Here is a 57,671-nt window from a genome sequence, read left to right as displayed (position 1 = left end):
CGCCATTCTCAAAAACCTTACTACTTTGAAATAAATTTTCTACAGGATAGCCTTTAATATTTTTCAAGAAAAATGCGCTCAACTGAATACCAATGTCCTGCTCTGATTTACTTGACGCTTCTAATATCTTCTCAAAACCTTGTTTTTGTGCTTCTTGATGCAAACTTTTTATGGAACGCTTGCGTACTTCTGCACTCATTCCCATATGCCAATCAAATTCAATGTTTTGTTCTATTACGCCTATTGAATCTCGATTTGGAATAAAAATAGGACGTGTTGTTCTTCCAATAGTTTTCTTTTTCATTTAAATAAAGATATAGATAAGAATTAATATTACTAATAAGATAGCACAACCAGTGTTATCACTTTTGCTATGATCTTCTGAATAGGTATTTTTTATAGATTTTTCTTCTATTTTTGCTTTTAACTCTTGAGTTTTTCTTTCTATCTCAGGCTCTACTTCTTCATAATTCTTTCCATATTTTTCACTGATTCTTCGCAATTTTTCTTTGCTCTCAAGTTTTCGTTCTTTTGCTTCGGCAAGTTGTCTTTTCATGCTTTCTTCAGTAGCCCAATATTCCTGAGCTTGGCGAATTTCCTTATTTAATTGTTTTTCCCCTTTCTCAGCAGTTTCTAATGTGCTAGATAATATATTAGAAATAGTTTTAAATGTAGAGTATGTTCTTTTTTCAAATTCTTTAGACTCAATATTCTCCGTTGGAATATTCTCTTTTTTACTAGAAAACTCAGACTTTCTTCTAGTTTCATTTTCTTGAGAGCTTTTTTCTTTATTATTCTCTGAATTAGCTTTAATCCCTGAAGATTGCTCCCAATTTCCCAAATTAAACGTAAAATCTAAACATTTTGCTAAAATACCATCATGATCTAAAGGAATATCATGTTCAATAATCTGTAAAATATAATGCGGTTCAATTACCTCTAAACATTGCACTTCTGCTTGATCTGAAGTTGTTTCGCAATCTTTTAAGTCTTTATTCCACGAACGATCAATGTGCTGTGGAGCACATCCCGATTTTTGATATGTTACTACTTCGTCAAATAATTTTTCTAATGCAGTTTCACCAGTAAAATAGCTAGACTCCATATTACGATAGCAGGCAGTTGCCGCATTATGTGGATAAAATAAACAGTGTTTTTTATATAGAATAGCAGGATCAATTAATAGCAGACATAAATCCAAGCCTTGCTCTTGTTTTTTCTTAAACATCCAACTATTTGGTTTCGTAATCGATAGGCATATAGCATTCGGGTGCTGATCATAACGTGATCGATCAGTAATAAAACTATTCTCTGGTAATAAATTACGAGGAACCAAGCCAAATTTCTTAATGTTTTCAAGATTCTGACGTCGCGTAAAATGACATAGCCATCTAATTCTTCTTTTGTCTATAACTTGACTAATTAAAAGCTGTTCAGAATCTAATACATTATTCCAATCTAAATCAATAGACTGAACAAGAGATGGCTTTATAACTGATTTGAAAGACATACATTTTAATCTAATTTATTTTCAGGACATGTTTTAGTTGTTATGTCAATAACAACTAAAAGAAGTATACTTCTTGGAAATTAGATTAAAAAATAAGCTATCATCTAAATGATAAAAGGATAAATTAAATGATAAAAAAGTGCGGTTAAATTTATAACCGTTTTAGAATGATAAAATACAAAAAACCCTAGCATTGCTGCTAGGGCTTTATATTTAGCTGTAGAGATTAAGCAACAGTTGCTTTTTCTACTACACGAACTAAAGTCCAAGATTTAGTTTTTGAAACAGGACGACATTCCTTGATTTCAACTACATCACCTTGTTTAGCTTCGTTGTTCTCATCGTGAACGTGTAATTTAGTTGTACGACGGATAAATTTACCTAAAAGTGGGTGTTTCACTTTACGCTCGATAGCGATTGTGAAAGATTTATCCATTTTGTCGCTAATTACACGACCTTGAACAGTACGAATTTTATCAGTCATTACTCACCCGCCTTTTGATTTAATACAGTTTTTACTCGTGCAATATTACGGCGCACTTGTTTTAACTGGTGGGTTTGTTGAAGCTGACCGGTGGCTGCTTGCATACGCAATTTGAATTGCTCACCTAAAAGGTTTGCTAACTCAGCATTCAGCTCTTCAACATTTTTGTTACGTAGTTCTTGAGCTTTCATTACATCACCGTCTTAGTTACGAACGTTGTTTTAATCGGAAGTTTCGCCGCCGCTAATGCGAATGCATTACGTGCGATTTCTTCTGAAACTCCGTCCATTTCATAAAGTACTTTACCTGGTTGGATAAGTGCTACCCAGTATTCCACGTTACCTTTACCTTTACCCATACGAACTTCTAATGGTTTTTCAGTAATTGGTTTGTCCGGGAATACACGAATCCAGATTTTACCTTGACGTTTAACTGCACGAGTCATCGCACGGCGAGCCGCTTCGATTTGGCGAGCTGTTAAACGACCGCGACCAACCGCTTTTAAGCCGAATGTACCGAAGCTAACTTCTGTACCACCGGCGATACCACGGTTACGTCCTTTGTGGACTTTACGGAATTTTGTACGTTTTGGTTGCAACATCTAGCAGTTCTCCTTACTTACGACCTTTGCCGCGTGGTGCCTTTTTAGGCGCAGCCGGTTGTTGTTCTGGTTGTTGTGCAATTGCAGCCATTCCACCGAGAATTTCACCTTTGAAGATCCATACTTTAATACCGATTACACCGTATGTTGTATGTGCTTCTGCAGTGTTATAGTCGATGTCCGCACGTAACGTATGTAATGGAACGCGACCTTCACGATACCATTCAGAACGTGCAATCTCTGCACCACCTAAACGACCGCTCACTTCAACTTTGATACCTTTCGCACCAAGTTTCATCGCGCTTTGTACTGCACGTTTCATTGCACGGCGGAACATCACACGACGTTCTAATTGTGAAGCGATGCTATCTGCAACTAATTTTGCATCTAATTCAGGTTTTTTCACTTCAGCGATATTGATTTGTGCCGGAACGCCTGCGATTTTCGCGACTGCGTTGCGTAATTTTTCAACATCTTCGCCTTTTTTACCGATAACGATACCCGGGCGCGCTGTGTGGATTGTAACGCGAATGCTTTTAGCCGGACGTTCAATAGTGATACGTGAAACTGAAGCGTTCGCTAATTCTTTATTCAAGAATTTACGTACTTTGAAATCGCCGTCAAGATTATCAGCGAAATCTTGTGTATTCGCAAACCATGTAGAGCTCCAAGGCTTAACAATACCAAGGCGAATACCATGTGGATGGACTTTTTGACCCATTTTCTGTTATTCCTCTACGATTAACGATCTGACACAACCACTGTGATGTGGCTTGTACGTTTTAAAATGCGATCTGCACGACCTTTAGCACGTGGCATAACACGTTTCATGCTAGGACCTTCATCAACGAAAATCTTAGCGACTTTAAGATCATCGATATCTGCACCGTCATTGTGCTCTGCGTTAGCAATAGCTGACTCTAATACTTTCTTAACTAAAGCTGCTGCTTTTTTGTTTGTAAACGTTAAGATTTCTAAAGCTGCCGCTACTTTTTTACCACGGATTAAATCCGCAACTAAGCGAGCTTTTTGAGCTGAAGTGCGAGCGTAACGATGTTTAGCGATTGTTTCCATCTATTTACCTCTTACTTCTTAGCTTTCTTATCCGCAGCGTGACCGCGGTATGTACGAGTCGGTGCAAATTCACCTAATTTATGTCCGATCATTTCGTCTGAAACATAAACTGGAACGTGCTGACGACCATTATGGACTGCGATGGTCAAACCAATCATTGATGGAATGATCATTGAACGACGGGACCAAGTTTTAATTGGCTTTTTATCCCCGCTTTCCACCGCCTTCTCTACCTTCTTCAACAAGTGTAGGTCAAGGAAAGGACCTTTCTTGAGAGAACGTGGCATGGCTAATCCTCTTAATTAAATCTATTATTTGCCACGACGACGTACGATGTATTTATCAGTACGTTTGTTGTGACGAGTTTTCTTACCTTTAGTTTGAACGCCCCAAGGAGTTACCGGGTGTTTACCAAAGTTACGACCTTCACCACCACCGTGCGGGTGATCAACCGGGTTCATTGCTGTACCACGAACTGTAGGACGGATACCTCTCCAACGGCTTGCACCGGCTTTACCTAGTACACGCAACATGTGTTCAGAGTTACCTACTTCACCGATAGTAGCAACACACTCAGCTAATACTTTACGCATTTCGCCTGAACGTAAACGTAAAGTTACATAGTTACCTTCACGAGCAATGATTTGTACATACGCACCGGCAGAACGCGCGATTTGACCGCCTTTACCTGGTTTTAATTCAACGTTATGTACAGTCGAACCAACTGGGATGTTACGCATTGGTAAAGAGTTACCAACTTTAATTGGCGAGTTTGCACCAGCTTGGATTTGATCGCCTACAGACAGACCTTTAGGTGCTAAGATATAACGGCGTTCACCATCTTTATAAAGCACTAAAGCGATATTTGCAGAACGATTTGGATCATATTCAAGACGCTCAACAACCGCTGGGATATCTAACTTGTTACGTTTGAAATCGATTAAACGGTAATGTTGTTTATGACCACCACCGATATGACGAGTAGTGATACGTCCTAAATTATTACGACCACCAGTTTTAGATTTAGTATCTAATAATGGTGCGTAAGGTTTGCCCTTGTGTAATTCAGGGTTCACGATTTTAACAACGTGACGACGACCAGCGGAGGTCGGCTTACATTTAACGATAGCCATAATTCTTTATTCCTCCGTAATTACTCTGCCGCACCTTCAACGAAGTCAAGTGATTGACCTTCTTGAAGAGTAACATAAGCTTTTTTCCAGTCACTGCGGCGACCCATTTTATTACCGCGGCGTTTGGTTTTACCTTTAACAACAACTGTACGAACTGAATCTACTTTCACTTCAAAAAGTTGTTCAACTGCGTTAGCAATTTCAACTTTATTTGCATCTAATGCAACTTTGAATACGATAGTATTTGAGCTCTCTGCGTTGTTAGTTGCTTTCTCAGAGATATGTGGTGCTTTAAGCACTTTTAGCAAACGTTCTTGTTGAATCACGCTAACATCTCCTCAATTTGTTTCACTGCATCAACAGTAACAACCACTTTATCGAAAGCGATTAAGCTTACCGGGTCGATACCTTGCACATCACGTACATCAACTTTGTATAAGTTACGTGCTGCTAAGAATAGATTTTCATCTAAGCTTGCAGTGATGATAAGAGCGTCATTTAACGCCATATCTTTTAATTTTTGTGCTAATACTTTAGTTTTTGGTGCGTCAATTTCGAATTTCTCAACAACCACTAAACGGTCTTGACGAACTAATTCAGAAAGAATGCTTTTGATTGCACCACGGTACATTTTTTTGTTTACTTTTTGGCTGTGATCTTGTGGTTTCGCAGCAAAAGTAACACCACCCGAACGCCAGATTGGTGATTTGATATCACCGGAACGCGCGCGGCCTGTACCTTTTTGACGCCAAGGTTTTTTACCTGAACCAGACACTTCAGCACGAGTTTTTTGTGCGCGTGAACCTTGACGAGCACCTGCTGCGTATGCAACAACTACTTGGTGGATTAACGCTTCGTTAAACTCACGTCCGAAGGTAGTTTCAGAAACAGTTAGTGCGTTTGCACCTACAACTTGTAATTCCATCTCTATCTCCTAGACTTATGCTTTAACTGCTGGTTTCACGATAACATCACTATTAGTTGCGCCCGGAACGGCACCTTTAACTAATAATAATTTACGCTCAGCATCTACACGAACAACTTCAAGTGATTGAACAGTTACACGCTCAGCACCTAAGTGTCCAGCCATTTTTTTGCCTTTAAACACACGACCTGGAGTTTGGTTTTGACCAATAGAACCAAGTACACGGTGTGATAAAGAGTTACCGTGAGTAGCATCTTGAGTACGGAAGTTCCAACGTTTAACACCACCTTGGAAACCTTTACCTTTAGACGTACCGGTAACATCAACTTTTTTAACATCTGTAAAGATGTCAACATTAATTTCTTGACCTAAAGTGAATTCTTCACCTTCAGTACGAAATTCCCATAAACCGCGACCAGCTTCAACACCTGCTTTCACGAAATGACCTGCTTCAGGCTTAGTTACACGACTTGCTTTTTTTGAGCCAGTTGTAACTTGAACTGCAGTATAGCCATCGTTTTCAAGAGTTTTAACTTGAGTTACGCGGTTGGCTTCGATTTCGATAACGGTAACTGGAATTGACACGCCGTCTTCAGTGAAAACGCGGGTCATACCAACTTTACGACCGACTAAACCAATCATTGTAATAACCTCTTAATTAACCTAGGCTGATCTGCACGTCAACGCCGGCAGCCAAATCTAAACGCATTAATGCATCAACAGTTTTTTCTGTTGGCTCAACGATATCAACTAAACGTTTGTGAGTACGAATTTCATATTGGTCACGCGCGTCTTTGTTAACGTGTGGTGAAATCAATACAGTAAAACGTTCTTTACGAGTTGGTAAAGGAATTGGGCCACGAACTTGTGCACCAGTACGTTTAGCTGTTTCTACGATCTCCGCAGTAGATTGATCGATCAAGCGATGATCAAATGCTTTTAAGCGGATACGGATTCTTTGGTTCTGCATTAGACCAGAGCTCCAATAAAAATTTAGCTATAAAAAAACTGACACCATCACCTTTAACTTCTTAAATAAAGGGAAGTGCAGCAGACCTATGTAGTTCCCAAATCGGAAACATTTTATCTATTACATATCGTAATAGTGCGTTTAATAAATGATTACATTAAACGGCTTTCGTATTGAAAGCTTGTGAATTATACTCATCTCGGCATAAATTGCAAGCTTTTATCGTAAAAATTTGGCTAAAAATAACCGCACTTTTTGCTGTTTACAGCGGACTTTCAATCGCCAACTGACGATAAATCTCAGTAATCGTCAAAATTAAACAAGAACGCACTAAATTTTCTTTACGTTGCTGTTTCATTTTACCCACTAATGTCGAAAGATCCGCTACCGTTTCTTCTGTCGGCAACAATGCTTTATCTTTAAAAGATTGTAGCTCGTGCGTAAAACTCAAAATCAGTTCATCGGCAAAATAATGCTCATCCACATCATTGTTAAGCTGTTCTTTTAATTGCAAAAATGCCGTAATATCTTCAAAGATGTCTTGAGAAATAACGCCTAACCCCAGCAACACTTTTAACCGAATACTCAAGGCTGCCAAAGGACCGGAGGTTTCAAACAAGCTGTCCACCACAGACTTCACCGCAAAATCATTTTTGCGAAACACTTTATTGATCAGGCAATCCACCGCTTCATCAAACAATGCCACCGCTGCCGTCACAAAACCACGGATTGACGCTGCATCGTTGAGTTTTTCGTAAATAAGATCATCTGATAGCACAATAAAATCCTTTGAAAAAATGAAGATAAAGCGCGGTCAAAATCTCTTATATTTTTAACCGCGCTTTTTATTAGTTACGCATTATATGCCGCGGCAATACGCTCAATCACCGCATTATCTTGTAATTCCGTGTATTTTCTCACCGTTTCTACCACACCATTATCCGCCAAGGATTGTGCCAGTTCAAGCGCCTGCGGATCATTGTCGTTACGATATTTTAATGCCGTTGCAATGGCGCGCACTAAATTATCATTTGGCAGCCCATATTCCAAGGTTCCGCGTAATGGCTTAATCAAACGATCGTTATAGCTTAATTTGCGTAATGGTTCACGCCCCACACGATCCACATCATCCACCAAATACGGATTAGCAAAACGTTTTAAGATCTTCTCGATATAAGCGGCATGTGCTTGTGGATCAAAACCATAACGTTTGATCAACACAGCGCCACTTTCTTGCATCACCGACTTCACAAAAGCTTTCACATCCGCATCTTCAATACTCTCTTTGACGAACTGATAACCTTTTGATTTTCCATAATAAGAAGTCACTGCATGACCTGTATTTAAGGTAAATAATTTACGCTCAACAAAAGCCATTAAGTTATCCGTTTGCTCCATCCCTTTAATTGCGGGAATGTCCCCTTTAAACTGGGTTTTATCCACAATCCATTCGCTAAATTCTTCCACTGTCACCAATAAAGGATCGTTTTCATCAGGTTGCACAGGCGGCACAATACGGTCAACGGCACTATCCACAAAGCCAATTAAAGCATCAACTTGCTCTTTGATAGCCGGGTTTAAATGGGTGAAAACCTGCTCTTTTAAGAAAGTCGTGCCGCGCACCATATTTTCACAGGCAATAATATTTAAGGGTTTGGTATTGCCACTTGCCAAACGTGCTTCTAAGGCTTTTGCAACGGTGCCGGCAATAATTTTTAATACGTTTGGACCAACCGCCGTTGTCACCAAATCCACTTCATTAAATAACGCAATAATCGCTGCTTCATCTTTGGAATTGACGCCCGTGACATTGTTTACTTGCTCAACGGTATTCACACTGTCGCCGACAATTTTCACGCCATAAGTGCGGTTCGTTTTGAGCAAGTTTATAACGCTATCGTTCACATCGGCAAAAATGACTTCTACGTTACTGTCCGCTAATAATTTTCCAATAAAGCCACGACCGATATTACCCGCGCCGAAATGTAATGCTTTCATTTAAATCTTCTCCGAAATTATGCGTAGGGCAAATTACATTTGCCCCAACATATTATGCTTTTAACAACTCAAGTACTTTATTCACATCATTGGTTGACGTGAGCAATTCAATCGCTTCTTCGCTGTCTAATGCGTTTGTAATCGCTGATACGACTTGGATATGCTCATTGTTGCGTGCCGCAATACCAATCACCAATTTCGCTACGCCGTCTTCATCATCGGTAAAACGTACACCGGCCGGATATTGGCAAACGACTACACCGGTTTTAAGCACCGCATCTTTGGCTTCAATGGTACCGTGTGGCACAGCGACCCCTTCGCCAAGGTAAGTCGAAACCAATTTTTCACGCTCAAACATGGCATCCACATAGCTTGGTTGCACAAAACCGGCTTTAACAAGTTGCTCACCGGCAAAGCGAATGGCATCAAATTTATCTGTTGCTTCTAAGCCCAAGAAGATTTGCTCAGGTTTTAAGCTAAAGGTTGTGCCATTGACCGAAATTTCATCCGCTTTGGCTTCTGTCGCAGGGGCTTTTTCATCAAAATTCGCTTTTAAATCATTCACTAAACTGTCATAGAATTTGTTATCTAAGAAGTTTGTTAATGATAAATGCATGGCGTTTGGTACTTGTTTTTTCGCACGTAAGGTTAAGTCTTGATGGGTAATCACTAAACGCGCATCTTCAGGTAAATCGTTGATCGCACAGTTTGCTACTTCAATTGGTAAACCTGCATCTTTCACTTTTTTACGCAACATACTTGCGCCCATTGCGCTTGAACCCATACCCGCATCACAAGAAACGAAGATTTTTTTCAAGCCGTTGTAATCGGTCACTTGTTGTTGGCTCGCACCGCCTTTCATCGCTTTTGATGCTGCTTGTGCTTCTTCTAATTTACCGGCATCTTCTTCTTTTTGTAATTTCACAAAGAATGAAGCAATCACAAAAGACACCGCGGTTGCCGCAATAACAGAGAGAATCACACCCATGAAAGACGCTTTTGGCGTCATCGCTAACACCGCAATGATTGAACCTGGTGAAGCGGGTGCCTGTAAACCGGCATTGAATAACACTAATGTGAATACGCCTGTCGCACCACCTGCAATCACCGCAAGGATTAAGCGCGGGTTCATTAACACATAAGGGAAATAAATTTCGTGGATACCACCGAAGAAGTGGATAATCGCTGCACCGCCTGATGTTTGTTTAGCTGAACCTTTACCGAATAACATATAGGCTAACAACACACCTAAACCCGGGCCTGGGTTCGCTTCAATTAAGAAGAAGACAGATTGACCAAATTCTTGTGCTTGTTGGATACCTAACGGCGAGAAAATACCGTGGTTAATGGCGTTATTTAAGAATAGGATTTTCGCAGGTTCCACGAAGATTGACGTTAACGGCAATAAGCCTGCGTTCACTAAGACATCCACACCGGCCGCTAACCAGCTAGAAATCACTTTCACTGCCGGTCCCACAACCCAGAAGAACAAAATGGCTAAAATCATCCCAATGATACCTGATGAGAAGTTATTCACTAACATCTCAAAACCACTTTTGATTTTGCCATCTGCCCATTTGTCAAAATGTTTGATTGCCCAACCGCCAGTCGGACCTGCAATCATTGCGCCTAGGAACATTGGAATATCCGTTCCCACAATCACACCTGCAGTGGTAATCGCGCCCACAACCGCACCGCGATCGCCGCCCACTAATTTACCACCGGTATAACCAATTAAAAGGGGTAATAAATACGTAATCATCGGCCCAACGAGTTTTGCCAATTGCTCATTCGGCAACCAACCTGTTGGAATAAAAAGCGCGGTGATAAAACCCCACGCAATAAATGCACCGATATTCGGCATCACCATATTTGATAGGAAACGTCCAAAACTTTGGATTTTCACTTTAGCACTTGCTGATAACATTTGATTTCTCCAATAAATAAGAAAACGGATTTTTGATGTGCTGAAAATAGCATAAGGAAAATCAAAGCCGAAATTGTTTTGATGAGATCTGTGATCCTGATCACAAAATATTTTTTGGTCTCTTTTTTAAAAATGTGACGAAGATCACAGTTTTAAATGATTAGCGAAAATTTTGTGATCTACATCACAAAAAAGCGCGGTGAAAAAACATTATTTTTCTACCGCGCTTTATACCAATGACATACCCTATACGAGCCGTATAGGGTTACTTAATCTGAGCCGCTCTGCGGCTCTTCCTTTCAGCCCCAGCGGGGCTGGGTTTAACGAACCTAGCACGGCTCGTGCTAGGTTATTGCTCAAATATGAACTTTATCGGCAATCTGAAGCACAGTGAAAAAGATATTGTTTTTACACCGCGCTTTAACCCACTTAACCCAAATTAAAGTTCATCAAAATATTGTTGAATCACTTTCACTTCTTTGGTTTGTGTTAAGGCTAATTGCAATAAAACTCGCGCTTTTTGTGGATTTAACGTTCCTGCCGCCACAAAGCCGTATTTGCTATCATCCACTTCCGCATCACGCGTGGTATAACCTGTTGGAACACGTGATGAACGCACCACTGCAACGCCGTCTTTCGCCGCTTTTTCAAGCAATTCAAGGTTTGCCGCGTTCATATTACCATTACCCACGCCCGCAACCACAATACCTTGATAACCTGCGTCTAATAAGGCTTTTAACGGCTCAGTCGGCATATTGGAATACGCATAAATGATGCCCACTTTTGGCAAGCTTTCTAATTTATCCGCATTAAAGGGGGAATTAACGGTATGCTTACTTTCCGGTGAACGAACGTAAGTGACTTTGCTGTTATGAATAAAGCCAAGTGGGCCAAAGTTTGGTGCTTCAAAGGTTTGAACCGCTGTTGTACTGGTTTTCGTCACATCGCGCGCACCCAAAACTTCATCATTCATTGCCACAACAACACCACGTTTTCCGGTTTTCTTATCAGTCGCCACCACCACCGAATTATATAAATTCAACGGACCGTCCGCACTTTTCTCTGTAGCAGGACGCATTGCTCCAACCAACACCACCGGTTTTTCACATTTAGTGGTTAAATCTAAGAAATAAGCGGTTTCTTCCATGGTATCCGTGCCGTGGGTAATCACAAAACCATCGGTGTCTGCACATTGTTTGTTAATGGCTTTTGCCAACTTCAACCATACCTCGTCCGACATATCTTGCGAACCGATTTTCACAATTTGCTCGCCTTTCACATCCGCCAAGTTTTTAATCTCAGGCACCGCATTAATCAACGCATCTACATTCAGCTGCCCCGCTTTATAAGCAGAACTCACCGCGGTTTCACCACTGCCCGCAATCGTCCCACCGGTTGCTAACACGGTAATTTTCGGTAATTCAGCCGCTTGTGCTGTGCCCAATACCAAGCCTAATAAAGTTGCTAATAAGCATTTTTTCATAGGTCATCTCCTATAAGTAAAGTTAAAAAAGAATGGCGCAAGCATTACATCTTTATGTGAAATTTTCAATATACAATTATTTAGGATTGTCCCCAAAATTTTCTAATTTGAACAAATAAAAAACCTACAACGAAATGCGTTATAGGCTTAGCTTTTTATTTAATTTATCCTGTTAGATCACAAACTCGCGACTACTTCAAAAAGTTTAGGTTCTCTACGCGCCATTCGTAATAACATTAAACTATGCGGATTTGGCAGCGTTCGTCCTTGTTCCCAGTTTTGTAAGGTTCTCACACTCATTCTTAATCGTTTTGCTAACTCTGATTGTGAAAGATGCAATTCATCACGAATTGAACGTACTTCATCGCCTGTTTTTTCTAATTGTTCAGGGCGAGAAAGGGTATAACTCGGTAATTCAATTTCTCCTTTCATATGCTGTTCTATTTCAGATAAACCTGTCATTAAGTCTTCAAAAAGTGTTGTGTCTGTCATACGCCACCTATTCCAGTTTTTTTAATCTATCGATAACTTGTACCAATAATGCGCGTTGTTCATGATTAATATCAGTTTGTTTATCTTTACCATAAGCGGTAACAAAATAAATCCTAGATTTTGTTTGTGCATAATAGTAAATCACCCTTGCACCACCACGTTTGCCCTTATGGCGAGAAGAGTCCGCCAATCTCAATTTTCTCAAGCCACTTAATCCCTGTATTACATCACCTTTCTCTGGAAACGCTAACAATATATTTTGTAACTGACGATATTCATCATCACTTAAATGTACTTTTCGATATTTTTCAAAAGGCGATAATTCAATAAAAGTAAGCTTCATGTTGATAAACTCTCATGCTCAAATAATATATCATACGCTTTAAACGTATAACAAGATGCTATTTCATCTAAATTAAAGTCTAACTTAAACAAATTTTTCGTCATCAACAAAAGCAAAATTTTGGAATAGAGTTCACAAAATGCCGGCTAATTTCGGTATAATCCCCAAAATTTCTAATTAAACAAGCTAAAAATGAATCCAAATCAACCGCACTTTTATCGTGGGCGTTTTTCTGTGGCACCAATGCTGGACTGGACAACGCGCCACTGTCGTTATTTTCACCGTCAATTTTCACAGCATGCCTTGCTTTATACCGAGATGGTCACCAGTCAGGCGATTATTCACGCAAAATATGACCATTTGGCTTTTGATCCGGCAGAAAACCCTGTGGCAATTCAACTTGGGGGAAGCGATCCTGAACAACTTCGCCATTGCGCCAAACTGGCTGAAGAACGTGGTTATGTGGAAATCAATTTAAACGTAGGTTGTCCGTCAGACCGCGTGCAAAATGGTATGTTTGGTGCCTGCTTAATGGCAAAGGCAGATTTAGTGGCAGATTGTGTTTCGGCGATGCAAAGTGCGGTGAAAATTCCTGTTACAGTGAAAACGCGTATCGGTATTGATGAATTAGACAGCTACGAATTTCTGTGCGATTTTGTGGAAAAGGTGAAAAATACAGGCTGTCGTGAACTCATTGTGCACGCAAGAAAAGCATGGCTTTCTGGGTTAAGCCCTAAAGAAAACCGCGAAATTCCGCCCCTTGATTATGAACGGGTGTATCAACTGAAACGTGATTTTCCCGACTTATTCATTAGCATTAACGGCGGCATTAAAACCGTTGAAGAAATGAAAGCGCATTTACACCATGTTGACGGCGTAATGGTTGGGCGCGAAGCGTATCAAAACCCCTCGTTGTTAGGGGTTATTGATAATGCGTTGTTTGATGAAAATGCCCCCATTATCACCGCGCGTCAGGCGGTAGAAAAAATGCTGCCTTATATTGAACAGCAATTAAGCCAAGGGGTGTATCTCAACCATATCACGCGCCATATGCTCGGCACATTCCAAAACTGCAAAGGCGCCCGCCAATGGCGGCGTTACTTAAGCGAAAATGCCCACAAACCAGGTGCAGGCATTGACGTGGTAGAAACGGCATTAGGTTTTGTGGAAGCATAATGCCTTGGGACAGGGATTATCTCTGTCCTAATATTAGATTTTATGCTCTTGCCTGATTTTCGCTAACAACGCATCACAACACACATCTAACAACTGATAAGTTTCATCAAATCGGTGGGTGTACCATGGATCAGGAATATGATCATAAGGCAAATCAGGGCAAAGGCTCGCAATCGCAAAGATCTTATCGCGTTTTCCAAATAAGCGTTCCAAATCACGCAAATTATGATTGTCCATTGCCACGATATAATCAAAAATCTCCACGTCTTTTGACCGCACTTTGCGGCTCACAAAATCATTGCTATAAATCTTCAGTCGATCTAAGACATCTGCCGTACCGCAATGCATACCATCGCCATCATTTTCCCCTGATGTCCCTGCACTATCCGTTTCAATCCGCTCGCTCAAGCCAACTTTCGCAATTTTGTCGCGCATTAAATATTCCGCCATAGGCGAACGGCAAATGTTCCCCAAACAAACGAACAATATTTTGATTTTCTTCATTTTCTTTCCTCACGTTCAATACAAAAGGGACAGGCATCAAGCCTGTCCCAAGGAAAAGTGCGATAAAATTTATAAAATTTCTTTCGCTTTTGCCACCACATTTTCTACGGTAAAGCCGAACAATTTGAATAATTGATCCGCAGGCGCAGATTCACCAAATGTGTTCATGCCTACAATGCGGCCTTCAAGACCCACATATTTGTACCAGAAGTCTGAAATTTGTGCTTCAATCGCCACGCGTTTTGTCACATTGCTTGGCAATACGCTTTCACGATATGCCGCATCTTGTTTATCAAAACGGTTCGTGCTTGGCATTGAAACCACGCGAACTTTCACGCCTTCTGCATCCAATACTTCTGCAGCTTTAATCGCAAGTTCCACTTCAGAACCTGTTGCAATCAGAATTAAATCAGGGCAATTTCCTTTTTCACAACATTCACGCACAATGTAACCACCACGTTTTACATTGTCCAATTGCGCTGAAGTGCGGCCTAATTGTGGCAAGTTTTGACGTGTGAAAATCAATGCCGATGGACCCTCTTTACGTTCCACCGCTTGTTGCCATGCAATGGCCGATTCCACTTGGTCTGCCGGACGCCATGTTTCCAAATTAGGAATTAAACGCAACGCCGCAGTTTGTTCTACCGGTTGGTGAGTCGGACCATCTTCGCCTAAACCAATTGAATCATGAGTGTACACAAACAATGAACGTTGTTTCATTAACGCCGCCATACGCACTGCGTTGTGTGCATATTCATAGAACATTAAGAAAGTCGCACCGTAAGGAATGAAACCGCCGTGTAACGCAATACCATTCATAATCGCGGACATACCAAATTCACGGACACCATAGTTGATGTAGTTACCGTCTTGGTTTTCTTTGGCGCGAATTGGGCGCGAACCCGACCATAGGGTTAAGTTTGAACCCGCTAAATCCGCTGAACCGCCTAAGAATTCAGGCAAGATATGCGCATAGGCTTCAATGGCATTTTGTGACGCTTTACGGCTTGCAATTGACGCTGGATTTGCTTGTAATTTTTCAATAAAGGCTTGGCTTTCTTGCGCCCAGTTTGCAGGTAATTCACCTGCGACACGGCGTTTAAATTCTGCGGCTAATTCAGGATAGGCTTGCTCATAAGCTGCAAATTTCTCATTCCAGGCTGCTTCTGCTTTAGCACCGGCTGCTTTTGCATCCCAAGCCGCATAAATATCCGCTGGAATTTCAAATGGCGCATAATCCCAGTTTAATGCTTTACGGGTTAAGGCAATTTCTTCATCCCCTAATGGCGCACCGTGGCTGTCGTGTGAATTCGCTTTATTTGGCGAACCATAACCAATAATGGTTTTACAAATAATCAAAGTCGGTTTATCTGTTTCCGCTTGGGCTTTTTTCACCGCATCTGCGATTTGCGCTGCATTGTGACCATCCACCGCATCAATAACTTGCCAACCATAAGCCTCAAAACGTTGTTTTGTGTTATCCGTAAACCAACCATCTACGTGACCATCAATAGAAATATTATTGTCATCATAGAACGCAATTAATTTACCCAAACCCAGCGTACCCGCTAATGAACAAGCTTCGTGGGAAATCCCTTCCATCAAACAGCCATCACCTAAGAACACATAGGTGTGGTGATTTACAATATCGTGACCGTCACGGTTAAATTGTGCAGCTAAGGTTTTTTCCGCAATCGCCATCCCAACAGCATTGGTAATCCCTTGCCCTAATGGACCTGTTGTAGTTTCCACACCCGGCGCATAACCATATTCAGGGTGCCCCGGGGTTTTAGAATGAAGTTGACGGAAATTTTTCAAATCTTCGATAGAAAGATCATAGCCTGTTAAATGAAGCAAGCTATAAATCAACATAGAACCATGCCCGTTAGAAAGTACAAAACGGTCGCGATCCGCCCATTTCGGATTAGTCGGGTTATGTTTCATAAAACCACGCCAAAGCACCTCAGCAATATCCGCCATCCCCATCGGCGCCCCCGGATGCCCGGATTTTGCTTTTTGCACAGCATCCATACTTAAAAAACGAATTGCATTTGCAAGTTGTTTTTGATCTGTCATTTAATACTCCTGTGTTCTAATAACCTGTTTGTGTAACTCGAACATTGTACCTGATTTTTGATAAAAAAGTTGTGCTCTAGTTCACAAAAGAGACTAATTATTATGGCTGGACTTATTTGATATCAAGTTTAGCATTTCTTCATAAACCTTTTCCACAATTCCAACACCAAAGATAATTTGATATTGATTACCTGCCACGGTAAAAACACCTTTAGATTTATCTATCTTATCAATGCCTATTTTGTCCACTTTAATAGGATCATATGGCACAACACGAATACGCGTAGCACAATGTGTTAAAGCAGCAATATTTTCCACTCCACCAAGCTTTGATAACAAATCACGAGCAATACCAGTATATTCATTGACTGAAAAACTTTCAGAGCCGGTTCGCGATCTTATTATCTTCTTTTGTTCAGCAGTCTTTAATGCATCAAAGATTAATGTAGAAAATGCTTTTGCATTCCAAGCACTTCTACCAGTGAACAAACCATCAATGTTCGGCTTCTCAATCAAAGTATTAGCATTGTTAGGATTCACACTTCCACCATAAAGCACAGGAATTTTTTTACTATCCTCACCAAACAATTCAAATAGACACTGTTTAATTACTGCATGTTTATTATCAGCATATTCTGCACTAGCTGGTGTACCGCCTGTGCCAATAGCCCAAACAGGTTCATACGCAATCCATAAGTTATCTAATTGCATAAGCTCGACACCGTGAAGAGCAATTTTTAACTGTGTACGTAAAATTTCATCAGAAATATCATAATTCTTTTGTTCTGCTGTTTCACCAATACAGAGTAATGTTATAAACCCATGCTTTAATGAAGATAAGACTTTTGCATTTTCTTCTTCATCTGTTTCTCTAAAAATATGGCGTCGCTCTGAATGACCAATCATAACAAGTCGAATTCCTAACTCTTTTAACATTAATGGGGAAATATCGCCAGTAAACTGTCCGTTATCATTGGGATTCATATTTTGTGCGCCAATTATTATTGACGAATGCTTTAAATTAATTGTCTCTACAGCATCCTTTAATGAGGTAAATGATGGAATTACAAATATTTCTGCATTATAACTTTTTTGTAATGACTGAGATAAATCAGATAACTCTGAAAGATAATTAATAACATCAGCATTACCTTTGTACATTTTTAAATTTGTTCCAAAATAAATCTTCTTCGCCATAACTTAATCCTTATTTCTGATCAATACTCGACAAGGTGCCCCATCTGTATTTTCAATCGCGATAGGAATCATTAAAGCATCAATAATAGGGGTTGTAATTGCTTGAGTATTACAAAGGTACTCAACAAGCGTTACACCCTTTAATAATAAATGCTGATGAGTAACATGTTTACTTAAAGGTTTTTCTACTTTACCTGTAAGCCATCCACGAATTGGATAATCTTGTGGAAAATCAAAAGCAATAATGTCGAGATTTTTCTCTGCAAGAAACTCTGCACCTTGAGTAGAAATATAAGGTGAACGCCCCCAAAATTCTTTTGAATTATAGCTATAATGAGTATCCCAAGCTGTTCGAAAAATTATTTTTCTAATATTTGGATAGTTTGGCCAAATACGAGCTAAAACACGATCATTTATTTCATAGTTATCATAAACCTCATTGGCCAAATCTAACACATAGAATTCACCTATATAAGTTTCGATAGGGATATCTAATATATTATAGGCATCTTTTCGAATATGACTTAATGCATCCATATGCGTAAATGCATGGCAGGATGTTTGTAACTGAGTAGCTTCGAATAAATCACCTTCATCAAAATTACCTTTCTTTTCAACCGCACTTTTCCAACGTATATGATTAGCTGAAATCGGCATCGATAAATCAATCCATTGGTTCATAGTTCATCTCCTATTGAAAAAATAATTCCGGCAAAAATGTGCTAAATTCTGGCACTAAAATTAGAAGGAATAATAATCCAAATAATGAAATTAAAAATGGAATACTTGCTTTTAGTACTTTCATTGGTTCGCATTCTGCAATATTAGCTGATAAGAATATGAGATAACCTACTGGAGGTGTAACCAATCCTATCATTAGGTTTAAAATAATCACTAAACCGAAATGAATGGGATTAATTCCAAACTGATTTACTATCGGCATAAATACAGGTACTAAAATAGTTAATGCGGCGGTTGGATCCATTACCATGCCAATAAATAATACAATAAAATTAATAAGTAATAAGGCTTCCAATGGATTATCACATACTTGAGATACCCACATAGCAACTTGATGACTAATTTGCAAGCGAGCAATCATCCATGCAAATATTGATGATGCACCTACAATAAGCATCACAGTAATTGTACCTTTTAATGATGAAATAAAAGCTTTTTTCAAGCGTTCAAAGCTAAGCTCTTTGTAAATAAATGTACCAACCAAATAAGCATAAACAACAGAAACAGCTCCTGCTTCAGTTGCAGTAAATATGCCTGAAATAATACCGTACAAGATAATTATCGGGCAAAGCAAAGCCCAAACAGCATCTTTGCCACTTGCTTTTACTTCATTCCAATTAAATGGTACTGACTGATTACCATATTTGTAGATTTTGCTAAGAACAAAAGTAACTAAAATAAGAACCAATGCAATCATTAAACCAGGAATAATTCCTGACATAAACATTTTTCCAACTGATACACCTGCACCAGCTAAAGCCGCAAATACAATCATTGGCACGCTAGGAGGGATAATTGGACCAATAATAGATGATGATTGTGTTAAAGCTGCAGAAAATGGTGCTGAATAATTTGATTTTTTCATTTCAGGAATAAGCGAACTTCCTATTGCTGCGGTAGAAGCAACGGCAGAACCACTAATTGAACCAAAAAATAAACTAGAAAAGATATTAATATAAGCAAGCGACCCTTTCCATTGACCAATTAAAGATGTTACGAAACGAATAATCCTAGTCGTAATTCCTCCAACACTCATTAATTCGCCTGCAAGAAAAAAGAAAGCCAGTGCTTGTAAAGCATTAGTATCAAGCCCTTGCATGACTTGTTGTGCAACGATAGTAACTGGAATATAAGGTAAGAAGAAAAATAATGTTACAATAGACGCAAAAATAATACTATAGAATAACGGCAAGCCTAATACGGTTAATGTAAACATCACACCCAGTAATACAATAAATGACATTATAAATCTCCTACTTTTTTTGTTCTAATTAATGATATTGATGCAAGTAAAACTCTAATTACCTCAAGAGAAAGGCATACAATAAACGGAACATAAACCCAAGAAATTGAGATTTTGAATGCTGAATAATAGCTATTTAAGGTCATACCATAGAGTTTTATTCCTCCATTTATTAAAATAAATAAACTTACTAACATAACAACATAAAGAAGAGATGATAATAACCAACCGTATTTAAAGCGTTCAAATATCATTATTCTCAACATAGGTACTTGAATTTGGGCTGTTGTCAAAATACCAAATAAGATCATCCACGTATAACAGAATCTCAAAAACTCTTCTGCCCAAGGAAATGATGTATTAATAACATATCTCGTTATTACTTGTACAAATGTCATAACGACAATGACAAGGAAAAAGAGACACCCTAACGACAAAAACGTTTTATTAATAAATTTCTCGTATTGTTCAATCATGATGTCTATCTCCATTAATTATGACTATATAGCATTATTTATAATTAGGAATTGTAAATTTCCTAAACATCTATAACCTATTTAGTTTCAGTTACTTTATTAATTAACTCATATCCAAACTTTTTCGCGTAGTTGTCCCACGCTTTTTTGGCACCTTCTTGGAAAGTTGATATATTAGGGTTAGTTTCTACCTCCATCCCTTGCTCTTTTAATTTTCCTAAATATACTTTATTTTCTTCAATATTCAGTTTTTTCTCTAGTTCAGCACCTTCACGTGCAGCTCGTAATAAAATCTCTTGATCTTCTTTATTCATATAATTAAATCGATCCAAATTCATTGCCATCGGTGCTGCAGTATAAGCATGGTGAGTCAAAGATAGATATTTCTGCACTTCTTGTAAGTTATTATTGTAGATGTGATGAACTGGATTCTCTTGTCCATCAATTACACCTGTTTTTAACGAGAAATATACTTCATTAAATGGCATTGGTGTCGGATTTGCTCCCCACTCTTTAAACGCAACAATGTGGGCTGGATTTGGTGTTGTACGTAATTTCAATCCACTTAAATCTTTCATAGATTGAATTTGTTTTTTACTATTTGTAAGATCACGAAAACCAATTTCATAGAATGCCAAGCCTTTCAAGCCTGATTTTTCTAAACTTTTTAACAAATTTTTACCAACCTCTCCCATTAGTACTTTTTCAACATGCGTCTCATCTCTAAATAAAAACGGTAGATCTAATAAATTCAACTCTTCTGCAAAAGTTGTATAATAAGGGTTACCAACAACTACAATATCAATCGTACCCATACGTACTCCATCTATTTGTGTGCCAGATGGTCCCAATTCACTATTAGGATGTAATTTGATACTAATACGTCCATTTGATAATTCACTGACTCGTTTTGCCATATATTCAGTTGCTTTAGTAACTGTATCACTTGGAGAGCCATAGTGGCTTAAAGCTAATACATGCTCACCAGCAGCAAATACAGAACTGGAGAATAATGTCGCCAATAAAATTGTCGCAGAATAAATATTTAATTTTTTCATAACCTATCCTCTCTTTATAACTAAACTTATTTAATCATAAAATATAGAAATTAACGTTTATTATACTTAGCATCAATTTCTTTCATTTTAGCTAATTTAGGTGTAGAACCCCCACCCGCAAAATCACATCCTAACCAAACTTTTAATAATGATTTTGCCAGTTCAACACCAATTACTCGCTCACCAAAACAAATAATTTGTGCGTCATTACTTTTTCTAGAACGTTCAGCTGAAAATAAGTCATGGCATACTGCAGCACGAACTCCAGGAACTTTATTTGCTGTGATACAAACACCGATACCTGTTCCGCAAGTTAGAATTGCCCTATCATATTTACCATCTGCTACAGCTAACGCAACCTTCTCTGCTACTTCAGGGTAGAGTGTTTTATCTCCTGCACCTGCTCCAAAATCATCAACTTCATAACCTAAACTTTCTAAATATTTAATTAACTCAAGTTTTAAGTTATAAGCTGCATCATCACATCCAATTGCAAGTTTCATAGTTTTACTCCTCATTAAGTTTATAACTATTCCATAACCAGTTATGGCAAATTTAGTTTGCCAAACCAATATGAAAACACATTTCTTACATCATCTAAATTAATATAATTCAACGCAAACTTGATAAAACTACTAATGCCATCTTATATATTTTAGGATTTATTAATAGAAATTATTTTTACTGCATTTAACTTCTACCCCATTTAAGCTATTCTCAGATCCTAAAAATAGATGATTACTATTTTCTATAAAATCAGACTTTTACTAAATTTAATACTGTATTAATATTGCTTGCACTCGTGGCAATAACATCAATAATTCCTGTTCTTAATGCTCCAAGAATAGCAATTGCTTTTGTGCTCTCAGAAGCAATTCCAATTACACAAGGAATTTTTCTTAGATCATCGAGACTTAAGCCAATCACACGATTACTCATAGCAGTATCAATAATCTCACCGTTAAGATTAAAAAAGCCATAACCTGCGATTTCACCAACAACACCTTGATTATTTCTTGCATCACTAACTTCTTTTGATGTAAACCAACCAAGCTGAACCATATAGCTTTGCTCATTCATATCACCAATACCAACTAGCGCAATATCTGCCCGACGAGCTCTATCTAAGGTTTCTTTAATAACATTATTCTGCATAAATAATTTGCAAGATTCCCTACTTTCTAAATATGCTGGAGCATATAAAGTTTCATTAGAACCATTAAAACGTCGTGCTAGATTTCTACATATATTATCCGCATCAACGGGCTCACCTATACGTTTTACGCCACCAATACCGCAAATAAAATTACATTTTTTTTCAGGAGAAATTCCTACGTGCTCTCCTACTGCAGCGACATTACGCCCCTGACCTACCGCAATCGTCATACCGTCCTTTAGCGTATTGATTAAGAAATTATTTACTAATACCGCAACTTGTTTGCGCTGCTCTATTTCACTATGCTCATCAATTGCAATTAATGCTCGTTGAATACCAAATTGTTCAATCAATTTATTTTCCAATTGGGATGTAAAAATTGGATGATATTTAACATTAATTTCAACAATTCCCTCTTTTCTTGCTTTTTTAAGTAATCGACCAACCTTAATACGGGAAATATGAAATTTATTTGCAATCTCTTCTTGGGTTAATTCATGTTCATAATAAGCTATAGCAATTTCAGTCAACAATTCAGCATCTTTATATTCAGTCATAACAAATTTACCTTATTTACATTACAGATTTTCAATATATTCTCGAGAAATAATCAGCGTTCTCTCAATTTCATCTAAATCCACAATCTTCTCTGATTTTCTGGGAGTTGAATCTAGATCTCGATACATACGCAATGGAATCTCAAAGCTAAATGGAATATCAAGTTCTTTTAATCTAGGAATAATGGTTGCATAATCAATCATTCCTTTTCCCTGAACTGGAATAAATAAAAACTTATCATCAACAATATCTACATCCTTAACATGAAAATACTGACAATACGGTATTGATTTTAAAGATTGAGATACAACATCTATTTCCTTATTAAGAGTAACCATATTTCCAGGATCGAAATTCAATGCATAAAATTCTTTTTCAAGATTACTTAAGAGAGCAATACCATCCTCTACTGTGACAAATGCATTGTAGTTATAGTCTCCACCATTTTCTAAACATAGAATGGTATCATTCTCTTTTAGAAGAGGGCATAAAGATATTAAATTCTTTAATAATTTTTCTTTTTTATCAGATTTTGTTGTACAAACATTAATATATTTCGCACCAATTTTATGAGCAAAAATCAATCTTTCCTCAAAGATATCTACTAATCCATCTGTAGCAAGATCCATGGTACAACCTAGCGCTAGGGTCGAAAGCCCATATTTCTCTTTTAATGCGTTTATATAAGTAGCATTTTGGTCACTAAATATAGAAGAACTTAAATTACTGATATACCCTTGGTTATAGGCTAATTCAAAGAATTTAAAACCGCACTTTTTAATTGAATTAAAGACCACATCCATATCGTATCCATCATAAATAGAAGTATTAACCGCGAGTCTCAAAGAATTAGCCATAATTTATCCTTAAATATCACTAGATATTAATTTTGTAATATTTTTTTGCATTAGAAAAAAAGAGTTTATGCTGCTCACTCTCACTATAATCTTTCACTGCTTCTTTAAAACCAGTAAAAATTATATCTAAATCTCCACATAAACTATCCACTGGGAAATTACTTGCAAACATTGCTCTATCAACTCCAAAAATTTTTACTGTTTCTTGAATAATCCAACGGTTATTATCAAGACTCCAAGGTTTTTCTGGCAAACCAATACCTGATATTTTTATCGCAATATTAGGTACATCAGCCAATTGCGAAATTGATTTGTGCCAAGCATTTAACCCTTCTTGAGAACGATCAGATGGAAGCGCGGTATGATTTAAAATAATTAATGTATTAGGAAAATCTTCTGCTAACTTTTTCGCTTCGTGTAAATTCCACCAAGGTGTTTGCAAGTCAAAATCTAAGTTATATTTTCTTAATAATGCATAACCTTGACGCCATTTATCATCGCTCATCAGTGTTCTGACACCATTTTTGGCTTCTTCTGGTGTCAATGCACCAGCTGGTTTATGACGAACGGTACGCACTAATGGATAAGCTGACTGAGCTTTGAGCACATCTTCAATATCATCGTGATGTAACCAGGCTTGCGCAACCACTGCATTTGGCATACCAAATTTTTCAGCGACAGTATGAATGTATTTTGTTTCATCTAATGGCGCTTTCGGATCCCATTCCGCATCCACATAAACAGTCGCGACAACATTATGTTTTTCTGTTGCATCTTTTAAGTAATCCGGTGGTAAATACTCTTTTTTGATAGCAGTATAATCACCATAACGGAAAGGAATTAAAACATCAGGTGCTAACCAAGGATGCGGATTAATTTGTGGTTGCCAGAAGTGTTGATGCGCATCAATCATTGGACCATCATATAATTTATTTTCCATAACTCATCTCCTATTATTTATCTTGTTTACTCAATTTAATGCTTAATGTACCTAAGATATAAACCAAAGAGCAACCGGCAAAGAATAACAAGACGTTATCATAGTTTTTATTGGTTTGAGCAAGAATAAAACCGACTAAGATAGGAACAACAATACCACCAACACTACCAGCCATATTCATAATACCGCCAACAATACCTACTTTACTTTTCGGGGCAATTAATGCCGGGAAACTCCAATATAAACTTCCCCACATTAAGAAGAATGCCGCAACAGAAAGTGTTGCAATCGCAACCATTGGCTCATTCATTTTAGGCAATAATGAGAACGCAATTAATGTGCTTATACCAGAAACTGTCAACACAGTTTTTACTGCAATACGTTGCGCCACGCCTTTTTTCACTAAGGTATCAGAAAGGAAACCACCGCATAATGAACCAAAGGTGCCACATAAGAAGATAATGAATGTGGCATTACCAATGCCTTTAATATCAAATCCACGAGCTTGCGCCAAATAACTTGGTCCCCAAGTTAATAATCCAAAAAACATCATCGCCCAAGCCGCACGACCACATAGAATTGCCGCTAATGAGCCAAAAGGAACCCCAATACCTTTTGAAGCTGGCTCAGAATCGACCGCACTTTGAGAACAGCTATGTGATAATTCAATTAATGCCAATTCTTCTTTATTAACTAATTTATGCTCTTGTGGGGTGTCACGTAAAAATTTCCAAGAAATGAAACCTAACAGAATCGTTGCAATACCTGCAATGGCAAAAACTGTACGCCAAGAGCCAATACTTGCAATCATATATGCAATGATAATACCGCCTAATGCCGCACCTAATGGACCGCCGCAATCCATAATCACTGCACCACGACCACGTTCTTGTGATGACAACCAAGTTGCATTTAATTTTCCGCCCGATGGGAATAGTGGAGCTTCAGCTGCGCCCAACATAAAACGAGTAAGTAATAATGATATTCCCCCTGTTGCAAAGGCTGCTAGAGTTTGAAAGATCCCCCATAAGACAGTAGAACCTGTAATTATTTTACGCGGGCCATATTTATCAATAAGCCAGCCACCTGGAATTTGTAGTAATGCATATGCCCAAAAGAAACTACTTAAAATCAATCCTTGAGTTGTTGGTGATAAATCAAACTCCTTTGCAATAGTTGGCATTGCTATAGAAAGAGAAATACGATCAATGAGATTGATTACAACAAGGAGGAAAATTACTCCAAAAACAAACCATCGAATATTTGAGGCTTTTTGCTTTGTCATAGCTCATCTCCTAAAAAGGCGTAAAATGCTTTACGCCATTTCCTATAAAATAATTATGCTTTATTTACATAATCAAACATAAACTCCAAAATAAAAGACATTGAAACAGCACCTGGATCTATATAACCAATAGAACGTTCCCCAAGGCTTTTTGCACGTCCAAAAACAGCTACTTGATTTCTTGTATTCTCAGCACCATTAGCAGCAGCTATTGCCACGCGAGAAAGTGCGGTCACTAAATTTTCTGTTTTAGCTCTTTCAGATTCTTTCTCTGCCGCAACCAATGCATCCATCATCGTTTTATCACCAGGCTTAGCTCCACCACGTGAAAATACTCCTGCTGAACCTGCAACTAAAAATTGTGATAATGTTTGCGCATTGAATTCACTTTGACCCAATAATGCTTTGCCACCGGCTCTAAATAAGGTACCAAAAATAGCTCCCGAAGCACCTCCCATGCTTGACATCATTTTTGTACCAACCGTTAGAAATAAGTCACCAATATCTTTAGGCTGGAAATCAGTTTTTAATAAAGTACGGACAGCTTCAAAACCACGTTGCATACCCAACCCATGATCCCCGTCTCCAATCTTTAAATCTAGCTCAGTTAAGGTAGGTTCACTGGCAACCATTTGTTCTGATACATAAAGTAACATTGCTTTTGCTTCTATTACATTCATACTATTTTCTCCATTTAAAACTATCACAAGGCATATCGTAGAGTTGCTGCAACTCATCATCTAAACGGAATATTGTTACTGAATACCCAGCCATTTCTTGTGATGTACAATAGCTACCAATATAAGTGTCATATACACTAATACCGCGTTTTTCTAATTCTTGATGTACTTTTCTGTTTGCAATAAATAACTCCGTATAAGTGGATGCGCCTAAATTATTGATAGTAAGACATACTCTATCTCCTGCTTTTAATTCAATATCTTCACATAAGCGCTCAATAATTTCCCCATTTATATCATCTGCGTTTGTCATCTTTTGACGCCGGACACCAGGCTCTCCATGTATACCCATGCCAAGCTCTAATTCATCGTCAGCTAATTCAAAATTAAATTTGCCAGTTTCAGGTATTGAACAAGGTCCAAGTGCAACCCCCATTGAACGGGTATTAAAATTTGCCTTTTCAGTTACTGTATGAGCAGCTTCCAAATCATATCCTGCCGCTATCGCAGCCCCCGCTATTTTCAATACATACATATCTCCGGCAACCCCTCTACGTTCACTTATTTTTGATAAGGGTGCGGAAGATATATCATCAGTTACTCGTACTGTTCTCACTGGTATACCTTCTTCTTCCAGTAACTCTGCTGCGATATCAAAATTCATGTTATCACCAGCATAACAGCCATATACAAATAACACTCCTTTTCCTTTTTCTGCGACTTTGGCTGTCGCAATAATGATATCTGGGGATGGAGAAGCAAAAATCTCGCCTAGTGCAGCAGCATCTGCTAATCCACTTCCGACATAACCCGCAAACATTGGTTCGTGGCCACTTCCCCCGCCAGTTACAAGCACAGGCTTATTCTCAGCGATTGCATTATGATAAACCCCGCTATAGCCTTCCACTTTCACCAATTTCCCACCACAAGCATAAATTAACCCCTCTAATTGTTCAGCTGATACATCATGTGGATTATTTAATAACTTTTTAGGTTTTCTATTCATATTTTTTCTCCCTAATTATTCAGATTCTAATACGCCTTTTCCCATTCTTACGGCAATATCAAAGGCAGTCTCAAATGCCGTTGGAATAGCAATATTTTTTCCATACAAATCATAAGCAGTGCCATGATTGGCAGTTGTAATTGGAATTGGGATTCCTCCTTGTACAGTGACGCCGCGTTCAAAACCAAGTAATTTCAGGGCCGTAGAAAATTGGTCATGATACATAGATACCACACCATCAATTTTCAATCGCTCTACTTCTCGCATTGTTGTATCACTTGGGAAAGGACCATATAATTCGAACCCTAGATTTCGCCCTTCTTCTATAGCTGGTGTGATAATTTTTATCTCCTCATCTCCAAATACCCCACCTTCCCCACCATGAGGGTTCAATGCTTGTACGGCAATACGAGGATGTGTTACCCCAGACTGAACTAAAGAACGATGTAATAATTTAATGCAATCTACTACAGCTTTAATGGATAAATTAGGCACAATATCTTTAAAAGGAATATGAGAAGTTACGCGACTAGCCCAAATACCATCAACTACATTTAATTCACATACAAAATCATGATATTTTGTTTGCTCTGCGAACCAATGTAACTCATCTCGATATTTTAGCCCCCCTTTATGCATAGCCTGTTTATTGAGTGGCGCAAAGCAAATAGAATGAACCAAACCTTGCTGAGCAAAATCTACTGCTCGTTTTAAAGTTTCCAATATATACACGCCACTTTGTTCTGTTGCTAGGCCATATTCAAAAGGCTTAGAATGAGAATTAGGATGGTTCAGTAAAGCTGGCAATCCTGATTTAAACGAATAATCCACTAATTCGTTTTCACATATCTCATCAAAAATAGGATTAACTCTAGCAATATCAAACCCTTTTTTTAGTTCATCTTTATCTGCTATTAACAGTATATTCGCCTTTTCTCGTAATTCACTTTTTGCTAATAATTTAGCAACTAGTTCAGGTCCAACTCCAGCTGGATCCCCTAAAACCATTGCAACCGTTGGTTTTTGCATAACTATATCCTCACATAAAATGCTAACAGAGTATTAACGCCAATGATTCAAAAGTACACTCACATATCTTTTGTGCACTTATTAAAGCAAAATTTTGAGAATAAAAATGTGAATAAGATCACAATATAGAAAATATGTAGATAAGAAATTTAAGAAATGTGATTAAGATCACATAGAATGACATTTACGACCACTTGACAAACTCAGTATATCATTGAAACACTGCGCGCATCCTTATAATTCATCCATAGATTAAAATACTTTACTCTATTCTTTTCAGTGCTAAAATGTCAGAAAATATCGTAATTATTTATAAAGAAGAGAAAAAAAGGGGGCGATATGACCATAGCCAAACAAGTCAAAGAAAAAATTTTATCGTTTGACCGAGGATCCCTGTTTGCTTCTAGAGATTTTTTAAATATCGGAAATAGAGCAGTTATAGATAAAACACTATCAAGAATGGTAAAACAAGGCGAAATTGAACGCGCAGCTAGAGGTTTATTTTTCCGACCAATAAAAAATCGTTTTGTTGGTAATGTACCTGTAAAACTTGAAACTGTTATACACACTATTTCTAAACAAAATGGAGAGATAATTCAAATCCATGGGGCCGAAGCAGCCAGACTGTTTAAGTTAAGCACACAAATGCCGACTAAAACTGTGTTTTATACAAGTGGTACAACCCGAAAAATTAAGATCATAAATACAGAAGTACAATTTATTCATACATCTAATAAAAGAAAACTTCAATATGCTGGAACAAATATTGGATTAGCTATATCTGCTTTATGGTATTTAGGAAAAGAGTTGGTTACACCGACTGTTATTCAAAAATTAAAAGCTAACCTTAATAATGAAGAATTTATTACATTAAAAAATGCTAATTTAACCCAGTGGATGCAACATGCTATCCATAAATCTGAATTGCAAGTATAGGGGATATAATGGAAAAGGAATCCTACTTTAATCTAGCAGAATATGAACAAAGAGAACTTCTGGAATACTATAGCCATCATTTGTCAAAGCGAGATAAAATTCTTGAAAAAGATATTTGGTTATGTAAAGTTTTGGATATTCTTTTTAATATTCCCAATAAACACCCAATGGCATTTAAAGGTGGCACATCTTTATCAAAAGTATTTGGGGCAATTGATCGTTTTTCAGAAGATATTGATATCACGTTAGATTTTCACTCATTTCCAGTTTCCAAATCATTCCATCTAGGTATGAGCAAAAATAAAGTTAAATTATTAGCAGAAGCACTAAAAAAGAATACTAAGGAATATCGAGATCAAGTGATTGTGCCAGCACTACAAACTGCTCTCCAGGAATTACCTCAACATTGTGAAATAAAAACGGATGAATCAGGTGAAAAAATTTGGATTAGTTATCCCTCTGTGCTATCCCCAGCTCAAGCAAACCAATATATGAAAGAAGAAGTACTTATTGAGTTAGGTGGGAAAAATGTCATTGATCCAAACGAATTACATATAATTAAACCTGATATTGCTTATGAAAATGAGTTAATTATTTTCCCTGAACCAAATGTTGTTGTCTTATCACCACAAAGAACTTTTTGGGAAAAAGCAACATTAATTCATGTTGAGTGTCATCGTGGTTTAAGAGAAAATGCTGAACGCCTATCTAGACACTGGTACGATTTAGTAAAACTATATGAACAAAATATAGGTAAATTAGCAATTAAAGATTTTGAATTACTAAAAGATGTAGTAGAGCATAAATCCATTTTCTTTAATGCAAGTTATGCTAATTATCATGATTGTTTAAATAAAAGATTTAAACTATTACCTAATGAAAATGCCATTACTAAATTAAAGAAAGATTATGTTTCAATGACCCAAGCAGGAATGATCTATGATAGTTCTAGCTTTAGCTTTGAATACCTTATTGAGAAAATAAAAGAAATTGAATTCAAAATAAATTCATAAAATAGTTATAGTTAATCAAAAGAAATTTTTCTATTACACCACGTAAAAATGCGGTGATTTTTCACCGCACTTTGTAGCTTGAACGACAAATTACAACTTCGCTGCCAACATAGCTTCTAATTTTTCAATGTCTGCAGCGAATTTACGGATGCCGTCAGCCAGTTTTTCTACGGCCATTGGATCTGCGTTGTGTTCCCAATAGAATTCGCTTTCAGTCATTGGGGCAGGGCGGGCTTTCACTTCGCCTTGGTAGTCCAATTTGCGCACTAATGGCGCTTCGCTTTCTTGTAACTCTTTCAATAAAGCCGGTGAAATTGTTAAGCGATCACAACCTGCAAGCTCAGTGATTTCGCCGACATTGCGGAAACTTGCGCCCATAACCACCGTGTTATAGCCATATTGTTTGTAGTAGTTGTAGATTTGCGTCACAGAAATCACACCCGGATCTTCTGCCGGTGCGTAGTCTTTTTTGTCTGAATTGGCTTTATACCAGTCTAAAATACGCCCCACAAATGGCGAAATTAAATAAACGCCTGCTTCTGCACAAGCGCGCGCCTGCGCTTGAGAGAATAATAGGGTTAAGTTACAGTTAATATTCTCTTTCTCAAGAATTTCAGCAGCACGGATACCTTGCCATGTTGATGCGATTTTAATCAAAATACGATCATTGGGAACACCGGCTTCATTATATAAGCGAATGATTTTGCGTGCTTTTTCAATGGTACCTTGAGTGTCGTAAGAAAGGCGTGCGTCCACTTCCGTTGAAATACGTCCCGGAACCAATTTTAAGATTTCTAACCCGATATTCACCGCCAATTTATCTTCGGCATCAATTAATTGCTGGGCTTTATCGCTACTTTGCGCTTTTGCATAAGCCACCGCATCATCGATAAGCGAAGCGTATTGCGGTAACGCCGATGCGCTTAAAATGAGAGATGGGTTAGTTGTGGCATCTTGAGGTTTATAAAGTTTCATGGCTTCGATATCGCCGGTATCAGCCACCACAACGGTCATTTGTTTAAGTGCGTCTAATTGTGTTGTCATAATATTTCCTTCTAACAGTGGTATTAATGGGTTATATTCTTAATAAGAATTTAAAATAAATTTGTTTTCACCTGAGTTCTTATATTTAAAATAAATATTTCATTTATTTTGATTGTACTTTCTTATCATTGGCATAATTAATGCTAAGATAGTTGCAAGAATAAAGAATACAGAAATTGGGCGTTCCAAAATACTGAACCAATCACCTTTTATCATTGTTATAGTTTGCCCCAATCTCAACTCTAAAACGCCACCTAAAATTAAACCGATTGTCATTGGTATAACTGAAAATCCAAATATTCTCATGAAATACCCTAATATGCCGAAAATTAGTGATATATAAATATCAACAATAGATAAGTTCACAGCATATGAGCCTACTACACAAAGTACAAACACTATCGGCCATAATATTGATGTAGGAATGAATGTTACTCGAGCAAATAATTTGGCGCCAAATAGCCCAATAAAAAAGAAAATCACATTTGCTAGAAGCATAGCCCAAAAGATTGTGTAAACAATTTCACCTTTTTCTATAAAAAGGTTTGGCCCTGGATTAATTCCATGAACCATAAGCCCAGCTAAAATTACTGCCGCAGTTGGACTGCCAGGAATTCCTAGAGCTAAGCTGGGTACCATAGAGCCCCCAGTTGCAGCATTATTAGCGGCTTCTGAACCTGCAATTCCCTCAATAGCACCTTTGCCAAATTCTTCAGGATGTTTAGACCAGCGCTTAGCTTCATTATATCCAACGATAGATGCAACTGTTGCACCTTCGGCAGGTAAAATACCGATGAAAGTCCCCAAGCCAGTAGAACGTAAAATAGTTTTCCATATGCGCTTATAATCTAGCCAAGTTGGCAACTTGATTTTGTCAATTTGAACAAGATCTTTAGATTGCGCTGAAACTGAGGCTTGTATAAATAGCTCACTAATTCCGAATATACCGATCATAACTGGGACTATATCAATGCCATCATATAAGGCGGCAATTCCAAATGTAAAACGATCAACCGTAGTCAATGGATCTACTCCTATTGTGGCTATTAATACACCAAACATACCAGATAATAAATTTTTTAACACTGAACTGTTTCCCACTGTTGCCAACATTGATATTGCAAAAATGGTAAGAGTTAAATATTCTGGTGGCGCAAATTTATATGCAATGCTAGCAAGTAATGGGGCAGCTATCATTAAACAAATAACACTTAGAACACCCCCTATGCCTGATGACACAGCAGCAATTCCTAATGCTCTTCCGGCTTCTCCTTTCTGTACTAATGGATAACCATCTAAACACGTAGTTGCGCTAGCAGAAGTACCAGGCGTATTAATTAAAATTGCCGTAATTGCACCAGCAAATGTTGCCGCACAATATATAGTTAACATAATTGTTGCAGCTGAGATAGGATCCATTGTAATCGTAAATGGTAAAATTAATGCTACTCCAGTTGTTGCATTCAAACCCGGAAGAGAGCCAATTAATATCCCACCAATGGAAGCTATTAGGATCCAGGCTAATAATTGAAGATTAGCTAAATTAGTTAATGCAATAAATACTGTTTCCATAATCTGTACCTATTGTAAATAATTTATTATTCCACTTGGAAATTTTACATCTAAAAGTATTCCAAATAATAAATAGATAAAAATGGGGAGAACCACTCCTAATAAAATAACAGAAGATAGTCTCGCTTTCTTTGACCATAGTATATGAATAGCTAATGTAGTTAATGCAATAGCCAAGAAAAAATCAATATATAACAACAAAATAAACCCTAAAAAGATTAACATCATTTTAAGTACTATATGATTAAATGACATTTCATGTTCATTTGTTGGATTTATATTACTTCGTAACCATATTTGAATAGCTAATATAATAATTATCGTTGCACATATAATAGGAAAAGTTGATGGCTGTAATCCTCTTTGTAATATAGGAGGCAAGTCTTTAAACTGAGAAGCAAGATAAATTGTAATACTTGCCAATAATATAATAATTAAACAAACCCAAAGTTCTCTCTTACTTCTCATATATTCCTCCTAATCAAACCTATACTCTAATTATTGAATAAAGCCAAGTTGTTTTAATGAGTTATACATTTCTTTATCAGTATCTTCTAACTGCTTACCCCAAACATCCTTACCAGCAACAGAAGAAGCATCAAGCCCTTGATTTTTCAAGAATTGTTGAAACTCTGGTTTAGCCATTGCTTCTAATAGAGTAGTTTCAAGTTTTTTTACAATATTATCAGGTGTTCCTGCTTTTACGACAAACCCCCGAACTGTTGATAAGCTTACTGGGATACCTAGCTCTTTAGCTGTTTGGGTATTAGGTAAAGCTTTCATTCTTTCATCAGCTAAAACAACTATTGGGCAAACCTGGCCAGCTTCAATTTGCACTTTAGCTTCCCCTAAATTTAAAACGCCAACATCTACCCCTCCAGCAACAATTTGAACTGCGATCTCATTAGCGCTATCAAAAGGAATGACTTGTGCCGTTTTTATTTTGGCTTTTGTCGTAAATGCAAATGCTGAAACATCATCAATTCCACCTAACTGAGTAGTTCCGTAAGTCAAAGCATGTATTTTTTGAGCTTCAATAAATTCACCACCATTTTTGAATCGACCGCATTTGCTCATCAAAATCTGAGGATCATCAGTTGCTCTTGCTAAAGGAATTAAGTCTTTTAGTGATAATTTTGATGTCCCTTTGCTAATTTCTGCTGCTTGTCCACTAGTGTAGGTTAAAATTGTATAGCCATCAGCTGGTTGAGCCGCAGTATAATCTAAAGAAAGAATCCCGCCGCCGCCTTTCTTATTCACTATCAAAATTGATTTACCCAGAATTGGCTCTGAAAGACTTGCAACCATACGCGCGGTTAAATCTGTTCCTCCTCCAGCCCCCGAATGGGTGACAATTTCTAAGGAATGAGTAGGGAAAGAATGTGCATTTATCGAAATTGCACTAAAAACTGCAAGTAAGAAAGTTTTTCTCAATTTCATAAATTACTCCTAACATAAATATTTGGTTAAATAAAATAGCTAAATAATATACAAAATATTTAATTCAATGCCTAAATTGAACATTTGATCATTGATTAAACTTTTGTAATATTATTAATAGCATATTTCACACATAAAAAAAGTGATCCGTATCACAGATTGAAATATAAAATGTAGAAATTTAAAAATAATAATCAGCTAATGTATAGAACCACTAAAACTAAGAAACAAAAAGGAATAGGGAATTTGCGAAAAAAATGGAAACAAGAGGAACAGAACCATTGAAAGCAGGGTCTTCAACGAGAAAGCCCCTTTGTTTTATTGTACTTAGATTTTAAATTCAGCATATAATAAAAATCCCTATTGAGTGAAAATTTCAATAGGGATTTTAATGTTTTCAATCGGTTAAATCTTTGTGCAAGTTCTACATAACACCGTACTTTTGAGTGTAATAGCAACTATTTTGTCTATTACACTAAATACTATTCTCCGCAAAATCTGTGCAAGCTATCAAAATGTCAAAAAGAAAACGGTGCCGTTAGTGATAAAACGAACATAAAATACATCTTTGGCTATTTAGGTTCATAAGATCCATTATATGTAGAGAATATCTAAGAAATTAGATACATTTGCCAGCCATTTTTCTCACCGTCCATTACTGACCATAATAAGCATTAGCACCATGCTTCCGTAAGTAATGTTTATCCAAAAGTACTTGTTGCATGGAAGAAAGTGTTGGATTAACTTGCTGGCTAAACAAGTTCATATAGGCAATTTCCTCTAATACAACAGAATTATGGACAGCATTATCGGCATCCGTTCCCCAAACAAAGGGACCATGGGACTGCACTAACACAGCTGGCACTTGCAGTGGCTGAATATGTCGTGTTCTAAAGGTTTCTACAATCACCTTACCTGTTTGAAGTTCATATGAATTTCGAATTTCATCATCAGTTAATAAACGTGTACAAGGAATGGCACCATAAAAATAATCCGCATGGGTTGTACCAGCCGCAATTAAATCTTGACCTGCTTGCGCCCAAATTGTCGCATGACGTGAATGTGTATGCACAATTCCACCAATATCAGCAAATTGGCGATAAAGCTCAAGATGGGTAGCTGTATCTGAAGAGGGTTTCTTATTTCCCCATACAATATTCCCTTGCAAATCCACGATCACAATGTCATTTGCCGTCATCGTTTCATAATCTACGCCAGAGGGTTTAATCGCGATCAAGCCTAAAGTGCGGTCGATTTCACTCACGTTTCCCCAAGTAAATGTCACCAAATTATATTTAGGCAATTTAAGATTAGCTTGAAGTACTTTTTCTCTGAGTTCTTTTAACATTTTTGACCTCCTGAAAAATAAAATGCGGCGAAATTTCACCGCACTTTTAGGAAAATTAACGATAGGCTACATCATTCCAACGTAATTCATTTTTTAATGTTGCCAATTCAGTTTTCGCATTAATATTGATAAATTCGATACCAAAATATTCCGCAAATGTTCTTAACATATCTGCATCAATATCTAAACTAAAGACATTATGGTGCGCGCCACCTGACAAGATCCAAGCTTGAGTACCCGTATCAAAATCGGGTTCTAACTTCCAAAATACATGACCTACGGGTAAATTTGGCATATCTTGCGGTTTATCTACTGCTTGTAATTCTGCAGTAATCATGCGGAAACGATTTCCTAAATCGACAATGGTAGAGGCTGTCGCCTTGCCTGATTTGGCTGTAAAGATAAGGCGTGTAGGATCATCTTTGCCACCAATACCCAATGGCTTGATATCTAAAACAGGTTTCTCTTTTGCAATCGATGGACAAACTTCAAGCATATGTGCAGCAAGTACCACTTCATTATTTTCTTGTAAATCATAAGTATAATCTTCCATAAATGAGCAACCATTTGGCAATCCATAACTCATGACTTTAATGGCGCGAACTAATGCAGCGGTTTTCCAGTCACCTTCAGCACCAAATCCATATCCTTGCGCCATTAATCGTTGCACAGCTAAACCAGGCAATTGTTTAATACCATTTAAGTCTTGGAAGGTATCCGTAAAGGCTTTAAACCCACCTTTATCTAAAAATGCTTTTAAACCTAACTCAATACGAGCCGAGTCAATTAATGATTGGCGTTTTTCTCCGCCAAGTTTAAGGCTATCGACTAAGTGGTAACTTCTTTCATATTCCTTAACTAGATTATCCACATCTTCATCTTTAACCGCATTAATACTATTGGCTAATTGATATACACCATAACCATTTACGCTATAACCAAATTTAATTTGCGCTTCAACTTTATCCCCTTCTGTCACAGCAACTTCGCGCATATTATCGCCAAAACGCGCCACTTTAAGATGTTGTTGGTCATAAATTGCGGCTAAAACTCGCATCCAACGCTCTATTTTTTGTTTGACAGTTTCACTTTGCCAATGCCCAACGACAATGGTTCTTGGTTTACGCAAACGAGAAACCATAAAACCAAATTCACGGTCACCATGTGCCGTTTGATGTAAATTCATATAATCCATGTCAATTTCATTCCATGGAATATTTTTATTTAGCTGTGTATGAAATTGGAGTAATGGTTTATTTAAACGTGTAAGTCCACCAATCCACATTTTAGCTGGCGAAAATGTATGCATCCACGCAATGATCCCTACACAATTTTCTTCATAATTTGCCGCTTGGCAAATAGCTAAAATATCTTCTGGCGTTGTAGCTAAAGGTTTAAGCTTAATTTGAATAAATGGGTTTTGTTTATTCAAATATTGAGTAATTTGTTCCGCATTCGCATTGACTTGCTGAAGCGCCGCATCTCCATATAAATCTTGGCTACCCACAACAAACCAAACTTCAAGTTTTTTAAGAAATTCCATAAGATTCTCCTACTTCGTTTTAAATAGAATGACGTAAGGCATCGACAGCTGATTGCACAATAGGGATACCTTTCTGATAATACTGAATAAATTCTTCATATCCTTTGGCGATTTCTGCATCGGGCTGAGATAACGTCATTTCTGCTTGCGCAAAAATTGTATTATCTAAATATTCTTCTAGCGTTTGCCCCGTTTGATATGCCGCCATGTAATTTGCTAATAATGCAATTCCCCAAGCACCACCTTCATTTGCTGTTTTCATGACAGCCACGGGTACATTCAACGCTGACGCTAAGATTTTTGAAGCCACATTCGGTGTTTTAAAAATTCCACCATGTCCCAATATTTGCGTTAATTGAACGTTTTCCTGTTGAATAAGAATATCCACCCCTAATTTCATTGCCCCAAATGCACTATATAAATGGGTTCGCATAAAGTTTGCCAACGTAAAATGAGAATTGGCAGGGTGCATGAAAATAGGGCAGCCTTCAGAGAGTCCGACTCCGTGTTCGCCAGAGTAAAAGCCATAAGCCAGCAACTGACCACAATGGGCTTCACCTTCCAAGGCTTTAAGAAATAGCGTTTCATACAATTTATCGGGTTTCACATCAACGCCAAAGGCTTTTAAGCTCTCACCGAAAAGATTGACCCAAGCATTAATATCTGATGTGCAATTATTGGCATGAGCCATAGCAACTAACTTGCCTGTTGGGGTTGTCACCATATCTAATTGTTCATACACGTTAGAAAGTGGTTTTTCTAAAACTATCATGGCGAAAGCAGACGTCCCTGCAGAAATATTCCCTGTATTCACTCGGATACTATTTGTCGCTACCATACCTGTTCCTGCATCACCTTCTGGTGGGCAGAATGGAATGCCTGGCTGTAATTGACCTGATGGATCTAATAATTTGGCGCCTTGCTCGGTAAGTTCCCCAGCGCGCTCTCCCGCAACTAAGACCGTTGGTAAGATTTTATCAAGGGTCCATGGATAAACATTTGGACTCACTAATTCCGAAAATTGATTAAGCATGGTTTGATAATAAGAACCTGTTTGCGGATCAATAGGGAACATCCCTGATGCATCACCTACACCTAATACTTTTTTTCCAGTTAATTGCCAATGAATATAACCCGCTAATGTGGTAATAAAATCGATCTTTTCCACATGTTCTTCTTTATTCAATATCGCCTGATAAAGATGCGAAATACTCCAACGTTGAGGAATGTTGTAATTAAAAAGTGCGGTCAATTTTTGAGAAGATTCTTGCGTGATATTATTACGCCAAGTACGAAATGGCGTTAATAAATGACCTTGTTGATCAAAAGGTAAATAGCCATGCATCATTGCACTAATACCAATTGCCGACAATTGTTTTAAACTAACTTGGTAAGTTTCTTTGACTTGGTTGGCGAGATTGTTATATGCAGTTTGAATACCCTGCCAAATTTCATCTTGGCTATATGTCCAAATGCCATTTTCATAACGGTTTTCCCAATCGGAAACACCACTAGCCAGAATATTTCCACTTGCATTAATCAACACGGCCTTAATTCGTGTAGAACCTAATTCAATCCCTAAGGAGGCGCGGCCTTGCTCGATAAGTTGTTTGATATGTTCCATAGACTATCCTTCCCTATCTAAATGACTGAATATAGGATAGCCAAATTTGGCATGAATACGATGAGTAAAAATGCTGATTATATAGATAATCCTGCTACTTTAATTAAAGTGAGAAAGAGATCACATTTATCTTGAATTTCGATATTCTGTAGGATTTAAACCCGTATAACGTTTGAATAAACGTGAAAAATAAAGTTGATCATCATAGCCTAATTGACGTGCTATATAATAAATTTGAGCATTAGAGGTATGGAGTAAATGCTGAGCCTTGATCATTCTCTGCTCTTCGCGCCATTTTACAATATTCGTTCCGAGTTGCTCGACAAATAAATGCGCTAAACGCGATGCTGAAATATGCACATGATCGGCTATATCATTAATTTTATAATTTTTATCTAAATTATCGGAAATAAATTGGCAAGCGGAAAGCACACGCGGATCAAGCAAACGTTGTTTATTGGCGGGATCTAGTCTAGAACATTTTATAAGCAATTGTTCAAGTAGGCACATGGACATTTCTTGAGAAAAGAAACTTTCATGTTTGTACTCTTGTTCAATTTTCTGAAATAGCGAGAGAATATCTTGGTATGTATCAGAATTCGTAATCGTTAACCTTCCAACCTGATGGTGAGTATTGCTCCATTGCAACCAACTGCTCCAAAGACTGCGGGGGCGAAAATAAATCCATTGGTGATACCACCGTTCAGAATTATTCTCACGATGATAATAATGTGGGACACTTGGAGGAAATAACAACAAATCCCCCACGGAGCAATTAAAGGCACTGTCACCATAAAATACCGTGCCGGTGCCTTCTATCGTTAAATTGAGAATATAACCTTTCATCCCATTCGGTCGGTCAATAATAAAATCTAATTGATCATTTTTCTCAATTGGCGTACAGCCTGCGACTAAGTACGCGCCAAATTGATACCCTGGTAATAATGGATTTTTTTGATTCCCAATTTCTTCTTTTTTCATACTATGCTTTGATAAATTTTTGTTTATATTTATCAAAAATTACGGCAATCATCAATATCAAACCACGAACGACATATTGTGCAAATGGTGAAATATTTAATAAGTTCATCGCATTTTCAATGGTGCCAAGGATTAACACCCCTGCAATTACAAATGAAATTTTACCTACACCACCCGTCAAGGAAACACCACCAAGAACACAAGCTGAAATGGCGGTTAATTCAAAACCGACTGAAGTCATTGGCTGACCACTCGTCATTCGTGCGGCAAGAATCACACCCGCTAAAGCGGAAACAAAACCAGAAACCACAAAGATAATTAATTTTGTACGATCCACATTAATCCCTGCTAAACGAGAAGCTTCTTGGTTACCACCAATAGCTAATGTATTGCGTCCATAAGTGGTTTTGCTAAGTAAAAAACCAAAAATAGCAAGGCAAATAATCGTAAACACAATCGGTAATGGAATACCAAATAAATCTTGATAACCAATTTCAAAGAATTCTTCTTTAGTAATACCTACTGCTTTACCGTCTGAAATGATATAACCTAAGCCACGGGCAATTTGCATCGTTGCTAAGGTCGTAATTAATGAATTGATTTTCAATTTCGCCACTACAAAACCATTAATTAAACCAATGGCTATACCTAACCCTAAGCCCGCAAGAACACCGATTGTCACACTTTGAGTGACATTAATCGCAACCGCCGTTACGACACCCGCGCAGGCAATAACAGAAGCAACAGAAAGATCAATTTCACCTGCGGCTAAACAAAATAACATCCCACAGGCCACAATCCCACTCATAGAAATCGCCAAGCCGAGCCCTTTCATATTCACCACCGTGGCAAAATTAGGAATAAAGGCACAAGAAGCAATAAAAATAACGGCAAAAATTAAGAGCATTCCATAAGAATTCCAAAATCTACCGAATGAATGTGTATTTTGGGTTTGAGTTGTTGAAGTCATAATTCTTCTCCTATTTTAAGCCGCTTTATTATCGACCATAGCCAGTTTCAATACTTTCTCTTCGGTTGCATCAGCGCGTTCTACAACCCCTGTAATTTCATGTGCTTTCATCACAACTATACGATCAGCAACACCAATCACTTCAGGTAAATCACTGGATACTACGATAATCGCAAGTTTCTCATCTGCAAGTTTGAAAATTAAGTCATAAATTTCTGATTTTGCTCCTACATCAATCCCACGAGTAGGTTCATCGAGTAGCAACACCTTAATATCTTCAGATAGCCAACGTCCTAAAATTGCCTTTTGTTGATTACCGCCAGATAAGTTCACGATAAGCTGCTCGATTGATGGCGTTTTTACATTCATTTGTTGACGTTGTTTTTCTGCATTTTCTGTTTCCCATTTATCATTAATAATAAATTTCAAAAAATTATGGGAACGGCGGGCGCTGATATTAATATTTTCGCCCACGGTTGCTGTAGGAATAATCCCTTCTTTTTTACGATCTTCTGGACAAAGCACGATGCCTTGTTGAATCGCATCTTTTGGTGTACGCACAGAAATTTCTTTTCCGTCTAATTCAATTTTTCCCGCTGTGCTGGGATCGGCACCAAAAATAACTTTTAATAATTCTGAACGCCCTGCGCCAACCAAACCAAACAAGCCTAACACTTCACCAGCTTTAACTTCTAAATTAAAATTACCTTTTAATTTTGTACCTGAAAGTGCGGTCAATTTTAATCGAGTTTCTCCCACTTCTCTTGAACGGTAATGGTAAATATCACCTAAATTACGCCCTACCATACTGCGCACTAAATCGTCATTGGTGATTTTAGAAAGATCGGAAAATGTTTCTACATACTGCCCATCTTTCAACACAGTGATCTCATCACTAATTCGGAAAATTTCTTCCATGCGGTGGGAAACGTACAAAATGACTTTACCCTCATCACGCAATTCATTAATCACCGTAAATAATTTTTCTATTTCTGGTGCGGATAAGCTACTGGTTGGTTCGTCAAAAGCAATAATTTTAGCGCCACGACTTAAAGCTTTTGCAATCTCAATCATCTGCCATTGACCAATGGAAAGTTCTTTTAATGGCGTATCTGGAGAAATATTAAGATCGAGTTTATCTAAGTATTTCTGCGTTCTCTCAAGTAGCTCGGCTTTATTCACAATACCAAAAGAATGTGGAAACTGCCCTAGACAAAGATTCTCAGCAACCGTCATCTCGGGCACAATATTCAATTCTTGATAAATAATGGCAACGCCAGTTAATAATGCTTCTTTTGTATTACTAAAAACTAACTGACGTCCACCAATACTTAATTTCCCTTCTGTGGGTAAATAATTACCGCTTAAAATTTTTAGCAAGGTGGATTTACCTGCACCATTTTCTCCCATTAATGCATGAACTTTACCTTCATAACATTTAAAAGAAACATTTTGTAATGCTTTCACACCCGGAAAACTCTTACTCACATTATCAAACTCTAAATATGGAACTTGCATCTCGTCCTCCTTGCTAATATTTCAAATCGTCAATTAAAGACCTTTTTTCAATAATTCTTCTTTGAAGTTTTCGCGTTTTAATAACACCGGATCGCCAATTGGTGTATATTTCGGTGGCTCGACACCATCTTTAATCCATTTGTATAGCATCTCCGTACTGCGATAGCCATGAACATCAGGACTTGGTAATAATGAACCAAAGAAACCTGTTGCTTTCGGTTTAGATAATTCATTGACTGCGTCCGTACCATTAATACCAATACCAATCACATTTTCAGGTTTAAAACCTTGCCCTTCAGTGGCTCGAATACCGCCAAGAACCGTATTATCATTCATACCAACAACAAGCCAATTTTTAATTTCAGGGTGTTGCACTAGCATAGAGTTTGCCGCATCCAACGCGCCTGGAATGTCATTACTTTTAGTCGGCGATTTATAAATTTTCTCTTTTGGGAAACCTGCTTTAATTAACGCTTCAATAGAACCTTCAGTACGGCGGCGAGCTGTATCTAATTCATCAGCAGTAATCGCTAACACCGCAGTATCTTTCACATCCCATTTACGATTTTGCATTTCTTTATAAAGTTCTTCACCTTGACGTTGACCAATTTCTGTCGCTGCCATCATGATAAGTGGCACATTTGTCATCGGTTCACCCGCTGCATTTAAGAATTGATCATCCACAGCAATTACTTTTAAATCATAAGAACGTGCTTTTGCCATGATGGCTGGGCCAAGTTTCGGATCCGGCGTACAAATCACAAAACCTTTCGCCCCATTGGCAGCTAAATTATCAATAGCATTTAATGTTTTCTCACCATCAGGAATTGCAATTTTAATGATCTGAACGTTACCTAAATCTTTCGCAGCTTTATCTGCAAATGCCCATTCAGTTTGGAACCAAGGTTCTTCCGGTTGTTTTACCAAGAAACCTAATTTCATTGGTGCTTCTGAGCTAGAATATACTGGTGATGCGTTAAATCCGAATAATGCACAAATTGAAATCGCTGCTAAGGATTTAAAAAAAGTTCTCTTAGTCGTTTTCATATACATACTCCTTCATATTAAGATTACATGTACTATCAATAAGATATCGATATCCTATGAGTCAATGCTCTAGGATGCGAACATATTAATCAATAAAGAAATGACGAAAAGAGATCTGGATCACACTTTAAATTTATAGCAGAAAAATCCATGTATTAAGCTGATAAGTAAATAAAATAATGAAAAGATAAACTTGAAAAATGAGAAAACATAAAAAAGGCAAAATAGATTTGCCTTCAGACCGCGCCCCCCAGACATCTCGCTAGAGATTTGATCTAATAGGCAGGAAAACCATCTCTCACAAAATGGCGTGGGGCATCCATATGAGTACCAAAATGATTTGGTAATTTACTCATAAAGCTACTAAAAGGTATTTCTTCGCAAACATCAGTGCAACGAGTTACTTCAATGACAGGTTCCCCAGGCCAAGCAACACCTTTGGGATCAAGAGAGTGAGATAAATACATAAACATAAAAGACTCCTTATTTACGTTTTTGTTGTAATAACCATTGCATTACTTCTGGACTATTAAATACGGCATCCCAAGTATTATGTGCATTGTCGTTTACAATGCCATTATCACCTGCTTTCTCTGTGGTAAATTCAGTATATTTAACATTTGGGGCGTTTAAGTCTTTCAAAAGATTTACGTTAATACGGGAACCCTTAACAGGGGAAATTTTGTCTTCTTTACTATGGAAAAACCACATTGGCACATCTTTGATTGGTGCAAGATTTTCTTTTGTCGCGTTGCCGTCCATCCATTCGATGGTATAGGCTTCTCGTCCGCTCATTAATAAGGCACCAGCAAAAAAGTGCGGTCGCTCTAACAAAAGATTTACAGCCCCTTCAGAACCACGGGATAAACCAACTAAATAAATGCGTGTTTTATCAATTTGTGGATACTGTGCTAGCGTCTCATCAATCATTTTGAAAACAAGATTACGGCGATTCTCTGTTTGCCAATGAATCCCACCTTTTTGACCTTTTGTGACGTCATCGAAAGGGTCAAAAACGCTTTGATATTGTGGAGCAAGAACAATACCGTCCTCATATTGCAGTGTTGAAATTGCCCCTTTACTTGAAAGCAAATGCGCCAAATTATCAGAACCTACTTGCCCCGAACCGTGGAGAAAAATAGTTAATGGATACATTTTTCCTTTTTCAAAGTGCGGTAAAAAAATTCGATAATTTAAGAAATTCGCTTTATCTTTCAAATAAGTGCTTTTTGCCACAAATTGATCAAGCCAAGGTGTTTTGACTTTATCCGAAATAGCAGGTTGTATTAACGTAGTTTTATCCAAGGTTTTACCATTGGTTAATTTTAAATAACCCGTTTGATTAATTTGATAAACTAATTTTTCACCATAATAATGCGGTACTTTATTGGCTTGTTTTTTCTCAATTGTAATCACATTGCCGTCTTTATCTCTCCCTTTAAATTGCATCGGTTGAGCATTTTCAATGGCAAGGCGATAAAGTTCAGCATTTTTGTCTTGGTTATCCAATTCAATAATGACAAATTTCCCTTTTTTAGGGTTAGTAGATAATGCGGGTTCGTTATTTACATAAGCACGCAAAATAGTTCGCGCTGTTGGTTCTTGCCCATTTAGCGTAGTAGAAATTTGATAAGTCTTTCTAAGATCAGAACCAGAAAGTACGTTATCTTCATATTCCAATGCTACTGCATTAACTTTTTGACCTTGAGCGGTAATTTCAGCTAAGAGCGTTGCTTGAATGGGTTTTATATTTTTATTAGCACTATCTTGAGCGAAAACATTAAATACCATTAGAAGAGAAAGCAGGCTCACTATTTCTTTTAACATAGTATTTTCTCCTTACAAATAAAATCCCCATGGCATGAACGCCATGGGGATAATTACTCATTAGATATTTTTATTCTGAAGCTTGATATAGAATAAAATGCCAGCTAACACAACCACAGGGAAAAGTAAGTCGAATACGGAGCCATCATTGCCAAAAATCAAGTTAGCAAGAATGACTGAAATACCGCCAATTCCCCAAGCAATCGTGGTTGGTACAGACCAAACGACCATTTGTTTTTTCACATCATTAATACCCATCATGCGGTTAACCACCCAGAATAAGCTGTCGTTGAAATAACCAAAGAACAGCGATCCCATTGTGGCAGCTTGAGCGGCTAATAACATATTAACACCGGGTATTTGCGCAAGGATTGGGGCGGAAATAGACGCCGCGGTAATCATCGCAACGGTGCCGGAACCTTGAATAAAACGTACTAAGGTTGATACGATAAACGGAATTAAGATAGGTGAAATCGGCAAGTTTGCGATTTGTTCTGCCAATTGTTTTCCTGCGCCACTATCACGTAATACCGCGCCTAATGCACCACCCGCACCTGTTACCAATAAGATAATACCTGCCGTTTTAACGCCTTCTTCAAGATGAAGTGCGGTGGTATTTTTATCTACTTTTGGTAGTAATGTGTAAACAGAAATTAACACGCTTAATGCTAAGGCAATAACCGGGTGACCAAGGAATGAAACGATCTGATAAGGCACGCTCGCAAGTGCTTCAGGTACGTCCTTAACAAATAAATGAACAACTGCTTTGATAAAAATTAAGGCGATTGGTAATACGATAGGTAGTAAAGAAAGTCCTAAGCTTGGAAGTTCTTTTTTCTCGCGACTTTCAATATAGTTATCATATTTTTGTCTTAATTCTTCTTCAGTAAAGACTTCTTGATTAAAGTGAGGATATTTTTTATCTAACCATTTAGCATACAAAACAATACCAACGACAGGTAATATTGCCATGCACATACCCGTTAATAGCATCGCGCCAATATCCACACCGAATAATCCAGCTACACCTAATGGGCCCGGCGTTGGTGGAACGGTGTGATGAGTAACGACTAAACCACCTGCCAAGGCAACACCTAAGGTTAATAATGAGCGTTTACCGTTTTTTGCCAGTGCTTTTGCCACAGGATAGAGAATAACAAAGGCGGAATCTACGAAAATTGGAATACTGACTACGTAACCCGTAATGGCTAATGCCCACTCTTCTTTTTTCTGACCTAGCATTTTGATAAAGCTGTATGCCATTTTTTCTGCGGCACCAGAAACTTCTAAAACGCTTCCCATCATCACACCAAGCCCGATAACAATACCGATACCACCCAGTGTGCCGCCAAATCCTTTGGTAATGGAACTTAATGTTTCATCTGCTGACATACCACCCACTAAGCCAGCAATGGATGCGGCAATTAACATCGCGATGAAAGCATGAACACGTGTTCTTAAGACGAGAAAAACGAGAATAAATACCGCAATTAATAATCCAATAATTGGAATAGGTAAGCCAAACATAGTGCCTCCTACATATCATATTCAATAAATTGTTGGATAACGCTTTGGAAATTGCTATCCACGTTAAAGCCTAAAGCTAATGCCTGAGTGTTATCAATTTTTGCAGGCCAGCTGGCAACGATATTGTTAATGCTTTCATCAAACTCAAATCTAATGTGTTTTAGAATTTCCTCACCTTTTATTTGGCTTAAATCAGATAACATTTGTTTTACAGTAACACTAAATCCTGGCAGGTTAATGGTATGCCAACTGCGTTGTGGCAAAGATGGCAGAGTTAATGCGTGAATAAAATTGGCGACAACCGTATTTGGGCTGGATAACCATAAACGTAATTCTTCAGAGACAGGGCAAACCGCCGTTTCTCCGTGCAATGGTTCACGCATAATACTGCTCACAAATGAAGATGCGGCTTTGTTTGGTTTACCTGGTCGAATACAAATAGTTGGTAAGCGAACAACAATTCCGTCCACAAAGCCTTTACGTGTATAGTCATTAATCAATAACTCACACATCGCTTTTTGCGTACCATAGGTTGATTGCGGCGTGAAAGCGGTGCTGTCTAGGATAGTTTCAGGCAGTTCCCCACCAAATACTGCTAAAGAACTCGAGAAAATAAACCGCACTTTAGGGTTATTTTGGCGACAAATTTCAAGCAAATTACGTGTTGCTAAGAAATTGATCTCATAACCCAAATCAGGATCTTGTTCAGCGTGACTACTGACAATGGCAGCTAAATGAAAAATAGCGTCCGTTTCTTTGGTAATTAATTCATCTAATCCTGTTGGCTCACGTAAATCCATTTCATAACATCGAACACGGGGATCGTTATTTGGCGCAATAGGTTTAACAACATCAATTAAAATTAAATCATCAATTTGAACATTATTTTGGGCTAATAGCGTTTTGGCTAAACGTTGTCCTAAGAACCCTTGTCCACCAGTAATTACAACTTTCATTGTATCCTCCTTGGATAATTTATGTTTTAAAACCGCGGTCAAATTTTAAGGAATTTATTTAGGGTTTATTTATACTGCCAAAACCAATCCAATCCTGCCACGGTTTCACCACGTGGTTTATATTCACAGCCCACATATCCGTCATAACCCATTTCATCGAGCTTATCGAAAATATATTGATAGTTAATTTCGCCTTCGTCTGGTTCGTGGCGATCCGGTACGGACGCGATTTGAACGTGAGCAAATTTGCCGTTTAACTTATCGGTTAAACGAGAAAGATTGCCGTCAACATTTTGCGCGTGGAAGTAATCCAGTTGAACAAAGACGTTATCGCGATCGACTAATTCCACGATTTCCAAGGTGTCGTATTGGCTTTTTAAGAAATAATTAGGTTTGACTTCAGGGCTTAAGGCTTCCAAGCAAATATTAATGCCGTGCGGTTTGAATTTCTCTGCCGCGTAGCGAATGTTTTCCACAAAGGTTTGTTTGTAAGTTTCGCGACTTTCACCTTCAGGGACGACCGCCGCCATAATATGAACCGTTGGGCAGTTTAAAGTAATGGCGTAATCAAGGGCTTGGTCAATATGCCGGCGCGCATCGGCTTCACGTCCAGGGATTGCCGCAACGCCCCATTCACCTTTGGCAATATCGCCCGCAGAAGTATTAAATAAGACTTGAGTTAAACCATATTGATCGAGTTTGGCTTTTAACTCTTCAGCGGGATAGTCGTAAGGCCATAAATATTCCACGTATTTAAATCCTGCTTTCGCAGCCGCTTCAAATCGATCTAAAAAGGGGACTTCGTTAAACATCATGGTTAAGTTAGCAGCGAATTTAGGCATAGTTATTTTCCTCTGTGTTCCAAATCTTGAATTTCTTCATCGGTGAGATAACGGATTTTTTGTCCTTGCAAGGTGAAGAACAATTTTGCGGTTTCCTCCAACTCTTCAGTATTATCCGCCGCATCAAGCAAGTCTGAACCCGTGACAACAACGCCGTGATTTGCCAGTAAAAACGCTTTGCCGGTTAAGGCGCGGTTAGCTAATTCTTCTGCAATTTTTGGCGAACCGGGGCGATAATACGGAATGACTTGCATTTTTCCCACGCGCATCACGTAATAGGGTGTGAACGCTTTCATCGCATTGCTCGGATCCAAATTCTCAAGGCAAGAAAGTGCGGTTAAATAAGTGCTATGTAAATGTACAATGGCTTTGCACTCAGGGTTCTTTTGATACATCGCCAAATGGAATACCGCTTCTTTTGATGGTTTATCGCCTTCCAAAAGATTGCCTTCCATATCCAATACAGATAAACGTTCTACGCTTAATCGACCGAGTGAAGAGCCTGTTGGCGTAACCAACACCCGATTTTCATCGAGGCGTACGGACAAATTGCCTGCGCCGCCTACGGTGTAACCCCGCTCATAAAAAGAACGCCCGAGCTGCACCATTAATTCTTTTTGGGCTAAATCTGTCATAGGAACATTCCTTGTGCATATTCAAAAAAGTCTTCTTTGCCAAAATTGCCTGATTTAAGGGCAAGGAAAATTTCTTCTTCTACCGCTTTCAACCAAGGCACACCTGGGGCAATTTGTTTGCCGATATGGAACCCCGTAAAACCAAGTTGTTGCACCACGATACTTGAGGTTTCACCGCCAGCAGTAATAAAGTTAGTCACGCCGGCTTGCTTTAATTTGGCGGCAAGTTTGGCAAAGGTGTTTTCAATGGCGTGGCTGGCTTGATCAACGCCGAATTGATGTTGAATGGCTTTGAGCGCATCTGGCGGCACAGTGGCATAAACCATCGGGGCAAGCGCGCTATCAAGATGCGCTATTACCCATTGATAAAGCTGTTCTACATAGTTTTCATTATGAATAGCTTGCTCAACATCAAGTTGAAAGTGCGGTGCTTTTTCGCGATATTTTTCCACTTGTTTATTGGTCATGACTGAACAAGAACCTGATAACACCACCGTTTTGCCTTTGGTTGGGGTAAAGGCATTAACCCCTTGTTTGCCACCACTTAAACGTGCCGCCATATAGGCTGCCAAGCCTGAGCCACCTGTCACCAATTTGAAATCTACCACGGCTTCAGCCAGCACAGCCAACTGGGAATTATCCACTGCGTCCACCACCGCATAACGGTAGCCTTGCGCTTTCAATTCTGCAAAACGCGCTTTTACGCGATCCGCTCCTTTAATCACATCAGCATAAGCCACCAGACCTGTTTTTCCCTTAGCTTGTGCATCCATTAAACGCATTAAATTGGCATCGGTCATTGGCGTAATCGGGTGATTTTTCATGCCTGATTCACTTAACAGCACATCGCCGACAAATAAATAACCGTTAAAAATTGTGCGTCCATTTACAGGAAGGGCTGGCGTAATCACGGTGAAATCTTCATTTAATTCATCAAGCAAAGCATCGGTGACCGGGCCGATATTGCCTTTTGCCGTGCTGTCGAAGGTAGAGCAATATTTAAAATAAAATTGTGTGCAGCCATTTTCTTTTAACCACTGATAAGCACTCAAAGATTGTGCAATAGCTTCATTCACAGGGTTGGAACGTGATTTTAAACTGATCACAATGGCATCGACTTTGCTGTTTAACGGTTGGGTTGGAACACCGTTCATTTGCACCGCACTTAAGCCATTTTCAACCAAAAAACTGGCAATATCGCTGGCGCCCGTAAAATCATCTGCAATAACACCTAACATCATTACGCTCCTTTTTTCGGTAAATTCACGCCGCTGAAAATTTTAATCACCGCGCTGTCGTCTTCTTTACCATAACCTGCATTACTGGCTTCGGTAAACATGGAATAAGCGGTGCTTGCCAAATGAAGTGGGAAATGAAGTGATTTTGCGGTGTCGTTGACCAAGCCTAAATCTTTCACAAAAATATCTACCATAGAAAGCGGTGTATAATCGCCTTCTACCACGTGTTTCATACGGTTTTCAAACATCCAAGAGTTACCTGCCGCATTGGTCACAACGTCATACATCACATCAAGTGGAATACCGGCTTTTGAGGCAAGCGCCATGGCTTCTGCGCCTGCGGCAATATGCACACCGGCTAATAACTGATGAATAATTTTAACTGTTGCACCTAAACCAATTTCTTCGCCGATGTTATAAACTTTTGCCGCGGTAGCGTCTAAAACAGGTTGTAATTGCTCAAATGCTTGTTTTGAACCTGATGCCATGACGGTCATTTCACCTTTTAACGCTTTAGCCGCGCCGCCAGAAACGGGTGCATCTAACATAATCAACCCTAAGTCTGTTAATTTTTGTGAAATTGCTTGTGCATCTTGTGCTGCCATAGTGGAAGACACCATTACTGCGGTGCCTGCTTTTAATTTTTTGGCAATGCCATTCTCGCCAAATAATGCCGCATTAGCTTGCGCCGCGTTAACGACTAAAATCACCACCGCATCTAATTCCTGCGCAAAATCATTGCCATTTGTCGCCACAGCTTTTGCGCCTGCGGCTTTCAGTTTTTCAAGCGCAACAGGATTTAAATCAATACCATAGGTTGTTAATCCTGCATTAATGCAAGAGACGGCTGCGCCCATGCCCATTGAGCCAAGACCGATCACTGCAACGGAATAATTTTGTTTTTCCATCCTTTCTTTCTCCATAAGCTGAATTATTGATGACGCTATTATGCACAAAACAATTGTTAAATTCTGAGAACTTGATCACATTTTTTAACATTGAATGTTAAATATTGTTATTTTTTGAGAATAATCAGTTTAGCGGTATAATCCAATTGACATTTAGTTAGAACGGAGACGATATATGATTCCAGCAGAAAGACAGCAAACATTGCTTAATCTCATTCATCAACAAGGCATTGTCAGTATTAATACGCTGGTGGAAAAGTTAGGTGTCTCCCATATGACTGTGCGGCGTGATATTCAGAAATTGGAAGAAGAAGGGAAGGTGATTTCAGTATCGGGTGGCGTACAGCTTCTTGAACGTTTAGCCAGCGAACCAACCCATGATGATAAATCTTTACTCGCTACCAAGGAAAAAATTGCCATTGGTAAAGAAGCCGCCAAACTGGTTAAACCTAACTCAACTATTTATTTAGATGCCGGCACTACTACATTGGAAATAGCAAAACAAATCGCCCACGAGAAAGATCTTCTTGTTATCACCAATGATTTTGTCATTGCGCAATATTTAATGGTTAATGGTCAATGCAATATTATTCATTCGGGGGGATTGATTAATAAATCAAATCGCTCATCCATCGGAGAACTTGCTGCACAATTTCTACGCCAAGTTGCGGTAGATATTGCGTTTATATCTACGTCTTCTTGGAATTTAAAAGGGCTCACCACTCCTGATGAGCAAAAAATTCCCGTTAAAAAAGCCATTATTCAATCCAGCCAAAAAAATATTCTTGTGACTGATTCATCCAAATATGGAAAAGTGGCCACTTTCTTACTTTATCCACTTAACACTTTAGATATGATTATTTGTGATCAAGGCTTACCTGAAAATGCAAAAGAGGCCATAACCGACATGAATATTGAACTATTATTGGTATAAGGTAAGCTCTTCACAAGACTTTCAAAACGCAATTTACAATTGTAAAAAGAAGCGTAAGTCTCCTTTAGAGATATTTATAGAAACGATATAACGCTCTCTTATTTCAATAATACATCTATATTCGGCATCACCCCTCTCCACAACGCAAAAGAATGTGCCGCTTGTCCCACCAACATCCCAAATCCGTCAGAAACATTTTTTGCTCCCAAGGATTTTGCTAAGGCAATAAATGGCGTGTCGGTTTCTTTGGCGTATTGCATATCATAAATCGCGCCGGCGGAACGCAGGATTTCAGGGGAAATATCTACGGTTTTGCCTTGCAAACCTAAAGATGTGGCATTAATGATGACGTCAAATTTTTGCAGCGGAATTTGCGTCATTTCTACCGCTTGCACCTTGCCATATTGTGCGAATTTCGCAGCCAACTCTTGCGCTTTGGCTAAAGTGCGGTTCGCAATCGTGATGTTTTGTTGGGCTTGCAACAAGGGCAACAATACGCCTTTTGTCGCGCCGCCCGCACCTAAAATTAATATAGATTGATTGGGCTTTAGCCAGCCCAAACGAACCAAATCGCTCACCAAACCCGCGCCGTCTGTATTATCCGCGTACAAACGTCCGTCATCTAAGCGTTTCAGGGTATTACAGGCTTCCGCTGTCAGCGCGCGTTCGCTATATTCATCCGCCAAGGCATAGGCGCGTTCTTTAAAAGGCGCGGTGATATTGCAACCTTTCGCCCCATCTTGGAAGAAAGCCAACAGCTGTTGTTCGAAATTGTCAAGATCGCCTAAAATCGCCCCATATTCCATCATTTGTTGGGTTTGTTCGGCGAAGATTTTATGAATTTGTGGTGATTTGCTTTGCGCAATTGGGTTGCCCCATACCGCATATTTGTCCATTTTTAACCTTCTCTAAATAATTGCCCTGTCAGTAAATCTCGAATTTCTGACGGATTTTGCGCTTGCCCCACCGTTTCATCTAAAACAGGGAAATTCTCGCCAAATTGCGACCGCACTTCTTGCGCCGTTCGACAAGGGGGCAAACCGGATAAATTAGCACTGGTTGAGGTTAACGCAAAACCGGCTTGTTCGCATAATTGCACCACCGCAGGATGCCGACAAATCCGCACAGCGATGCTTGTAAATTGCCCCGTCAACCATGTTGGTGTGCTCAATTTGGTCGGCACAACCCACGTAATAGGATGATCGTATTCCCCTTGCAAACGGGCATATTGCTCCGCATTAAGCTTTTGCACATCAATAAAAGGCAACAAATAATCCAAACGCGGCGCAATCAAAATCAACCCTTTTTCTTTCGGGCGATTTTTCAAAATAAGCAACTTTTCCACCGCGCTTTCGCTCATGGGATTGCAACCCAAACCAAACACCGCTTCCGTGGGATAAGCCACCACCTGTTCTTGTTGCAACTTTTCTACAATTTGAGAAACATTCATTTTATTGATACATAGTTTCGCGAAGTTCAGGATAACGCGCGTTCATTTCCGCTGCCCATGTTACCAGCGCGGGATGATGCACCGCTAAATCATAGCCTAAAAAGTCTTGACGGAACGCCCACCAATCAATCAAACACACCGCCGTCAATGTGCCAATATTCAACGCATAACCAAAGGGTTGAATGGCCTGTTCCATTTGCGCAAAACTGCGCGCATTACGTTCCGCCACCTGCGCATAACGGCTTGTCCACCACTCATTTTCAGGACGGAATTTTTTCTCTGTCACCATCGGGGTCGTATTTTCTGAAATACCATCCGCCAAATTATGCAACGCCAACGCCGCCCAACGCGCCTTACCGGCTTCAGGGAACAACTTCGCATCCTTACCTTTATAATCTAAATATTCGCAAATCAACAAGCTACCAAACAACCAGTTCCCACAATTACGCTGCAAGGCAGGAATCCGCCCAAGGGGATTATCTTGATTGTGCGGCGAATTCGGATCCGCCGCCACACTCACGCGTTGCAATTCAATTTTGTCTTCTAAATGATGATGTTTCATCACTGTCAATACTTTACGTGCAAATGCACTGGTTGTGCTATACCAAAGTTTCATCATATTTCACTCCTTGATTGGGATAAGGGAAATCTAAACAATATTTTGGGGAACGTCAAATGATTAAAAATAATCTCTCCTAAGGCTTCTCATTCATAATTATATCTTGAGTATTTTGACTGCTTACAGCAAATCATACTAGGGGTATCCATATAAAGATGGCACAAAATTTCTTCAACCGTATTACAAGTATTCTGATTTGGAATAAATACGCTCTCGAATAAATCAGCTAGGCGTTTCCAAAGATTATCTGTTAAAATGATTTTAAGCGACATCATATTGTATGGAATTGTTAGGTTCTGGCGAACTAAATTATACCAAAAGCTTTTGCTTTGTTTTTGTGCTTAAAAGAACAATACACCTTAACCTTGATGCTAGTTATATGGATATATAATACTATGTATAAAAACCTTTCTCTTCTATCACCACACCATACCTTTGATATCAATTTGATTGGAGGGCTAACCCAAAGTGAAAAAGGTAATTATCTTGATTTTGTAATCAATAAACCTAAAGGTATGGATGGATATATGTTGCAACTTACAACCTTTGGGCAAGGTTCCGTATTTGATGGTCACAAAACTTTTACTGTAAAAAGAGGCCAGTTACTGCTTTTCTATCCTAATTCCGTTCAATATTACCATCGCTACATTAATTCTCAATATTGGCACTATAAATGGATTTATTTTATGCCAAATCCTAAATTGAATAAATGGTTGAATTGGTCTAATAAAAAGGCCAATATAGGGAGAATTAAAATTAATGATAATCGGTATTTTCAGGAAATCAGTCAATTATTTTCTAAAATTGATATAGAGTTAAAATCTAGCTCTTTTTTTAAGGAGGATGTTGCAACTACATTATTAGAATACTTATTGATGAAATGCATTTCAGCTGAGGAAATTGAGATCGTTCCTTTAATTGATCATAGAGTACTATCTACCTGTGATTTAATATTGTCTAATTTAGCTTCTAATGACAGTATAGATTCTATTGCTAAAACAGTTTTTCTATCTCCTTCCCGTTTATCCCATCTATTTAAGCAATCTATTGGAATTAGCCTAATTCAATGGAGAGAGTTACAACGCATTTCCGAAGCCAAAAAACTGCTTTATTTCTCAAACATTTCCATATTAAATATAGCAAAATCACTAGGTTACGATGATTCATTATACTTTTCAAAAATTTTTAAGAAGCATACTGGTCTTTCTCCAACAGAGTTTAGAACAATAGAAAGGCATAAAGATAGCAGAATGTGATCTAAATCTCACTTTAATTTGGATAGCAGAATTTTCCATTCTCATAACAATAATTTACCTATTCTTTTACACGCTAAAGCAATAAGATTAATTTCACTTTAATGGTGATTTTTCTGTTAAAGAAGTGATATACCACTATTTTAATAGAGGTATTCAGATTTAAATAGCGTCTTATTTTATGAGGAAAGAGCAATGAAAAAAACAACATTAAAACATACATTATTTTCAAGCCTATTCGCATTGACTTGTTGTAGTTCAGTATTTGCACATGATGTAGTAAATATTTCTAAAATCGATGGTATGCCTTGGTTTAACCGCATGGCAGAAGGCGTTGTTCAAGCAGGGAAAGATAATAATATCAATGCATATCAAGTTGGCCCATCAAATACTGATGCACCTCAACAAGTTAAATTGATCGAAGATTTAATTGCCAAAAAAGTCAATGCAATTTCTATTGTACCAAATGATGCAAATGCGTTAGAGCCTGTTCTTAAGAAAGCTAAACAGAATGGTATTGTTGTTTTAACCAATGAATCTGTTGGGCAACCAAGTGCTGATTGGGATATTGAAATCATTGATAATGCCCAATTTGCCGCTGACTATGTAGAAGAAGTTGCCAAAGTAACTGGTGGCAAAGGTGGATATGTAATTTATGTAGGAGGTCTAACAGTCCCTCAACATAATCTCTGGGCTGATTTATTTGTGAAGTATCAGAAAGAGCATTACCCTGATATGTTTGAGGTTACAAGCAGAATGCCAGTTGCTGAAAATATTAATGATGCTCGTCGTACAACACTTGATTTAGTAAAAGCGCATACTGACTTAAAAGCTGTTGTATCTTTTGGATCACAAGGCCCTATTGGAGCTGGTTTAGCAGTAAAAGAAAAACGTTTAAAAAATAAATTAAATGTTTTTGGTATGATGATTCCATCCCAAGCTGCTAATTTAATCAAGAGTGGCGATATAACAATGGGAATTACCTATGATCCTGCCAGTGCTGGTTATGCTTTGACTACTGTTGCTGCAAAAGTACTAAAAGGTGAAAAAATTGAAAATGGTTTAGAAATACCTAATGTTGGCAAAGCCAACGTGAACACAGAGAAAAAATTACTCCAATTCCATAGCATTCTCAAAGTAACTAAAGATAATATCGACAACTTATATTAATCTACGTTGAATATGGGTTCTTTATGAGCCCATATTTCTCTAAGGAGGTTTTATGGCATTTATTTTAATGCGGAATATCAATAAGACATTCCATGGTGTAAAAGCATTAAATCAAATTAATCTTTCTTTAGATTATGGAGAAGCTCTCTGTCTTGCGGGGCAAAATGGTTGTGGAAAATCAACCCTTATTAAGATTCTTTCTGGTGTTTATCAACCCGATAAAGGAGCAGAAATCCAAATTGGCGCAAGTAAATATTCTAAGCTAACTCCGCAAACCTCTATTAAACACGGTATCCAAGTGTAACCATCCCCTAAAATAATACAACTTATGTGTAGAATATAACAATCAACTAC

61 protein-coding genes and 2 pseudogenes (1 of these 63 running past the window's edge) are annotated in these 57,671 nt (G+C 38.2%); 7 read left to right on the top strand and 56 right to left on the bottom strand.

The genetic code is table 11. The features are described 5' to 3' along the window. The 19 genes from Q0O89_RS04455 to Q0O89_RS04365 form a co-directional block, all read right to left on the bottom strand. Window positions 1–304, bottom strand: the 5' portion of a protein-coding gene (locus tag Q0O89_RS04455; protein WP_273316948.1) for a hypothetical protein. 401 nt of this gene lie to the left of the window's left edge; only the first 304 of its 705 coding nucleotides appear in the window; it begins with the start codon at window positions 302–304; its stop codon lies off the left edge, out of view. Then, on the bottom strand, window positions 305–1,510 hold the full coding sequence (locus Q0O89_RS04450) for a DarT ssDNA thymidine ADP-ribosyltransferase family protein (RefSeq protein WP_273316945.1): 1,206 nt from the start codon (window positions 1,508–1,510) through the stop codon (window positions 305–307). 226 nt (window positions 1,511–1,736) lie between these two features. Further along, window positions 1,737–1,994, bottom strand: coding sequence for a 30S ribosomal protein S17 (rpsQ, locus tag Q0O89_RS04445; RefSeq protein WP_115636991.1), 258 nt, complete (start codon window positions 1,992–1,994; stop codon window positions 1,737–1,739). After that, a complete protein-coding gene (rpmC, locus tag Q0O89_RS04440; protein WP_135708943.1) occupies window positions 1,994–2,185 on the bottom strand; it encodes a 50S ribosomal protein L29 in 192 nt (63 codons plus the stop codon). The genes rpsQ and rpmC overlap by 1 nt, the downstream gene beginning before the upstream one ends. Next, window positions 2,185–2,595 carry a 50S ribosomal protein L16 gene (gene rplP, locus Q0O89_RS04435; protein WP_100289144.1) on the bottom strand — a complete coding sequence of 137 codons (411 nt, stop codon included), beginning with the start codon at window positions 2,593–2,595 and terminating at the stop codon, window positions 2,185–2,187. Before rplP ends, rpmC begins: the two co-directional genes overlap by 1 nt. A 13-nt stretch (window positions 2,596–2,608) precedes the next feature. Then, window positions 2,609–3,316 (bottom strand): 30S ribosomal protein S3, encoded by a 708-nt coding sequence (gene rpsC / locus Q0O89_RS04430; RefSeq protein ID WP_135708944.1) that lies wholly within the window; start codon window positions 3,314–3,316, stop codon window positions 2,609–2,611. 20 nt (window positions 3,317–3,336) lie between these two features. Further along, window positions 3,337–3,669, bottom strand: a complete 333-nt coding sequence (gene rplV / locus Q0O89_RS04425; protein ID WP_005754962.1) for a 50S ribosomal protein L22 — start codon at window positions 3,667–3,669, stop codon at window positions 3,337–3,339. A gap of 11 nt (window positions 3,670–3,680) precedes the next feature. Then, window positions 3,681–3,956, bottom strand: coding sequence for a 30S ribosomal protein S19 (gene rpsS, locus Q0O89_RS04420; RefSeq protein WP_005539416.1), 276 nt, complete (start codon window positions 3,954–3,956; stop codon window positions 3,681–3,683). A 24-nt stretch (window positions 3,957–3,980) separates the two neighbouring features. Next, window positions 3,981–4,802 (bottom strand): 50S ribosomal protein L2, encoded by an 822-nt coding sequence (gene rplB, locus Q0O89_RS04415; protein ID WP_115636987.1) that lies wholly within the window; start codon window positions 4,800–4,802, stop codon window positions 3,981–3,983. A gap of 20 nt (window positions 4,803–4,822) precedes the next feature. Then, window positions 4,823–5,125, bottom strand: a complete 303-nt coding sequence (gene rplW, locus Q0O89_RS04410) for a 50S ribosomal protein L23 (RefSeq protein ID WP_174221922.1) — start codon at window positions 5,123–5,125, stop codon at window positions 4,823–4,825. After that, window positions 5,125–5,727 (bottom strand): 50S ribosomal protein L4, encoded by a 603-nt coding sequence (gene rplD / locus Q0O89_RS04405; protein WP_135708945.1) that lies wholly within the window; start codon window positions 5,725–5,727, stop codon window positions 5,125–5,127. Before rplD ends, rplW begins: the two co-directional genes overlap by 1 nt. Before the next feature lie 15 nt (window positions 5,728–5,742). Next, on the bottom strand, window positions 5,743–6,369 hold the full coding sequence (gene rplC, locus Q0O89_RS04400) for a 50S ribosomal protein L3 (RefSeq protein ID WP_135708946.1): 627 nt from the start codon (window positions 6,367–6,369) through the stop codon (window positions 5,743–5,745). Window positions 6,370–6,385: 16 nt separating this feature from the next. Then, entirely contained in the window at window positions 6,386–6,697 is a 312-nt protein-coding gene (gene rpsJ, locus Q0O89_RS04395; protein ID WP_001181005.1) for a 30S ribosomal protein S10, read from the bottom strand. Window positions 6,698–6,959: 262 nt separating this feature from the next. Then, a complete protein-coding gene (locus tag Q0O89_RS04390; protein ID WP_293730481.1) occupies window positions 6,960–7,475 on the bottom strand; it encodes an MltR family transcriptional regulator in 516 nt (171 codons plus the stop codon). Between the two features lie 74 nt (window positions 7,476–7,549). Continuing rightward, a complete protein-coding gene (locus tag Q0O89_RS04385) occupies window positions 7,550–8,695 on the bottom strand; it encodes a mannitol-1-phosphate 5-dehydrogenase (protein WP_293730479.1) in 1,146 nt (381 codons plus the stop codon). Window positions 8,696–8,747: 52 nt separating this feature from the next. Beyond that, entirely contained in the window at window positions 8,748–10,622 is a 1,875-nt protein-coding gene (locus Q0O89_RS04380) for a PTS mannitol transporter subunit IICBA (protein WP_135708949.1), read from the bottom strand. Window positions 10,623–11,061: 439 nt separating this feature from the next. Further along, complete coding sequence (gene ansB / locus Q0O89_RS04375; protein ID WP_293730478.1) at window positions 11,062–12,105, bottom strand: L-asparaginase 2; 1,044 nt, start codon at window positions 12,103–12,105, stop codon at window positions 11,062–11,064. Between the two features lie 177 nt (window positions 12,106–12,282). Further along, complete coding sequence (locus Q0O89_RS04370) at window positions 12,283–12,597, bottom strand: helix-turn-helix domain-containing protein (RefSeq protein WP_273391974.1); 315 nt, start codon at window positions 12,595–12,597, stop codon at window positions 12,283–12,285. Window positions 12,598–12,604: 7 nt separating this feature from the next. Next, window positions 12,605–12,940, bottom strand: coding sequence for a type II toxin-antitoxin system RelE/ParE family toxin (locus Q0O89_RS04365; protein WP_293730477.1), 336 nt, complete (start codon window positions 12,938–12,940; stop codon window positions 12,605–12,607). A gap of 192 nt (window positions 12,941–13,132) precedes the next feature. Here Q0O89_RS04365 and dusA point away from each other — a divergent pair, with 192 nt between their 5' ends. Beyond that, window positions 13,133–14,116, top strand: coding sequence for a tRNA dihydrouridine(20/20a) synthase DusA (dusA, locus tag Q0O89_RS04360; protein ID WP_293730476.1), 984 nt, complete (start codon window positions 13,133–13,135; stop codon window positions 14,114–14,116). Between the two features lie 33 nt (window positions 14,117–14,149). On the opposite strand, the gene Q0O89_RS04355 is transcribed toward dusA, so the two are convergent. From Q0O89_RS04355 to Q0O89_RS04285, 15 genes are all read right to left on the bottom strand, one after another. Further along, the gene (locus tag Q0O89_RS04355) at window positions 14,150–14,620 is read right to left on the bottom strand and encodes a low molecular weight protein-tyrosine-phosphatase (protein ID WP_293730475.1); all 471 of its coding nucleotides are present in this window, start codon (window positions 14,618–14,620) and stop codon (window positions 14,150–14,152) included. A gap of 69 nt (window positions 14,621–14,689) precedes the next feature. After that, window positions 14,690–16,696, bottom strand: coding sequence for a transketolase (gene tkt / locus Q0O89_RS04350; RefSeq protein ID WP_135711023.1), 2,007 nt, complete (start codon window positions 16,694–16,696; stop codon window positions 14,690–14,692). A gap of 93 nt (window positions 16,697–16,789) precedes the next feature. Beyond that, window positions 16,790–17,893, bottom strand: a complete 1,104-nt coding sequence (tpiA, locus tag Q0O89_RS04345) for a triose-phosphate isomerase (RefSeq protein WP_293730474.1) — start codon at window positions 17,891–17,893, stop codon at window positions 16,790–16,792. Between the two features lie 3 nt (window positions 17,894–17,896). Next, on the bottom strand, window positions 17,897–18,574 hold the full coding sequence (locus Q0O89_RS04340) for a cyclase family protein (protein ID WP_293730473.1): 678 nt from the start codon (window positions 18,572–18,574) through the stop codon (window positions 17,897–17,899). Between the two features lie 10 nt (window positions 18,575–18,584). Continuing rightward, entirely contained in the window at window positions 18,585–19,877 is a 1,293-nt protein-coding gene (locus tag Q0O89_RS04335; protein WP_293730472.1) for a TRAP transporter large permease, read from the bottom strand. Next, window positions 19,877–20,353 carry a TRAP transporter small permease gene (locus tag Q0O89_RS04330; protein ID WP_273315959.1) on the bottom strand — a complete coding sequence of 159 codons (477 nt, stop codon included), beginning with the start codon at window positions 20,351–20,353 and terminating at the stop codon, window positions 19,877–19,879. The genes Q0O89_RS04335 and Q0O89_RS04330 overlap by 1 nt, the downstream gene beginning before the upstream one ends. Before the next feature lie 77 nt (window positions 20,354–20,430). Then, a complete protein-coding gene (locus Q0O89_RS04325) occupies window positions 20,431–21,411 on the bottom strand; it encodes a TRAP transporter substrate-binding protein (protein WP_293730471.1) in 981 nt (326 codons plus the stop codon). A 50-nt stretch (window positions 21,412–21,461) separates the two neighbouring features. Continuing rightward, window positions 21,462–21,914, bottom strand: coding sequence for a ribose 5-phosphate isomerase B (rpiB, locus tag Q0O89_RS04320; protein WP_293730470.1), 453 nt, complete (start codon window positions 21,912–21,914; stop codon window positions 21,462–21,464). Between the two features lie 253 nt (window positions 21,915–22,167). Continuing rightward, window positions 22,168–23,124 carry a sugar-binding transcriptional regulator gene (locus Q0O89_RS04315; protein WP_276986071.1) on the bottom strand — a complete coding sequence of 319 codons (957 nt, stop codon included), beginning with the start codon at window positions 23,122–23,124 and terminating at the stop codon, window positions 22,168–22,170. A gap of 21 nt (window positions 23,125–23,145) precedes the next feature. Then, complete coding sequence (locus Q0O89_RS04310; protein ID WP_276986073.1) at window positions 23,146–23,982, bottom strand: TIM barrel protein; 837 nt, start codon at window positions 23,980–23,982, stop codon at window positions 23,146–23,148. A gap of 19 nt (window positions 23,983–24,001) precedes the next feature. After that, window positions 24,002–24,922 carry an amidohydrolase family protein gene (locus tag Q0O89_RS04305; RefSeq protein WP_293730469.1) on the bottom strand — a complete coding sequence of 307 codons (921 nt, stop codon included), beginning with the start codon at window positions 24,920–24,922 and terminating at the stop codon, window positions 24,002–24,004. Window positions 24,923–24,935: 13 nt separating this feature from the next. Beyond that, window positions 24,936–26,207, bottom strand: coding sequence for an MFS transporter (locus Q0O89_RS04300; RefSeq protein ID WP_273391941.1), 1,272 nt, complete (start codon window positions 26,205–26,207; stop codon window positions 24,936–24,938). Window positions 26,208–26,260: 53 nt separating this feature from the next. After that, window positions 26,261–26,887 carry a dihydroxyacetone kinase subunit DhaL gene (dhaL, locus tag Q0O89_RS04295; protein WP_293730468.1) on the bottom strand — a complete coding sequence of 209 codons (627 nt, stop codon included), beginning with the start codon at window positions 26,885–26,887 and terminating at the stop codon, window positions 26,261–26,263. Window position 26,888: 1 nt separating this feature from the next. Next, window positions 26,889–27,893, bottom strand: a complete 1,005-nt coding sequence (locus tag Q0O89_RS04290; protein WP_293730467.1) for a dihydroxyacetone kinase subunit DhaK — start codon at window positions 27,891–27,893, stop codon at window positions 26,889–26,891. A gap of 15 nt (window positions 27,894–27,908) precedes the next feature. Further along, the gene (locus tag Q0O89_RS04285; protein WP_293730466.1) at window positions 27,909–28,922 is read right to left on the bottom strand and encodes a 4-hydroxythreonine-4-phosphate dehydrogenase PdxA; all 1,014 of its coding nucleotides are present in this window, start codon (window positions 28,920–28,922) and stop codon (window positions 27,909–27,911) included. 339 nt (window positions 28,923–29,261) lie between these two features. On the opposite strand from Q0O89_RS04285, the gene Q0O89_RS04280 reads away from it, so the two are divergent. Together Q0O89_RS04280 and Q0O89_RS04275 are read left to right on the top strand one after the other, a co-directional pair. Beyond that, window positions 29,262–29,858: a DUF6088 family protein gene (locus Q0O89_RS04280; protein WP_273402678.1), complete on the top strand. Its 597-nt coding sequence runs from the start codon at window positions 29,262–29,264 to the stop codon at window positions 29,856–29,858. 8 nt (window positions 29,859–29,866) lie between these two features. Then, entirely contained in the window at window positions 29,867–30,871 is a 1,005-nt protein-coding gene (locus tag Q0O89_RS04275; RefSeq protein WP_293730465.1) for a nucleotidyl transferase AbiEii/AbiGii toxin family protein, read from the top strand. Window positions 30,872–30,961: 90 nt separating this feature from the next. Here the strand turns inward: Q0O89_RS04275 and tal are convergent, their stop codons facing one another. The 19 genes and pseudogenes from tal to ltnD all read right to left on the bottom strand — a co-directional run bounded on the left by tal (window position 30,962) and on the right by ltnD (window position 51,891). Further along, window positions 30,962–31,915, bottom strand: coding sequence for a transaldolase (gene tal, locus Q0O89_RS04270; protein WP_293730464.1), 954 nt, complete (start codon window positions 31,913–31,915; stop codon window positions 30,962–30,964). Window positions 31,916–32,014: 99 nt separating this feature from the next. After that, the gene (locus Q0O89_RS04265) at window positions 32,015–33,487 is read right to left on the bottom strand and encodes a tripartite tricarboxylate transporter permease (RefSeq protein ID WP_273391922.1); all 1,473 of its coding nucleotides are present in this window, start codon (window positions 33,485–33,487) and stop codon (window positions 32,015–32,017) included. A 9-nt stretch (window positions 33,488–33,496) separates the two neighbouring features. Then, window positions 33,497–33,955, bottom strand: coding sequence for a tripartite tricarboxylate transporter TctB family protein (locus tag Q0O89_RS04260; RefSeq protein ID WP_273402683.1), 459 nt, complete (start codon window positions 33,953–33,955; stop codon window positions 33,497–33,499). Between the two features lie 30 nt (window positions 33,956–33,985). Beyond that, complete coding sequence (locus Q0O89_RS04255; RefSeq protein ID WP_273402685.1) at window positions 33,986–34,927, bottom strand: tripartite tricarboxylate transporter substrate binding protein; 942 nt, start codon at window positions 34,925–34,927, stop codon at window positions 33,986–33,988. Window positions 34,928–35,582: 655 nt separating this feature from the next. Continuing rightward, window positions 35,583–36,275 carry an L-ribulose-5-phosphate 4-epimerase gene (gene araD, locus Q0O89_RS04250; RefSeq protein ID WP_293730463.1) on the bottom strand — a complete coding sequence of 231 codons (693 nt, stop codon included), beginning with the start codon at window positions 36,273–36,275 and terminating at the stop codon, window positions 35,583–35,585. A gap of 55 nt (window positions 36,276–36,330) precedes the next feature. Next, window positions 36,331–37,818: an L-arabinose isomerase gene (gene araA / locus Q0O89_RS04245; protein WP_273402689.1), complete on the bottom strand. Its 1,488-nt coding sequence runs from the start codon at window positions 37,816–37,818 to the stop codon at window positions 36,331–36,333. 19 nt (window positions 37,819–37,837) lie between these two features. Continuing rightward, window positions 37,838–39,442 (bottom strand): FGGY-family carbohydrate kinase, encoded by a 1,605-nt coding sequence (locus Q0O89_RS04240; protein WP_293730462.1) that lies wholly within the window; start codon window positions 39,440–39,442, stop codon window positions 37,838–37,840. Window positions 39,443–39,568: 126 nt separating this feature from the next. After that, window positions 39,569–40,423, bottom strand: a complete 855-nt coding sequence (gene araC / locus Q0O89_RS04235; RefSeq protein ID WP_293730461.1) for an arabinose operon transcriptional regulator AraC — start codon at window positions 40,421–40,423, stop codon at window positions 39,569–39,571. Window position 40,424: 1 nt separating this feature from the next. Continuing rightward, window positions 40,425–41,393, bottom strand: coding sequence for an L-arabinose ABC transporter permease AraH (gene araH / locus Q0O89_RS04230; RefSeq protein WP_293730460.1), 969 nt, complete (start codon window positions 41,391–41,393; stop codon window positions 40,425–40,427). Between the two features lie 15 nt (window positions 41,394–41,408). Next, complete coding sequence (araG, locus tag Q0O89_RS04225; protein ID WP_293730459.1) at window positions 41,409–42,911, bottom strand: L-arabinose ABC transporter ATP-binding protein AraG; 1,503 nt, start codon at window positions 42,909–42,911, stop codon at window positions 41,409–41,411. A gap of 33 nt (window positions 42,912–42,944) precedes the next feature. Then, the gene (locus Q0O89_RS04220) at window positions 42,945–43,958 is read right to left on the bottom strand and encodes an arabinose ABC transporter substrate-binding protein (RefSeq protein WP_293730458.1); all 1,014 of its coding nucleotides are present in this window, start codon (window positions 43,956–43,958) and stop codon (window positions 42,945–42,947) included. A 290-nt stretch (window positions 43,959–44,248) separates the two neighbouring features. Then, window positions 44,249–44,431, bottom strand: a pseudogene (locus Q0O89_RS04215) (cyclase family protein); the annotation flags it as partial. 10 nt (window positions 44,432–44,441) lie between these two features. Then, complete coding sequence (locus Q0O89_RS04210; protein ID WP_293730457.1) at window positions 44,442–45,785, bottom strand: phospholipase; 1,344 nt, start codon at window positions 45,783–45,785, stop codon at window positions 44,442–44,444. A gap of 60 nt (window positions 45,786–45,845) precedes the next feature. Further along, window positions 45,846–47,312: a gluconate:H+ symporter gene (locus tag Q0O89_RS04205; protein WP_293730455.1), complete on the bottom strand. Its 1,467-nt coding sequence runs from the start codon at window positions 47,310–47,312 to the stop codon at window positions 45,846–45,848. An 8-nt stretch (window positions 47,313–47,320) separates the two neighbouring features. Continuing rightward, entirely contained in the window at window positions 47,321–48,268 is a 948-nt protein-coding gene (denD, locus tag Q0O89_RS04200; RefSeq protein WP_293730454.1) for a D-erythronate dehydrogenase, read from the bottom strand. 65 nt (window positions 48,269–48,333) lie between these two features. Further along, window positions 48,334–49,110, bottom strand: coding sequence for a 2-oxo-tetronate isomerase (gene otnI / locus Q0O89_RS04195; RefSeq protein WP_293730453.1), 777 nt, complete (start codon window positions 49,108–49,110; stop codon window positions 48,334–48,336). 2 nt (window positions 49,111–49,112) lie between these two features. Next, entirely contained in the window at window positions 49,113–49,745 is a 633-nt protein-coding gene (locus tag Q0O89_RS04190) for an aldolase (RefSeq protein WP_273383342.1), read from the bottom strand. Beyond that, window positions 49,742–50,983: a 3-oxo-tetronate kinase gene (gene otnK, locus Q0O89_RS04185; protein ID WP_293730491.1), complete on the bottom strand. Its 1,242-nt coding sequence runs from the start codon at window positions 50,981–50,983 to the stop codon at window positions 49,742–49,744. Before otnK ends, Q0O89_RS04190 begins: the two co-directional genes overlap by 4 nt. Before the next feature lie 2 nt (window positions 50,984–50,985). Next, a complete protein-coding gene (gene ltnD, locus Q0O89_RS04180; RefSeq protein ID WP_293730451.1) occupies window positions 50,986–51,891 on the bottom strand; it encodes an L-threonate dehydrogenase in 906 nt (301 codons plus the stop codon). 175 nt (window positions 51,892–52,066) lie between these two features. On the opposite strand from ltnD, the gene Q0O89_RS04175 reads away from it, so the two are divergent. After that, the gene (locus Q0O89_RS04175; protein WP_273318409.1) at window positions 52,067–52,825 is read left to right on the top strand and encodes a DeoR/GlpR family DNA-binding transcription regulator; all 759 of its coding nucleotides are present in this window, start codon (window positions 52,067–52,069) and stop codon (window positions 52,823–52,825) included. 98 nt (window positions 52,826–52,923) lie between these two features. Here the strand turns inward: Q0O89_RS04175 and aroE are convergent, their stop codons facing one another. The 3 genes from aroE to Q0O89_RS04160 are packed head-to-tail and all read right to left on the bottom strand — an operon-like array spanning window position 52,924 to window position 54,891. Continuing rightward, window positions 52,924–53,721, bottom strand: a complete 798-nt coding sequence (gene aroE / locus Q0O89_RS04170; protein ID WP_293730450.1) for a shikimate dehydrogenase — start codon at window positions 53,719–53,721, stop codon at window positions 52,924–52,926. 2 nt (window positions 53,722–53,723) lie between these two features. Continuing rightward, the gene (locus tag Q0O89_RS04165; protein ID WP_273402709.1) at window positions 53,724–54,275 is read right to left on the bottom strand and encodes a Sua5/YciO/YrdC/YwlC family protein; all 552 of its coding nucleotides are present in this window, start codon (window positions 54,273–54,275) and stop codon (window positions 53,724–53,726) included. Window position 54,276: 1 nt separating this feature from the next. Beyond that, the gene (locus Q0O89_RS04160; protein ID WP_276985021.1) at window positions 54,277–54,891 is read right to left on the bottom strand and encodes a glutathione S-transferase; all 615 of its coding nucleotides are present in this window, start codon (window positions 54,889–54,891) and stop codon (window positions 54,277–54,279) included. A gap of 398 nt (window positions 54,892–55,289) precedes the next feature. Here Q0O89_RS04160 and araC (Q0O89_RS04155) point away from each other — a divergent pair, with 398 nt between their 5' ends. From araC (Q0O89_RS04155) to Q0O89_RS04145, 3 genes and pseudogenes are all read left to right on the top strand, one after another. Beyond that, window positions 55,290–56,150: an arabinose operon transcriptional regulator AraC gene (gene araC, locus Q0O89_RS04155; protein ID WP_293730449.1), complete on the top strand. Its 861-nt coding sequence runs from the start codon at window positions 55,290–55,292 to the stop codon at window positions 56,148–56,150. Window positions 56,151–56,342: 192 nt separating this feature from the next. Next, window positions 56,343–57,317, top strand: coding sequence for a substrate-binding domain-containing protein (locus Q0O89_RS04150; protein ID WP_293730448.1), 975 nt, complete (start codon window positions 56,343–56,345; stop codon window positions 57,315–57,317). 52 nt (window positions 57,318–57,369) lie between these two features. Continuing rightward, window positions 57,370–57,618, top strand: a pseudogene (locus Q0O89_RS04145) (ATP-binding cassette domain-containing protein); the annotation flags it as partial. Window positions 57,619–57,671: the final 53 nt, after the last annotated feature.

The organism is uncultured Actinobacillus sp. (genome assembly GCF_945915845.1).
In the GTDB taxonomy this organism is placed as follows: Bacteria; Pseudomonadota; Gammaproteobacteria; order Enterobacterales; family Pasteurellaceae; genus Exercitatus.
Note: the sequence above shows the minus strand (reverse complement) of the source record. Positions and strands in the feature narration are given on the sequence as shown.

Coding starts and splice junctions, on each gene's coding strand:
- Q0O89_RS04450 (WP_273316945.1), bottom strand. CDS start 1,510: ATGTCTTTCAAATCAGTTATAAAGCCATCTCTTGTTCAGTCTATTGAT.
- rpsQ (WP_115636991.1), bottom strand. CDS start 1,994: ATGACTGATAAAATTCGTACTGTTCAAGGTCGTGTAATTAGCGACAAA.
- rpmC (WP_135708943.1), bottom strand. CDS start 2,185: ATGAAAGCTCAAGAACTACGTAACAAAAATGTTGAAGAGCTGAATGCT.
- rplP (WP_100289144.1), bottom strand. CDS start 2,595: ATGTTGCAACCAAAACGTACAAAATTCCGTAAAGTCCACAAAGGACGT.
- rpsC (WP_135708944.1), bottom strand. CDS start 3,316: ATGGGTCAAAAAGTCCATCCACATGGTATTCGCCTTGGTATTGTTAAG.
- rplV (WP_005754962.1), bottom strand. CDS start 3,669: ATGGAAACAATCGCTAAACATCGTTACGCTCGCACTTCAGCTCAAAAA.
- rpsS (WP_005539416.1), bottom strand. CDS start 3,956: ATGCCACGTTCTCTCAAGAAAGGTCCTTTCCTTGACCTACACTTGTTG.
- rplB (WP_115636987.1), bottom strand. CDS start 4,802: ATGGCTATCGTTAAATGTAAGCCGACCTCCGCTGGTCGTCGTCACGTT.
- rplD (WP_135708945.1), bottom strand. CDS start 5,727: ATGGAATTACAAGTTGTAGGTGCAAACGCACTAACTGTTTCTGAAACT.
- rplC (WP_135708946.1), bottom strand. CDS start 6,369: ATGATTGGTTTAGTCGGTCGTAAAGTTGGTATGACCCGCGTTTTCACT.
- rpsJ (WP_001181005.1), bottom strand. CDS start 6,697: ATGCAGAACCAAAGAATCCGTATCCGCTTAAAAGCATTTGATCATCGC.
- Q0O89_RS04385 (WP_293730479.1), bottom strand. CDS start 8,695: ATGAAAGCATTACATTTCGGCGCGGGTAATATCGGTCGTGGCTTTATT.
- Q0O89_RS04380 (WP_135708949.1), bottom strand. CDS start 10,622: ATGTTATCAGCAAGTGCTAAAGTGAAAATCCAAAGTTTTGGACGTTTC.
- ansB (WP_293730478.1), bottom strand. CDS start 12,105: ATGAAAAAATGCTTATTAGCAACTTTATTAGGCTTGGTATTGGGCACA.
- Q0O89_RS04370 (WP_273391974.1), bottom strand. CDS start 12,597: ATGACAGACACAACACTTTTTGAAGACTTAATGACAGGTTTATCTGAA.
- Q0O89_RS04365 (WP_293730477.1), bottom strand. CDS start 12,940: ATGAAGCTTACTTTTATTGAATTATCGCCTTTTGAAAAATATCGAAAA.
- dusA (WP_293730476.1), top strand. CDS start 13,133: ATGAATCCAAATCAACCGCACTTTTATCGTGGGCGTTTTTCTGTGGCA.
- Q0O89_RS04355 (WP_293730475.1), bottom strand. CDS start 14,620: ATGAAGAAAATCAAAATATTGTTCGTTTGTTTGGGGAACATTTGCCGT.
- tkt (WP_135711023.1), bottom strand. CDS start 16,696: ATGACAGATCAAAAACAACTTGCAAATGCAATTCGTTTTTTAAGTATG.
- tpiA (WP_293730474.1), bottom strand. CDS start 17,893: ATGGCGAAGAAGATTTATTTTGGAACAAATTTAAAAATGTACAAAGGT.
- Q0O89_RS04340 (WP_293730473.1), bottom strand. CDS start 18,574: ATGAACCAATGGATTGATTTATCGATGCCGATTTCAGCTAATCATATA.
- Q0O89_RS04335 (WP_293730472.1), bottom strand. CDS start 19,877: ATGTCATTTATTGTATTACTGGGTGTGATGTTTACATTAACCGTATTA.
- Q0O89_RS04330 (WP_273315959.1), bottom strand. CDS start 20,353: ATGATTGAACAATACGAGAAATTTATTAATAAAACGTTTTTGTCGTTA.
- Q0O89_RS04325 (WP_293730471.1), bottom strand. CDS start 21,411: ATGAAAAAATTAAATATTTATTCTGCGACAATTTTATTGGCGACATTA.
- rpiB (WP_293730470.1), bottom strand. CDS start 21,914: ATGAAACTTGCAATTGGATGTGATGATGCAGCTTATAACTTAAAACTT.
- Q0O89_RS04315 (WP_276986071.1), bottom strand. CDS start 23,124: ATGACTGAATATAAAGATGCTGAATTGTTGACTGAAATTGCTATAGCT.
- Q0O89_RS04310 (WP_276986073.1), bottom strand. CDS start 23,982: ATGGCTAATTCTTTGAGACTCGCGGTTAATACTTCTATTTATGATGGA.
- Q0O89_RS04305 (WP_293730469.1), bottom strand. CDS start 24,922: ATGGAAAATAAATTATATGATGGTCCAATGATTGATGCGCATCAACAC.
- Q0O89_RS04300 (WP_273391941.1), bottom strand. CDS start 26,207: ATGACAAAGCAAAAAGCCTCAAATATTCGATGGTTTGTTTTTGGAGTA.
- dhaL (WP_293730468.1), bottom strand. CDS start 26,887: ATGAATGTAATAGAAGCAAAAGCAATGTTACTTTATGTATCAGAACAA.
- Q0O89_RS04290 (WP_293730467.1), bottom strand. CDS start 27,893: ATGAATAGAAAACCTAAAAAGTTATTAAATAATCCACATGATGTATCA.
- Q0O89_RS04285 (WP_293730466.1), bottom strand. CDS start 28,922: ATGCAAAAACCAACGGTTGCAATGGTTTTAGGGGATCCAGCTGGAGTT.
- Q0O89_RS04280 (WP_273402678.1), top strand. CDS start 29,262: ATGACCATAGCCAAACAAGTCAAAGAAAAAATTTTATCGTTTGACCGA.
- Q0O89_RS04275 (WP_293730465.1), top strand. CDS start 29,867: ATGGAAAAGGAATCCTACTTTAATCTAGCAGAATATGAACAAAGAGAA.
- tal (WP_293730464.1), bottom strand. CDS start 31,915: ATGACAACACAATTAGACGCACTTAAACAAATGACCGTTGTGGTGGCT.
- Q0O89_RS04265 (WP_273391922.1), bottom strand. CDS start 33,487: ATGGAAACAGTATTTATTGCATTAACTAATTTAGCTAATCTTCAATTA.
- Q0O89_RS04260 (WP_273402683.1), bottom strand. CDS start 33,955: ATGAGAAGTAAGAGAGAACTTTGGGTTTGTTTAATTATTATATTATTG.
- Q0O89_RS04255 (WP_273402685.1), bottom strand. CDS start 34,927: ATGAAATTGAGAAAAACTTTCTTACTTGCAGTTTTTAGTGCAATTTCG.
- araD (WP_293730463.1), bottom strand. CDS start 36,275: ATGTTAAAAGAACTCAGAGAAAAAGTACTTCAAGCTAATCTTAAATTG.
- araA (WP_273402689.1), bottom strand. CDS start 37,818: ATGGAATTTCTTAAAAAACTTGAAGTTTGGTTTGTTGTGGGTAGCCAA.
- Q0O89_RS04240 (WP_293730462.1), bottom strand. CDS start 39,442: ATGGAACATATCAAACAACTTATCGAGCAAGGCCGCGCCTCCTTAGGG.
- araC (WP_293730461.1), bottom strand. CDS start 40,423: ATGAAAAAAGAAGAAATTGGGAATCAAAAAAATCCATTATTACCAGGG.
- araH (WP_293730460.1), bottom strand. CDS start 41,393: ATGACTTCAACAACTCAAACCCAAAATACACATTCATTCGGTAGATTT.
- araG (WP_293730459.1), bottom strand. CDS start 42,911: ATGCAAGTTCCATATTTAGAGTTTGATAATGTGAGTAAGAGTTTTCCG.
- Q0O89_RS04220 (WP_293730458.1), bottom strand. CDS start 43,958: ATGAAAACGACTAAGAGAACTTTTTTTAAATCCTTAGCAGCGATTTCA.
- Q0O89_RS04210 (WP_293730457.1), bottom strand. CDS start 45,785: ATGTTAAAAGAAATAGTGAGCCTGCTTTCTCTTCTAATGGTATTTAAT.
- Q0O89_RS04205 (WP_293730455.1), bottom strand. CDS start 47,312: ATGTTTGGCTTACCTATTCCAATTATTGGATTATTAATTGCGGTATTT.
- denD (WP_293730454.1), bottom strand. CDS start 48,268: ATGAAAGTTGTAATTACTGGTGGACAAGGGTTCTTAGGACAACGTTTA.
- otnI (WP_293730453.1), bottom strand. CDS start 49,110: ATGCCTAAATTCGCTGCTAACTTAACCATGATGTTTAACGAAGTCCCC.
- Q0O89_RS04190 (WP_273383342.1), bottom strand. CDS start 49,745: ATGACAGATTTAGCCCAAAAAGAATTAATGGTGCAGCTCGGGCGTTCT.
- otnK (WP_293730491.1), bottom strand. CDS start 50,983: ATGTTAGGTGTTATTGCAGATGATTTTACGGGCGCCAGCGATATTGCC.
- ltnD (WP_293730451.1), bottom strand. CDS start 51,891: ATGGAAAAACAAAATTATTCCGTTGCAGTGATCGGTCTTGGCTCAATG.
- Q0O89_RS04175 (WP_273318409.1), top strand. CDS start 52,067: ATGATTCCAGCAGAAAGACAGCAAACATTGCTTAATCTCATTCATCAA.
- aroE (WP_293730450.1), bottom strand. CDS start 53,721: ATGGACAAATATGCGGTATGGGGCAACCCAATTGCGCAAAGCAAATCA.
- Q0O89_RS04165 (WP_273402709.1), bottom strand. CDS start 54,275: ATGAATGTTTCTCAAATTGTAGAAAAGTTGCAACAAGAACAGGTGGTG.
- Q0O89_RS04160 (WP_276985021.1), bottom strand. CDS start 54,891: ATGAAACTTTGGTATAGCACAACCAGTGCATTTGCACGTAAAGTATTG.
- araC (WP_293730449.1), top strand. CDS start 55,290: ATGTATAAAAACCTTTCTCTTCTATCACCACACCATACCTTTGATATC.
- Q0O89_RS04150 (WP_293730448.1), top strand. CDS start 56,343: ATGAAAAAAACAACATTAAAACATACATTATTTTCAAGCCTATTCGCA.